The sequence below is a fragment of the Micromonospora sp. NPDC049529 genome (assembly GCF_055586685.1).
In genome coordinates this window covers 225,901-281,931 of the sequence record NZ_JBVJHT010000011.1, presented here as the reverse complement: position 1 = coordinate 281,931, position 56,031 = coordinate 225,901, and the positions used below count along the sequence as shown (strand labels likewise).

The following is a 56,031-nucleotide window of genomic DNA, read 5'->3' as shown; positions in this document are numbered from 1 at the left end:
ACCCGATCCAGACCCCGGTCGCGCAGACCGACGGCATCCGGCTGGCCAACCCGCCGCTGCTGGTACCCGTACTCCGGGCCGGCCTCGGGATGGCCGACGCCGCCCTCGCGCTGCTCCCCGAATCGTCCATGGGCTTCGTCGGCCTCGCCCGCGACGAGCACACGTTCGAACCGCGCGCCTACATGGAATCACTCCCCCGTGATCTCACCGGGCGCCCGGTGCTGGTGCTCGACCCGATGCTCGCCACCGGCGGCTCGCTCGAACACTGCTGCCGACTGCTGGCCGACCGGGGGTGCACCGACATCACCGTCATCTGCGTCCTCGCCGCCCCCGACGGCATCGACCGCCTCGATCGCTCTGGCCTGCCCCTGCGCCTGGTCACCGCCGCCATCGACGAGCAGCTCGACGAACGCAAGTTCATCGTCCCCGGCCTCGGCGACGCCGGCGACCGCCAGTTCGGCGGCATGCCCAGGTTTTAGACGCCAGCGAAGCTGTCGTCTAAAACCTGCTGGCTGGCGACGGCTCCGCCGTCGCGGCTCGCTCCGCTTCGCGCCGCCCAGTGCGGTGACTTCGCCCTCCGGGCGGCGAAGGCTTCGCCTCGCCGTCCTCGGACGAAGTCACCGCGGCGGCGCTCGGTCGACTCGCGACGTGGGTTGTGCTCAAAGCCGGCCGGGGGTCCGCGCTCTTGTAGAGAAAGAGTGGTTATTCCTGCGGGGATAGGCACTCTTTCTCTGTATTAGGGGGCGGGGTGCGGGGGTGGGGGTGGGGCGGAGACGGTGGTGGGGTGGTGAGGGAGTGGGTCCAGGGGCCGGGGGTGCCCTGGGTGAAGGGTTGGGAGGCGTGGAAGGGGTGGGGGTGGGGGGCGAAGAGCAGGGGGAGGAAGTTCTGGTCGGTGGGCCGCACGGGGACCCGGGCGGCGAGGATGTCGGCGAGGTCGGTCCAGATCAGGGTGCCCTCGGGGCAGCTTTCGTACGGGGTGCCGGACCAGCGGGTGATCCGGAACAGGAAACCGAACCAGTTCTCGCCGCTGCGGCCGAAACCGGGCCAGGAGATGGTGCCGGCGAGTTCCAGCGCCTCGCATTCGAGACCGGCCTCCTCGCGGATCTCCCGCCGCATGCCGGTGACCACGTCCTCGCCGGGTTCGAGCTTGCCGCCCAGCCCGTTGTAGTAGCCGAAGTGCAGGTCGTCGGGGCGGGTGTCGCGCCGGATCATCAGTACCCGGCGGCCGTCCGGGGAGAGGACGTAGCCCAGCGTGGCGAGAATGGCCTGCACCGGGTCACCCTACGGCGCGCCGGGGCGGGGCGGGCCGGGCGACCCGCGCGCCGGTGCGCGGACCGACTACCGTCTCGGGCCATGACTGGTGTGACGCTGGCCGAAGAACTGCTGTTGCTCGCGTACGACGACGAGTCGGGCAAAGCGACCGGATCGCGGATCGGGCTCGACCTCGCGATGGCCGCCGGGGTCCTGGTGGACCTGGCACTGGCCGGCCGGGTCGCGTACGCCCATGGCTCGATCGTGGCGAGCGAAGCGCTGCCGACGGGGAACCCGATCAACGACGAGGTGCTGGGGCGGATCGCGGCGGACACCCCGCACACGCCGGCCTCGTGGGTGCAGCGGCTGCGACACGGACTGCGGGACCGGATCCTGGCCGACCTGGTCGCCCGGGGAGTGGTCCGGGACGTCGACGAGACCGCGCTCGGGCACATCCACGTGCACCGCTATCCGGTGGCGGACCCGTCGCTGGAGGCGGAGATCCGGGGCCGGTTGGCGGTCGCGCTGGTTGGTGAGCAGACGCCGGACGAGCGTACGGCGGCACTGGCCGCCCTGGTCGCGGCGAGCCGGATGGAGCCGAGCCTCGGACTGTCCGGCCCGGCGCTGACCGACGCGCGCCGACGGTTGGCGGAGATCGCCGGTGGGGCCGGCTTCACCGGGGAGGTGGGCCTGGAGGAGTCGACGGTCCGTCCGTCGGTGGCCCTGGTGATCGACGCCCTGGCGAAGGCGATCACGGCCGCGTTGGGCGCGCCCCGCTGAGGCTGGGTGGGAGGCGCCTCTTGACGAGGGGGACCGGGCCGGCGGGGTTCGTGGCCGGCTGGAGCAGGTGGGCCAGTTCGGTGGCGGTCTGGTGGGCGCGTTCCGCTTCCACCTCGGCGGTCACCTCCCAGGGGGACCGGACCGGGAGGTAGCCGGAGAGGAAGGTCCGCACGGTCGCGTCCGCCCGGACCCGGTCGGCCCCGGCGGGAGACGTGTCGTCCAGGCAGATGGCGTCGTGGTCCCGCTGGTTCAGCAGGTGGTTGAGCCAGAGTGGAGCCTGCGGGTCGGCCGGGTCGACGCGGAGGTGGCGCAGTCGGCCGGGCACCGCCGTCCCCCGCAGGTACGACCAGTGGTGGTGCAGCGCCGTGGCGAGGCTGACGTCGCCGGGGTGCCGGAACTGGTGGCGCCGGGTGTTGGCGAGTTCCTCGCTGACGGCGGCGCAGATCTCGGCGAGCATCGACCGGCGCAGCGGGTGCGGGGCCTGCTTCATGTGCTGGGTGATCACCCGGCCGAACCGGCGGTTGATGATCCGGCGGTTGTTCTTGGCGGCGGCGGTGACCGGCGGATCGGTGTACGCCGGATCGCCGAGGTCGATCTGTGCCGTACGGGACGGGAAGAACCTGGTCAGGCCGTTCGGGTGGAAAAACGTGGCGGGTAGCAGCGGCCGGCCGAGCAGGACGTTGCCGTCGAGGTGGAGGAAGTGTTCGGCGAGACCGGGGATGAGGTGCAGGACCGACTCGACCGCGTACGGGTTGAAGGTGGGCAGGACGGCGTCACCGCCGAACAGGTCCCGGTGACCCACCACGGTCAGGCCCGGTTGGCGTACGTCCAACCAGCGCGGCACCTGACCGTCGGTGACCAGGTAGATGTGCCGCAGCCAGGGCGCGTACATGTGCAGTGAACGCAGCGAGTACCGCAACTCGTCCCGGTCGGGGCGGTGGGGTTCGTCGACGGTCTGCGTACCGTCCGGGCCGAGGTGGTGCTGTGCGGCCTGGTGACGCGACCGCCAGTGCGGGTCGGTGCCGTCGTACCAGGTGTAGACGGCGTCGATCGGGAAGGTGATCGCGTCGGCGCCCACCCCGGCGAAGTCGGCCCGGACCGGGTAGCGGGCGTGGTAGCCGGCCGGCACGAACGGGTTCAGCGAGGCGCCCGGCACCCGGACGTTCGGCCGGTAGCTGGGCAGGCTCCGGGAGAGCGCGTTCGGTCGGGGTGCGGTGAGCCGGCCGTCGCCACCGCTCCAGAATTCCAGCTCACAGGCGTAGGCGGCACCGTAGGCGAGGTGGTCGCCGGTCCAGAGCGGACGGTAGACCAGCAGCACGTCGGCCCGCCGCAGGCGCCGTGGGCCGCGCCGGCCGGGGCGCGGGCGTACCGCCGTACGGCCGGGGCGTCCGACCAGGACGCCGGGGAGCGCGGCGATCGCCAGCAGTGCCTCGGTGCGCTGGCTGGCCGGCACACCGACCCGGCTGCGCAGCCCCCGGTGGTGCGGGATGGCGAAGTGTTCGACGCCGGCTTCGGCGAGCGCCGCCAGCACCCGGTCCAGGTTGCCCTGGTGGGCGCGGAGCGGGGTGGCGTCGGGGTCGACGACGGCGGCCACCCGGCGCCCGTCGAGGTGGACCCAGCGCCGGTCGGTGTCGCGTTCGGACCGGTCGTCGTACCACTGGCGCACGGTGACCGCGAGGGTCCCGCCCGGCCGGCTCAGCCAGCGGGCGAGGCGTACCTGGCGGTCGAAGGGGAGGCGCCGGTGGAGGCGTCGCCGGAGGATGGTCGGGACGAGTGCGTAACAGCGGCGTGCGAGCACACCTGCTGTAACGACTGGTCGTGAGCTTAGGTGGTGGGCCCGGCCCGGCGGTCAGTGCAGACCGAGCGCCGCGCCGATCTCGGTGCGCAGCGCGGCGAGCGCGGCGGTGGCGGACTGCCGGGCGCCGGCCACGTCCGGGCCGTCGACCGGTGCCACCACCTCCAGGTACGCCTTCAGCTTCGGCTCGGTGCCCGACGGGCGGATCACCACCCGCGCGGTGTCGGTGCGCAGGATGACCACGTCGGCCTCGGGGAGCAGGTCCTGCACCGAGGTCACCGGCGCGTCGAGCAGGGTGGTCGGGGTGCTGGCCCGGATCCGGTCCATCAGGTCCCGGATCTCCCGCAGGTCGTCGACGCGCACCGAGAGCTGGTCGGTCAGGTGCACACCGAACTCGGCGGCGAGTTCGTCGAGCCGGTCGAGCAGCGTACGACCCTCGGCCTTCAGATCGGCGGCGAGTTCGGCGACGGTCAGCGCGGCGGTGATGCCGTCCTTGTCGCGTACCAGGTCGGGGGCGACGCAGTAGCCGAGCGCCTCCTCGTAGCCGTAGACCAGTGGGGTGTCGCCGGATTCGGCCCGGACGATCCACTTGAACCCGGTCAGCGTCTCGTCGTACGGCAGTCGCCGGGCGGCGCAGATGGCGCGCAGCAGCGAGGAGGAGACGATCGTGGTGGCGTAGAGGCCGGTGACGCCGCGCCGGATCAGCCGGTCGGCGAGCAGCACCCCCAGTTCGTCGCCGCGCAGCATGCGCCACTGCCCGTCGCCGCCCCGGACCGCGACCGCGCACCGGTCGGCGTCCGGGTCGTTGGCGATGGCCAGGTCGGCGTCGATCTTCCCGGCGAGGGCGAGCAGCAGGTCGGTGGCGCCCGGCTCCTCCGGGTTCGGGAACGCGACGGTGGGGAAGTCGGGGTCCGGTTCGGCCTGCTCGGCGACGATGCCGGGGATGCCGAAGCCGGCGCGGGCGAAGGCGGCGGTGAACACGGCCGCACCGACCCCGTGCAGCGGCGTGTACGCCACCTTCAGCTGCCGGGGGCCGTCCGGGTCGAGCACCGCCGCCGAGGCGGCCACGTACGCGGTGACGAGGTCGTCGCCGAGCACCTCGCCGGCCGGGCCGAGCGGCACCTCGTGCAGTGCCCCGACCGCGCGGATGGCGGCCTCGATCTCGACGTCGGCCGGCGGCACGATCTGCGCCCCGGCGCCCCGCACACCGCCGAGTTCGGCGCCGAGGTAGACCTTGTAGCCGTTGTCCTGCGGCGGGTTGTGGCTGGCGGTGACCATCACCCCGGCCGCCGCGCCGAGCGCCCGGACCGCGTACGCGAGGACCGGGGTGGGCAGCGGTCCGGGGAGCAGCAGCGCGGGCCGTCCGGCACCGGTGGCGATCTGGGCGGTCCGTTCGGCGAACGTACGGGAGCCGTGGCGGGCGTCGTACCCGATCACCAGCGGTCCGGTGGCGGCGCGGGCGGCGAGCCAGCCGACCAGCCCGGCGGCGGCCCGGCTGACGACGGCGAGGTTCATCCCGTTCGGGCCGGCGCGCAGCGGGCCGCGCAGCCCGGCGGTGCCGAAGGTGAGTGGGCCGGCGAACCGGTCGGCCAGCTCGGCGGCGGTTCCCGGCAGCCGGTCGACCAGGTCCCGCAGTTCGTCGCGGGTGGCCGGGTCGGGATCGTCGGCCAGCCAGGCCTCGGCCAGGGTGCGCAGGTCGTCGGGGTCGTTCGGGTTCGCCGTCACCCGGACTTGATAGCACGGCGGGGGACCCGGCCGATGAGGGTCCCCCGTTCGGTAGGTCAGCCGGCGCCGGTGATGGCGAAGGTACGCACCATCTCGTCGAAGATCGGCTTGCTCTCCGCGAACCGGGCTTCCGGGGTGGTGAGGTAGAACTCGTACGCCTTGCCGTCCTGGATGATCGCCCGCCAGACGCCGTGCCGTTTGGCGTCACCCTCGCCGCAGGTGTACTCCAGTTCGCCGGCCGGCTTGCCGCCGATCTCGACGTCGTTGAGCCCGACCTGGGCGTAGGGCTTGGCGCAGGACTTCGATCCCGGCTTCGCCAGTTGGCCCCCGGCGGCTTCCAGGAACTTGGTCGGTGTCGGGTTGCTGGTGGCCTTCTCGATCAGCACCCGGACCCGGCGGCCGGCGTCGGCGGGGTCGGTGAAGTCGATGTAGACGGCGCCGTTGGGTGCGTTCTTCTTCCAGCCTTCGGGCACGTTGACCGAGATGCCGCGTTCGGCGTGCGTCTGGACCGGGAAGGTGGGACCGGCCGGCGCGGTGGGGCTCGGTCCGGCCTGCGGTGTGGTGGGGGCCGGATCCGGTTCGCCGCCGGAGAGGGCGATGATGCTGATCACCAGGATCAGCACCACGCCACCGGCGGCGGCGAGCTGCATCTTGCGTGGCCAGCCCTTGACCGTGGTGAGGACGCCCTCGCCGAGCCGGCGGGCTCCGGTGACCGCGTTGCCGACGGCGCCGCCGGAGCGGGAGCCGCCGTAGGTGCCGGAGCTGCCGCCCGGCGTGCCGTAGATCGCCGGGCCGCTCTCGTCCCAGCGTCCGGCGGCCGGCATCGCACCGGTCGGGGTGCTGAGCGCCCGGCCGGTGCTGGTCTCGTCCGGGCCGGTGCCGGAGCGCGTCGAGCCGTGGCCGGCCTTGCCGCCGGACTTGCGCAGCTGGGCGAGCCGGTCGGTGAGCGACTCGCCGGGTGCGAGCATCGCCGAGCCGCCGATCTGGCCGGTGGGCTGCGGGGCCGCAGGCGGCGTCGGCGGCTGCCAGGGCGCCCGCTGAGCCGGCACGACCGAGTACGGGTCGGTCACCAGGTGCCCGGCGGCGTTGCTGGCCAGCGGGCCGGCGAGCAGTTCGCGCAGCATGTTGCGCGAGGTGTCGACGTCGAACCGGCGGGCCGGGTCCTTCTCCAGCAGACCCATCAGCACGTCGGTCAGCGGCCCGGAGCGGATCGGCGGCGCCGGCGGGTCCTCGACCACGGCGTGCATGGTCTCGATCGGATCGCCCCGGTCGAACGGGGGTCGTCCCTCCACCGCGGTGTAGAGCGTGACGCCGAGCGAGAACAGGTCGCTGGGCGGGCCGAAGTCGCTGCCCATGGCGCGTTCCGGGGAGATGAAGTGCGGGGAGCCGAGCACCATGCCGGGGGTGGTGAGCTGGACGTCGGTGGGCATCCGGGCCACCCCGAAGTCGGTCAGTACGCACCGGCCGTCGGAGGCGATCAGCACGTTCGCCGGCTTGACGTCCCGGTGCAGTACGCCGATCGCGTGCGCCACCTCAAGGGCGCCGAGCAGCGCGATGCCGATCTTGGCTACCGCGCGGGGGGCGAGCGGCCCGTCCTCGATCACCATGTCGGCGAGGCTGCGCGCGTCGAGCAGCTCCATCACGATCCAGGGCCGGCCGCCCTCGGTGACGACGTCGTAGACCTGCACCACGGCCGGGTGTTGCAGGGCGGCGGCCGCACGGGCCTCCCGCAGGGTGCGTTCGTACATCGCGTCGCGGTCGCTGGGGGCGAGCCCCGGCGGCAGCACGACCTCTTTGACGGCAACGTCGCGGCGGAGCAGGGTGTCGGCCGCGCGCCACACCGTGCCCATGCCGCCATGGCCGACCGCTGCCCGCAGCGAGTATCTACCGCCGATGGTGGCGCCGGGAGCTGCACGTCCGCTGGTGGGGCTGACTGGTCCGCCACTCCACGTCGGAATCTGAGTCACAGGAAAGGCCGCCGGGAAAAATCGAGGGGCATGGGACACATCCCCCCTATCTTGCGGGTTGTGGCACCGGTAGGGAAAGCCAACCCGGCGTGCCTTCTTCGGAACTCGTCCATCCGTATCAACTCACTCACTTAACGTACGCAATTCCGGACGCAGTGTATCTAATGACGTGGCGAAGCGTGCGTTGACGGACACGGTGTGCGTAAGGGGGTGAGCGGGGTATGTCAGGGTCACGGTCGCGTCCCCCCAGCCCGGTCCGCCGGTCGGCCATGGGTGGTTGTCAGCGTCGAAGTTCCGGCAATTCGGGCGTGATCGCGGCCGTCCCGATCGGTGTACGTGACCGGCGTAACCGTCACGCGTTGTAGGAGGTGAGGGGGCACATGCTGGTATTTGAGGGCGACCCTCGGACCGGACCGAAGCATCCCGAACGCTCCTACCAGGACATACGTGACGCTACGCGGTCCGATCACTACCGTATTGATGTTGCGCAGCGTCACCGTCGGAGGTCTAGGCTGTCCGAGTCCCATCCCATCCATAGTGATCGAGAATCCGACGTGACGAGTGCGTTGACGCTGCCGTCGGGCAGCCCGCTGGCGTCGCCCCCGCCGGAGCCGCCGCCGCCCGGGGCCACGCCCCTTCCGTACGAGCTCGACCGGTTGCTGGCGCTCCGGCTGCCGGACCTGGTGGCCACCCGCCGCTTCATCCACGCGCATCCCGAACTGTCCGGGCAGGAGTTCGGCACCGCCGCGCTGATCGTCCGCGAGCTCTCCGCCGCCGGTCTGCAACCCCGACTGCTGCCCAAGGGGAACGGGGTCATCTGCGACATCGCCGGCCGGTCGACCGGCCCGGTGGTCGCCCTGCGGGCCGACATCGACGCGCTGCCGCTCAGCGACATCAAGGACGTGCCGTACCGGTCCACCGTCGACGGTGTCTGCCACGCCTGCGGACACGACGTGCACACCACCGTCCTGCTCGGCACCGGCCTGCTGCTCGCCCGGCTCGTCGCCGAGGGCCGGTTCGACGGCCGGATCCGGCTGATCTTCCAGCCGGCCGAGGAGTCGTTCCCGTCCGGGGCGCCGGAGGTCATCGACGCGGGCGGGCTCGACGAGGTGTCGGCGATCTACGCCCTGCACTGCGCGCCGCAGCTGCCCACCGGAGTGGTCGGCGTACGGACCGGGGCGATGACCGCGGCCTGCGACATGGTCGAGGTGACGCTCAACGGCACGGGTGGACACACCGCCCGCCCGCACCTCACCACCGATCTGGTGTACGCGCTCGGACGGCTCATCGTCGACGTGCCCGGACTGCTCAGCCGCCGGATGGACCCGCGTACGCCGCTGTCGGTCGTCTGGGCGGCGGCCCACGCCGGAACCGCCTACAACACGATCCCGTCCGAGGGCCTGGTCCGGGGAACCATCCGTACCCTCAGCAAGGACGCCTGGCGCCAGGCGCCCGACCTGGTGCCCGAGCTGATCCGGGACGCGCTCGCCGGCACCGGGGCGAAGGCCGACATCAGCTACCACCGGGGCTTCCCGCCCGTGGTCAACGACCAGCGGGCCACCGAGACGATCGCCACCGCCGCCGGCCGCGCGCTCGGCCCGGAACAGGTGCTCGAAGCGGCGGTCAGCATGGGCGGGGAGGACTTCTCGTTCTACCTCGAACACGTACCCGGGGCGATGTTCCGCCTCGGCACCGGCGGCCCCGGCTCGGACCTGCACCACCCCGGCTTCGACGTGGACGAGCGGGCCATCGGCTACGGCATCCGGGTCATGACGCACATCGCCCTGGTGGCCTTCCCCGGTGGGCGGCGGGCGGTCGGGACCGACCGGGAATAGCGCGTGCGGCAAGCGGTCGGATCGCCGGTGGCAGTGGGCGGCACCAAGCCTCCCCGGTCGACCGCTGACGGGTTGTGGGGCCCGTTCCGGTGAACCACATCCAACGTGCGCAACTCGCGCGGCTTCGCGGGGCGCTCTGAGAAGAGGAGGAACGGTCGTGCGCCAAAGCGTGATAACGGCCGAGCTGGACAGTACGGGCGCAGCGTCGCCGTTCCTGCGGCAGCAGCGCGAACACCAGTGCGTCGACTGCGGCCACGCCCATCTCGATGGTCCTTCGTCGACGGCCGGCCCGCACCACCGCAAACAGCGGTTCGGTGCCGGCACGATCGTCAGCAGCACCCGTGGTCCGATCACCGAGCTGCACATCGTCCCGCACGGTGGCACCGAACTCCCGGTCGACCTGATCGAGGAGATCGACCCGGAGAACTTCGCGCCGCTGGCCGACCTGGTGCACCAGAACGTCGACCTCGGCACCGGCGCGATCTACCGGCGGTTGGTCGACGACGTCCGGTCCGGGGCGGCCGAGGGCGTCGCGGTGGCCGGCTTCCACCTGTCCCGCCTGCTGATCGACGCGAACCGGGAAAGCGTCGAGGGGCAGCTGCCCAACGACCCGTACGTGGGCAGCGCCGAGCTGTACCGCGCTTACCTGCGGCGGCGGGGCCGGGACCTGCGGCACGAGGCGCTGCTGCCGTGGCTGGGCGCGGTGGACGAGGTGCTGGAGTCGATGGACAGCCGTGGCACCGTCTACCACCACCACACGTACGACGTGCTCTCGATGAGCCCCCGCCCGTGGGACCGGGGTGTCGCCGTGGAACGGCCCGCGTTCCAGCTCATCTGGAAGCGCCCGTCACTGGACGGGATCATCGACGAGAGCGTGCCCGATCCGGGGCTGGCTCCGCTGGCCGAGGTCGAGGACGTACGGCGCCGGATCCGCGCCTTCCTGGAGCGGAAGGTCGGGCTGAGCAACGGCAACGGGGACATCGACTACCCGCTGCTGCTGCCGGTGATGCCGTTCAGGGGCTCGCGGCGCGGTGACCCGCCGAACCTGCCCCGACACCTGGTGTACGACGTGCGCAAGGACGTACTCGCCACCGACGAGCAGATCCGGGCGTGGGTGCTCGACGGGCCGTGGCGGCTGGCCAGCGGCAACCGCAACGGGTCGAGGTCGGGCGGCGACGGAGCCCTCTCGGCGTACCTGGGCTGACCCTCCGATCGCCGCCGGGGCATCACCCGGCGGCGATCGGCACCCCGGGTCAGTCGGTGGGGTCGGCCGGAACACCGGCCGGTGGTTCGGTGCGGGGCGCGGGCACCACCGGGGCCGGCTGGCTCGCGGCTGCTCCGACCGATGCCGCCGTACGCCGTCGGCGGTGCCGCCGGACCAGCCAGATCACCGCCAGCGCCGGTACGCCGACCACGATCAGCCACGGCAGCAGCGCGCCGACCACGATCAGCACCACCCGCAGCGTGCCGAGCAACGCCTCCCAGCCGCCGCGCAGCCCGTCCAGGAAGCCGCTCGGCTCCTCCTCGTCCTCCACCACGGCCTCCGGGCCGACCAGCCGTACGGTGATGGTGGAGAGCGCGGTCAGGTCGCTCAGCCGGCGCTGCCGGGCCTGGAGCGCCACCAGGTCGGCCTCCCGCTTTGCCAGCTCGCCCTCCAGCAGTACCAGGTCGGTGAGGGACTTGGCCTGTGCCAGCAACCGCCGTCCGCTCTCCACCCGAGCCTGCTGGGTGCTGATCCGCGCCTCCAGGTCCAGCGTCTCCTCGGTGACGTCCTGGGTCTTGATCTCCCGCCGTTCCTGGCGGCCGAGCTTGGCCAACGCGTCGACCACCGAGGTGAACCGGTCCGCCGGCACCCGCAACGTCAGCGACGCCTGGGCGTCACCGGTGTCGCTGGTCCGCTGGTCGCCGCCGACGAAGCCACCGGCACCGGTCGTGATCGTGACCGCCTCGGCGGCGGCCCGTTCGACCTCCTTGACCCGGACCGTCATCGAACCGGTGTAGATGATCGACCGCTGGTCCACCCGCAGGTCCGACGGCACCTCCGCGCCCGGCTTCGCCGCCGGCTCGCCGGCCTGCGGGGCTGCCCCGGCCTCCTCCTGGAAGTCCCGGTTCTGGTCGGCGTCGGCGGCCGAACCGGCGGCGGTACTGGTGGCGGTCGTGTCCTCACCCGAGCTGCACCCGGTCAGCGCCAGTACGGCGACCAGCCCCGCCGCGCCCAGCATCCCGCCCCATCGTCCTCGCGTCGTCTCGCGCATGAGTCCTCCGATTGGTGTCTCCCCGTAGCGGGTCTTGCTCAGACGCGGGGCGGTCGCGCGCCGGTTCCGGCAGACTGCGCTGGGGGACGTCACGATTCGGTTGTCGAGGAGTCACGATGCGGTGCACCGGCCACAGCCACCCGGTCGAATCGTCCGAACTGGACACGCGGTCGTGGTCGAAGTCGGCCGACGACGACAGCACCCGGCCGGTCGGAGGTCGGGTGATCCCGCCCGGAGCGGTTCGCCGACCGGTGTCGACGCGACCGGTACGGGGCTCCGCCCATGGCTGATGATCTCGTCGAACGGCTCTACACCGCCCCGCCGGACGGTTTCGTCGCCGCCCGGACCGAGGCGGTCGCCGTGGCGCGGGCGGCCGGCGACGAGGCCACCGCCCGACAGATCGGCCGGCTGCGCAAGCCGACAGTCGCCGCCTGGATGGTGAACCTGCTCGCCATCCGCCGGCCCGAACTCGTCGCCGACCTGGTCGACCTCGCCGACGCGCTGCGTACCGCCCAGCGCGAACTGCGCGGCCCGCAACTGCGGGAACTCTCCGCCCGACGGCGGGCCACGGTCTCCGCCCTGGTCGCGCGGGCGCGGGCGCTGGCGACCGAGGCCGACGCCCGGCTCGCGGCGGGCAAGCTGCCGCTGGCCGAGGTGGAGACGACCCTCCAGGCCGCCCTCGCCGACCTGGACGTCGCCGAACAGGTACGGTCCGGCCGGCTGGTCCGGGCCGCCAGCTACGCCGGATTCGGCGAGGTGCCCCGGCCGCAGCTGCGCCTGGTCGCCGGCGGACCGGAACTGTCCCTGCCGGCGCCACCGTCCCGAGGGCAGCGGACGACGTCCGGACGACCCGGCGGCCCGTCGGCCCCCGGCCGGTCAGCCGCAGCGCCCCCGGCCGCCGAGCAGACCGCCGCCGAGCGGGCGGCCGAGAAGCGGGCGGCGGCCGAGCGGGCCGGCCTGCGTCGCACCCTGGTACGGGAACTCGCGAGCGCCCGTACCGAGCAGCGGCGGGCGGAGGCGGACCTGAGCCGGGCCGAGACGGCCGAGCGGGCCGGCGCCGCCGCGCTGGCCGAAGCCGAACGGGCCCTGGCCGAGGCGGAACGGCGACGGGCCGACGCCGAGCAGGAGGTCAGCCGACGCAAGCTGGCCCGGAAGACGGCCGAGCGGTCGGTTTCCGCCGCCCGTCGGCGAACCGGGGACGTCGAGGCGGCGGTCGAGGCGCTCGACGCCGAGTAGGGCGCGGCGCACTGGGCGGCGTCGCCGCCGGGACGGTGCCGGCGATGCCGGGGAAAATCGGCGGCGGGCGGGGCGGCCGGCCGGTTGAATGTCCGGCGTGAGCCTCCCGCACGGCTGGACGACCCGCCGACCCACCCTGGACGACGTACCGGCGATCCTGGCGGTGGTGCACGCCAGCGACATCGCGGCGACCGGTGCGCCCGACTTCAGCCCGGAGGACGTACGGGAGGCCCTGTTGGCGCCGAACGTCGACCCGAGCCGGGACTCGTGGCTCGCGGTGGACCCCGGCGGTGAGGTGAGCGCGTGGGCGTACCTGGAGAACCCGAGCCGGGGCGAGCGCGAGATGGTCGAGGTGTACGTGTACCCCGGCCGGGGCGAGCCGGCCCAGGCCCCGCTGCTGGAGCGGCAACTGGCCCGGGTGGCCGAACGCGCGGCCGAGTTCGGGTACGAGCGGCTGACCGTACGCGCCGGGGCGGTGCCCACCGAGCGGCGCTGGATCGCGGTGCTCGAAGCGGCCGGTTTCGAGTTCGTCAAGCGGTACGCCCGGATGCGCCGCCCGCTCGCCGGGGTGTCCGCCGTCGCACCGCCCCCGCCGCCCGGTGTGCTGGTCCGGCCGGTGGACCCGGCGGACGAGGCGGAACTGCGGCTCTTCTTCCGGATTCTCGACACCGCGTTCCGGGACACCCCGGACTACCTGCCGCGCAGCTACGAGCAGTGGCGGGAGCAGGTCGCGGTGCTGCCGAACGTTGCCTGGGACGAGTGGTTCCTGGCGGTGGTGGACGGGGTGCCCGGTGGCATCCTGCAATCCGCCGACCAGGCGCTGGACCAGAACGAGGGCTGGGTGAAGAACCTCGCCGTACTGCGGGAGTACCGGCGCCGTGGGGTGGGCGCGGCGCTGCTCGCGGAGGCGTTCGCCAGCTACGCCGCCAAGGGCCGCGAGTACGCCGGCCTCGGGGTGGACCTGGCGAACCCGACCGAGGCGGTCCGGCTCTACCGTTCGGTCGGGATGAGCCCGGTGTACGAGGCGAACATCTACCACCGGTCGGTGGACGCCGCTCCCGGCGGCTGAGCCGGGGCGCCTTTCGAGCCCGGTGCGGACGGCGGTTCGCCCCGCTCCGCACCGGTGGCGGGGGCTCAGGCGGTGGCGGTGCCGGTCGGTCGGGCGCGCAGTTCGGCGACGTAGTCGTCCGGGGCACCGGCCTTCTCCGCCGCGTTGGCGATCTCCGACAGGTACCAGGCGGTCGGCAGGCCGCCCTCGTACCCGGCGAAGACGTAGACCCAGGCGGTCACCTCGCCGTCCAGCGTGACGACCCGCACATGCAGCTTGCGGTAGGTCTCCGCGATCACCCCCTCGACCTCGTCGAGCTGGGCCGCATCCCACGGATGCACGTCGTAGATCGCGACGAAGACGCGGTCGCCGGGAGATTCGACGATCGTCGTGACCGCACCCTCCCAGCCGATCACCCCCTCGCCCGCGAAGGTGAGGCGCCAGCCTTCCAGCCAGCCGGTGCCGATCATGGGCGAATGCGGACAGTAGGCACGCATCCGGGCGGGATCGAGGTTTGAGCCGTACGCGGCGTAGTGACGCACGGCGATGACGATAGCCCGCCGGACGGGTGGTGGAGAATACGACTGTGCGTGTCGGACGGGTTGGGGAGAAGAAAGTCACTGTGAGCGTCAACGAAGGGCAAGTTCTGTGAGCCGTATCGTGATCATCGGCGGGGGGCCGGCCGGTTACGAGGCCGCGCTGGTAGCGGCCCAGTTGGACGCGGACGTCACCGTCATCGAGGCCGAGGGGGCCGGCGGGGCCTGCGTGCTCTCCGACTGCGTCCCGTCGAAGACCTTCATCGCCAGCTCCGACGTGGTCACCGGGTACCGGGACACGGAGGAGTTCGGGGTGCACTCGGACGGGCTGGAGGCGGTCACGGTCGACGCCGAGGCGGTGTACGCGCGGGTCAAGCGACTCGCGCTGGCCCAGTCGGCGGACATCCATGCCAAACTCATCAAAGCGGGCGTCACCTTCATCTCCGGTCGGGCCCGGCTCGGCGAGGACACGCTCGGTCACACCCACCGGGTGCTCGTCACCCCGACCGGTGGTGACTCCGAGTACCCGGTCGACGCCTCGACCGTACTGATCGCCACCGGTGCGACGCCCCGGGTGCTGCCCACCGCGGTCCCGGACGGGGAGCGGATCCTGACCTGGCGGCAGGTGTACGACCTGCCCGAACTGCCCGAGGACCTGATCGTCATCGGCTCCGGGGTGACCGGTGCCGAGTTCGCCAGCGCCTACCTGGCGATGGGCGTACGGGTGACGCTCGTCTCCAGCCGGGACCGGGTGATGCCGCACGAGGACGCCGACGCCGCCGCCGCGATCGAGCAGGTGTTCCGCTCCCGGGGCATGACCATCCTGAACAACTCCCGCGCCAACGCGGTACGGCGTACCGCCGACGGGGTCGAGGTGGAACTCTCCGACGGTCGTACGATCACCGGCTCGCACGCCCTGATGGCGGTCGGCTCGATCCCGGACACCGCCACCCTCGGCCTGCCCGAGTACGGCGTCGCGGTCTCACCGGGCGGGTACGTCACCACCGACCGGGTGTCCCGGACCAACGTGCCGGGTATCTACGCCGCCGGGGACTGCACCGGCGTACTGCCGCTGGCGAGTGTCGCCGCGATGCAGGGCCGGATCGCGATGTGGCACGCGCTCGGCGAGGCGGTCCAGCCGCTGCGGCTGCGTACGGTCGCGGCGAACGTCTTCACCGATCCGGAACTCGCCACCGTCGGGGTGTCGCAGGACGAGGTGGACTCCGGTCGTACCCCGGCCCGTCAGGTGATGTTGCCGTTGGCCGGGAACGCGCGGGCAAAGATGGCCGACCTCTCCGACGGCTTCGTGAAGCTGTTCTGCCGACCGGCCAGCGGTCAGGTGATCGGCGGCGTGGTGGTGTCGCCGAAGGCGAGCGAGCTGATCCTGCCGATCACGCTCGCGGTGGAGAACAACCTGACCGTGGACCAGTTGGCGCACACGATCACGATCTACCCGTCGCTGTCCGGCTCGGTCACCGAGGCGGCGCGTCAGTTGATGCTGCACGGCTCGGAGTGATCCCGGAGGCTGCCAGCGCCGGCTCCGGCGCTGGCAGCTCCGCCACCGTCCGTCCACCGGTCAGGGTCAGCGCCCAGCCGGCGGCGGCGAAACCGGCCGCGGCCACCAGGGCCACCGTGGCCAGCCGCCAGACCGAGTCGGTGAGCGCGGCTCCGCCGAGGTGGCCGACCAGGGCGCCGTACCCGGCCCAGGCGAGCGCGGCCAGCGCGTCGTAGGCGAGGAACCGGCGGTACGGGTAGTGGACCCGGCCGGCGTTGAAGCAGGCGATCATGCGACCGCCGGGTACGAAGCGGCAGAGCAGGATGACCATCGGTCCGGGTTGCCGCAGCGCGCGGGTGAACCGTCCGGCGGCCTGCCGGGACCGGGAGGTGACCGCCCGGTCGGCCCGCCCGTCGGCGTCCCCGGTCCGGTCGCGCGCGGCGCGCCAGCCGCTGAGCAGGCGTCCCGCCCCGGTACGGCCGAGCAGGTAGCAGGCGGTGTCGCCGCAGAAGACGCCGAGGGCGCCGACGCCGATGGTCAGCCCCAGGTTCAGGTTGCCGTAGATGGTCAGCGCACCGCAGGTGATCATCACGACCTGGGTCGGTACCACGGGCGCGAAGGCGTCCACGACGAGGAGGCCGAACAGCGCCAGGTACGCCGACGTGGGGGACGCGACGTTGGTGAGAAGTTCGAGCACTCGGGTCACCTCGACGCGATCGTCCGCCATGGTCTCGGTCGAGCCTGAACCGGTGTCGTCCGCCGGCTGACACAGCCCCGACCAGTGGTGATACCGGCCACGCTACGGCCATCGACGCCGGAACGGGGTGTGATATTGCCGGTGTCGCGCCCTGGTCGGACGGGAAGTGTGCCGGGCGTACGTCACGGGACCCGGCGGACCGGGCGCTCGGCGTACCGTTGGAGGGGCGCGACCCGCCGCCTCAGGTCCCCCCGTTCCTGACGGCAACGGCTAGCCATCGGGCCGCCGGCGGGTCCCGCGCCGGCGGCCCACCCTCGGGGGTGCGCGCCGGTGGGATCGGCGGGGCCGATCAGTTCACCGGTTGGGCGTTGTTCGGCGGCGCCGAGGCCAGCCAGGGCAGGAACCGGCGCAGCCACAGGTCCACACCGGGGATCGCCAGGATCCGGGTGATCACCCCGGCGACGACGATGAGCTGGGCGACCGCGGGTACGGTGTCCAGCCCGGCGGTCGCCGCGACGGTGGGTACCAGCGACAGGGCGCCGACGAGCGCGGCCAGGACGGTCCGGGCGGTGGCCCGCCACGGGTGCCGGGTCTGGGTGGTGGTGGGGGTCATGGGGTGCCTCCCGGTGGGAGTGTCGGGGGAGTCGACCGATCGGGGTGGACACCCTGGTCAACCTGCACCTAACCGGGATGGATGCGTCTATGTCGGAAAGGTGACAATCAATGGACGAAGATCATCTCCGTCGGTCGGGGTAAGGGAGAACTGACGTCTTCCGTCGTTACGTGGGCGCAACGAGATCGGCGTAGCGTCAGGACATGGCGGACTTGTTCGAGGACTATCGCCTCGGCCCCGGGTGGGACGAGATGTTCGGCGAGCCGGGCATGCCGCGGGAAACGTACGAGGCGTTGCACGCCACCCTGCAACCACTGTCCAGTGTCGAGCTGGGCATCCGGGCCGAGGTCCTGGCCAGGGCGTTCCTCGACCAGGGCATCACGTTCGCGCTCAAGGGCATCGAGCGGCCGTTCCCGCTCGACATCGTGCCCAGGATCATCGCCGCCGACCAGTGGCGGGTGGTCGAGGCCGGGGTGTCCCAGCGGGTCCGCACCCTGGAGGCGTTCCTCGCCGACATCTACGGCGCGGGTCAGGTGCTCGCCGACGGGGTGGTGCCGCGCCGGATCGTGGTCACCAGCGCCCACTTCCACCGCGAGGTGGCCGGCGTCAACCCGCACAACGGTGTACGCATCCACGTCGCCGGGGTTGACCTGGTCCGCGACGAACAGGGCACGTTCCGGGTGCTGGAGGACAACGTACGGGTGCCCTCCGGGGTCAGTTACGTGATGGAGAACCGGCGGGCGATGGCACACGTACTGCCCGAGGTCTTCGCCGCCACCCGGATCCAGCCGGTGGAGTCGTACCCCGGGCAGTTGTTGCGGGCCCTGCGCGCCGCGGCGCCGGTCGGGGTCAGCGAGCCCACGGTGGTGGTCCTCACCCCCGGCGTGCACAACTCCGCCTACTTCGAGCACGCCCTGCTGGCCCGCGAGATGGGCGTCGAGCTGGTCGAGGGTCGAGACCTGGTCTGCGTGGGTAACGAGGTGGCCATGCGGACCACCGCGGGTGAACAACGGGTCGACGTCATCTACCGGCGGATCGACGACGACTTCCTCGACCCGGTGCACTTCCGGGCCGACTCGGTGATCGGCGTCGCCGGGCTGCTCAACGCCGCCCGCGCCGGCCGCGTCACCATCGCCAACGCGGTCGGCAACGGCGTCGCCGACGACAAGCTGCTCTACACGTACGTGCCCGAGCTGATCCGCTACTACCTGGACGAGGAGCCGATCCTGCCGAACGTGGAGACCTACCGGCTGGAGGACCCCGACGTGCTCGACCACGTCCTCGACCGGCTCGACCAGCTGGTGCTCAAGCCGGTCGACGGCTCCGGCGGCGCCGGCATCGTGATCGGCTCCCAGGCCGGCGACGAGGAGCTCTCCCTGCTCGCCGAGAAGGTACGGCACGACCCGCGCGGCTGGATCGCCCAGCGCGAGGTGGCCCTGTCGATGGTGCCGACCCTGGTCGGCAACCGGCTGCGGGCCCGGCACGTGGACCTGCGACCGTTCGCGGTCAACGACGGCGAACGGGTCACCGTGCTGCCCGGCGGACTGACCCGGGTGGCGCTGCCCGAAGGCGCCCTGGTGGTCAACTCCAGCCAGGGCGGCGGCTCGAAGGACACCTGGGTCCTGGCCGAGGCGCCGGTCGCCGCGATCACCGTCGGCGGCCCGGTCGAAACACCGCCGGCCGTCTACCTCGCCCCCGACGAACCGGCCGAAGCGGGTACGCCCACCGGCACCAGCCTGCCGGCGCCGCGCAGCCCCGACCCCGGTCCCGACTCGGGCCCGGTCGCCGTCCAACAGCAACAGCAGCAGCAGTCCGCCCGGATCCACGGGACACCGGCATGCTGAGCCGGATCGCGGAATCGCTCTACTGGATCGGCCGGTACGTCGAGCGGGCCGAGGACACCGCCCGCATCCTCGACGTACACCTGCACCGGATGCTCGCCGACCCGTGGGCCGACGAGGAGACCGCCTGCCGTTCGCTGCTCGCCGTGATGGGCGTACCCCCACCGGAGCAGCCGGTCTCCGCCGCCCGGGTGGTCGGCCTGCTCGGCCTGGACGAGAGCAGCCACAGCTCGGTGGTGGGCGCGCTCGCCGCCGCCCGGGAGAACGCGCGGGGTGCCCGCGAGACCATCTCCGCCGACATGTGGGAAGGGCTCAACGCCACCTGGCACGGCCTGCCCGACGCCCGACGCCGGGTCGAGCAGCAGGGCGTACACGCCTTCTTCCGCTGGGTACGTGAGCGCTGCGCCCTGCTGGCCGGGCTCGCCGACGCCACCATGAGCCGGGACGAGGGCTGGCTGTTCCTGGTCCTCGGCCGCAGCGTGGAACGGGTCGACATGACCGCCCGACTGCTCTCCACCCACGTACGCGCCGGTGGCAGCATCCCCTCCTGGCTGACCCTGCTGCGCTCGTGCGGTGCCTGGGAGACGTTCCTGCGCACCTACCGGGGCTCCCTCGACGACCGGTACGCGGCCGAGTTCCTGCTGCTCGACCGGCTCTTCCCGCGCTCGGTCTTCGCCGCGCTCTCGGCCGCCGAGGCGTGCCTGACCGACCTCGAACCCACCGGTGGGCCGGGCGGCCAACCGGGCCGGGTCGGGGTCGCCACCGAGGCGCAGCGGATCGTCGGCCGGGCCAGGACCAACCTCGAATTCCGGGGTGCCGAGGAACTGCTGGCCGACTTCCCGACCGTGCTGGCCAGCCTCGAACGTACGTGTTCGCAGGTGAACGAGGCGGTGTCGCGCCGCTACTTCCGCCAGACCTCGGCGGTCCTCTGGGTCCCGGAGGCAGTGGCATGAACGGTGTACCGGAGGCAGGCGCGTGACCGTCAACAGCTGGCGATTGAAGATCATCCACCGGACCGGGTTCAGCTACGCCGGCAAGGTCGCGTCGTCGTACAACGAGGCCCGGATGTCGCCCCGCAACGAAACCCGCCAGGCGGTGCTCGACGCGCGGGTGGAGGTGTGGCCGTCGGCCCGCACCTACCGGTACGAGGACTACTGGGGCACCTCGGTCACCGCGTTCGACGTACACAGCGCGCACGAGGCGCTGCGGGTCACCGCCGCGTCGACCGTGGAGACCCTGCCCGCCGGTGACCTGCTGCCAGCCACCGGCGGCGCGAGCTGGGCCGACCTGGCCCGGCCCGAACACGTCGACCGGTGGCACGAACTGCTGCTGCCGACCCCGCGTACCGCCCTGGACGAGGAGTTGACCGCGCTGGCCGAGATCGCCCGCGCCGGCCACCCCACCCCGCACGCGACCGCGTTGGCGCTCTGCGAACAGATCCGCGACGAGGTGGCGTACACGGCCGGCTCGACCGGCGTACAGACCGACGCGGTGCAGGCCTGGCGCCAGCGCAAGGGCGTCTGCCAGGACATCAGCCACCTGCTGGTGGGGCTGCTGCGGTCCGCCGGCATCCCGTCCCGCTACGTCTCCGGCTACCTGCACCCGTCACCGTCGGCGAGCATCGGCGAGAGCGTCGTCGGGCAGAGCCACGCCTGGGTGGAGTGGTGGGTGGGCCGGTGGACCGGCTTCGACCCCACCAACGGCATCCCGATCGGCGAGCGGCACGTCGTGGTCGGCCGTGGCCGGGAGTACGGCGACGTACCGCCGCTCAAGGGCGTCTACTCCGGCCCCAAGAACACCGGCCAGGGCGTGGAGGTCACCATCACCCGGCTGCGGTGAGGGCAAATGCGGGTGCGGTGGGTGCCGAGGGCGGAGTAACCTGCCCGTCATGCAGCATTTCGTGGCAGTGACGACGACGCCGGGACACCCCGGCGTGCCGCGCTGACGCGAACTTCTCACCGTCAACCAACGGCCCCGGGGCGAACCGCTCCGGGGCTGCTTCGTACCCCGGACCGGTCCGCCCCGACCGGTCCGCCACCCGAAGCGAGGCGGGCCGGGCTCAGGGTCGTACCCGAGCAAGGAGCACGACATGGTCGACCACCGCAGGTTGGGCCGCGAACTGGAGTTGTTCCACGCCGACCCCCTCTCCGGCGCGGGCCTGCCGATCTGGCTGCCGGCCGGCGCCGCCGCCCGGCACGCCGTCGAGGAGTACGTCCGGGAGCTGGAGCGGCGCGCCGGCTACCAGCACGTCTACTCGCCCCCGATGGCCAAAAGGGAACTGTTCGAACGATCCGGGCACCTCGGCTACTTCGCCGACGACATGTTCCCGCCGATGCGTCTCTCCGACGACGACGAGTTCCTGCTCCGGCCGGCGCTCTGCCCGCACCACTGCCTCGTCTTCGGTGCGCGCGGCCGGTCCTACCGCGAGCTGCCGCTGCGCATCGGTGAGCTGGGCGGAATGTACCGGCCGGAACGCTCCGGGGTGCTCGGCGGCCTCAGCCGGGTACGCGCGATCTGGCTCAACGACGCACACAACTTCTGCGCCATGGAACAGGTCGGGCAGGAGGTCGCCGAGATCCTCGAACTGATCCGGACCGCGCACGCCGCGCTCGGCGTACGACCGGCCGGGTTCCGGCTGTCGCTGCGCGGACCGGGCGAGAAGTACGTCGGTGACGACGACGTGTGGCAGCGGGCGGAGAACCTGCTCCGGGAGGCGCTCGACGCGGCCGGGCAGCCGTACGTCGAGGCGCCCGGCGAGGCGGCGTTCTACGGGCCGAAGATCGACATCCAGGTACGGGACCCGGCCGGCCGGGAGTGGACCCTGTCCACCATCCAGCTCGACTTCGACAAGGCGGAAAAGTTCGACCTGTCCTACATGGACTCGGACGGTAGGCCGCGTCGTCCGGTGATCGTGCACCGGAGCCTGGTCGGCAGCATGGAGCGGCTCTTCGCGTACCTGATCGAGGTGCACGAGGGCGCCTTCCCGGTCTGGTACGCCCCGGTACAACTGGAGGTGCTCCCGATCGGCCCCGAGCAGTACGGGTTCGCGTCGGCCTTCGCCCGGCAGGCCGTCGAGTCCGGTCTGCGGGCGGAACTGACCGTCGACGGCTCGCTCGGTGCCCGCGTACGCGCCAGCGCCCGCCGCCGCGTCCCGTACGCCGCCGTGATCGGCTCCCGCGAGGCAGCCGACGGCCTGGTCTCGTTACGTCCACGCGACGGCCGATCCCTGGACCCCATGCCCACCGCCCACGCCCTGCACCTGATCACCACCCTCGCCTCCCCCCACCCCACCCCCTCACCCCTTCACCCCCCAAGATCCGCACTCTTGTAGAGAACGAGGGGGAGTTCGAGGCGGAATTCCCCCTCGTTCTCTACAAGAGTGGCGATCGAGAGGGGGCGGAGGAGGGGGGAGCAGGGGATCTTGTCTGTGGAAAGATAGGGTTGGGGGGTGACTGGGGAGAATGCGGTGGGAAAGCCGTACCACCATGGGGACCTGCAGCGGGTGTTGCTGGAGGCGGCGGTCGCGGCGATCGAGGAGTCCGGGCCGACCGCGCTGAGCCTGCGTGACCTCGCCCGCCGAGCCGGGGTCTCGCACGCCGCGCCGACCCATCACTTCGGCGACAAGGCCGGCCTGCTCACCGTGCTCGCCACCCAGGGCTTCCACCTGTTCGCGGACAACCTCGGACACATCCGCCAGCAGACCGGCAGCCTGCTCGAAATCGGCGTCGGTTACGTCCGGTTCGCCGTCGAGCACCGGGCGCACTTCGAGGTCATGTTCCGTCCGGAGCTCTACCACCGGGGCGATCCGTCGCTGGTCGCCGCGAAGCAGCGGGCGACCGACGAGTTGCAGGCCGGGGTGGCCACACTGGATCAGTCACCGGGCGACGAACGGGATCCCCGGCTCGCCGGGCTGGCCGCCTGGTCGATCGTGCACGGCTTCGCCACGCTCTGGCTCAGCGGGGCGCTGCCGCCCGACGTCGGCGACGACCCGGCGACGGTCAGTCGAGCGGTGCTCGCCGGACTCTTCCCCGTCGGCTGAGTCCCGCGAGCCGGACGAGGGCCCCGACCGGTGCCCCGAGCCGGGGCTCACCAGCCTGCCGGAAGGGCCATTCCCTCGGTGTAACCGGCGGCGCTCTGGACCCCGATCAGGGCGTTCGCCGCGAACTCGGTCAGGTTCGCCGCCCCGGTGTACGTGCAGGCGCTGCGTACCCCCGCGATGATCTCGTCGATCAGGTCCTCGACCCCCGGTCGGGCCGGATCGAGGAACATCCGGGCGGTGGAGATGCCCTCCTCGAAGACGGCTTTGCGGGCCCGGTCGAACGGGCTGTCCTCGGCCGTACGGGCGCTGACCGCCCGCGCCGACGCCATGCCGAAGCTCTCCTTGTAGCGCCGGCCGTCGGCATCGGAGTACAGGTCACCGGGGGATTCGAAGGTGCCGGCGAACCAGGAACCGATCATGACGTTCGAGGCGCCGGCGGCGAGGGCCAGGGCGACGTCACGCGGGTGCCGTACGCCGCCGTCGGCCCAGACGTGCCGGCCGAGTTCGGTGGCGGCGCGGGCGCAGTCGAGGACGGCGGAGAACTGCGGTCGGCCGACCCCGGTCATCATCCGGGTGGTGCACATCGCGCCCGGACCGACGCCGACCTTGACGATGTCCGCGCCGGCGTCGACCAGATCGCGTACGCCGTCGGCGGTGACCACGTTGCCGGCGACCAGTGGCACCGTCGGGTCGAGCGCCCGGACCGCGCGCAGGGCGGAGAACATCCGTTCCTGGTGGCCGTGTGCGGTGTCCACGACCAGGGTGTCGACCCCCGCGTCGAGCAGTGCCGCCGCCTTGCCGGCCACGTCACCGTTGATCCCGATCGCCGCCGCGACCCGCAGCCGTCCCTTGCCGTCCAGTGCCGGGCGGTACAGGGTCGCCCGCAGGGCCGCCTGCCGGGTCAGCACCCCGACCAGCCGCCCCTCGACGTCGACCACCGGGGCGAGTCGCCGCCGTCCCTGGGACAGCCGGTCGAACCCGGTACGCGGATCCGCCTCCGCCGGTACGGTGTGCAGCTCGGTCGACATCACGTGGCGTACCTGGGCGAACCGGTCGACGCCCTCGGTGTCCGCCTCGGTGACCACCCCGAGCGGACGGTTCTCCTCGTCGACCACGACCAGCCCGCCGTGCGACCGTTTCGGCAGCAGGTGGATCGCGTCGCCGACCGTGTCGGTCGGGCCGAGCGTGATCGCGGTGTCGTGCACCAGGTGACGTTGCTTCACCCAGCCGACGACCTCCGTCACCACCTCGATCGGGATGTCCTGCGGCAGTACGGCGATTGCCCCGCGCCGGGCCACCGTCTCGGCCATCCGCCGCCCCGCCACCGCCGTCATGTTGGCGACCACGATCGGAATCGTGGTGCCGGTGCCGTCGGTGGTGCTCAGGTCGACGTCGAGCCGGGACGCCAGGTCCGACCGGACCGGGGCCATGAAGACGTCGTTGTACGTCAGGTCGTGCGCGGGGGCCGCGCCGGAGAGAAACCGCACCCGATCATCATGCCCCCGACCCGGACCCGTTACTCCTGCTCAGCGGGACCGGAACGACAACCGGCCGGGAACAGCGGCCGGGGCGACCAGCGCCGTCAGCGGATGGTGCAGATGACGGCACCGGCGGTGATGACGGCGCCCGGTTCGGCGCCGAGGTCGCCGATCATCCCGGCCTTGTGGGCGTACAGGGGCTGTTCCATCTTCATCGCCTCCAGGACCACCACCAGGTCGCCCTCGGCCACGGCGTCACCGTCGGCGACCGCGATCTTGACGATGGTGCCCTGCATCGGCGAGGTCAGCGCGTCGCCACCGGCACCCGCGCCCGCCCCGGCACGGGTGGCGGAGCCACGGCCGGCGCCCCGGCGGGCCGCCGAGCCGGGGGCCGGGCTGGCGCCCGTACCGGTGCCGAAGCCGGCGGGGAGGCTGACCTCGAGCCGCTTGCCGCCGACCTCGACCACGACGGTCTCGCGGGGGCCGGCCGCCTCGGCGGCCGGGGCGGCGGCGGTGAACGCCGGTACGGTGTTGTCGAACTCGGTCTCGATCCACCGGGTGTGTACGGCGAACGGCTCGGCGGTGAAGGCCGGGTCGCGGACCACCAGCCGGTGGAACGGCAGCGCGGTCGCCATGCCGTCGAGGGTCATCTCGTCCAGTGCCCGGCGGGCCCGCTCCAGCGCCTCGGTCCGGGTCTCCCCGGTGATGATCACCTTGGCCAGCAGTGAATCGAAGTTGCCGCCGATGACGTCGCCGGCCGAGATGCCGGTGTCGACCCGGACGCCGGGACCGGAGGGCAGCCGCAGCGCGGTGACCGTGCCGGGTGCGGGCAGGAAGCCCCGGCCCGGGTCCTCGCCGTTGATCCGGAACTCGATCGAGTGCCCGCGCGGCGTCGGATCCTGCGTCAGGCGCAGCTTCTCGCCGGCGGCGATCCGGAACTGCTCGCGGACCAGGTCGATGCCGGCGGTCTCCTCGGTGACCGGGTGCTCCACCTGGAGCCGGGTGTTGACCTCCAGGAACGAGATGGTGCCGTCGACGCCGACGAGGTATTCGACCGTGCCGGCGCCGTGGTAGCCGGCCTCCCGGCAGATCGCCTTGGCGCTGGCGTGGATCTCGGCGCGCTGGGCGTCGGTCAGGAACGGCGCGGGCGCCTCCTCGACCAGCTTCTGGTGCCGGCGCTGCAACGAGCAGTCACGGGTGCCGACCACGACCACGTTGCCGTGCCGGTCGGCCAGGATCTGCGCCTCCACGTGCCGGGGCCGGTCCAGGTAGCGCTCGACGAAACACTCGCCCCGACCGAAGGCGGCGACCGCCTCCCGGGTGGCCGACTCGAACAGCGCCGGGATCTCCTCCATCGTCCGGGCCACCTTGAGCCCGCGACCGCCGCCACCGAACGCCGCCTTGATCGCCACCGGCAGGCCGTGGTCGATGGCGAACGCGATCACCTCGTCCGGCCCTTCGACCGGGTCCGGGGTGCCGGGCACCAGCGGGGCACCGGCCCGCTGCGCGATGTGCCGGGCGGTGACCTTGTCGCCGAGGTCGCGGATGGCCTGCGGGGTCGGCCCGATCCAGGTCAGCCCGGCGTCGATGACGGCGGCGGCGAAGTCGGCGTTCTCGGAGAGGAACCCGTAACCCGGATGTACGGCATCCGCGCCGGAACGGGCCGCCACGTCCAGCAACTTGTCGATCCGCAGGTACGTCTCGGCGGCGGTGTCGCCGTCCAGCGCGTACGCCTCGTCGGCGAGGGTGGCGTGCAAGGCGTCCCGGTCGGAGTCGGCGTAGACCGCGACGCTGCCCAGGCCGGCGTCCCGACAGGCGCGGGCGACCCGGACGGCGATCTCGCCCCGGTTGGCGATGAGTACCTTGCGCACGCTCGTCCTCTCCTGAGATGTCCTCGCCTCCCACCCCTGGCGGTGGGCACTGCGGGGGAGTTTATCGGCGCTTTTGATCAACTTCACCGGGCCGGCGTGTGTCCTGTGGCACTGAGCGTGCCCTGCCAAGCGCAACTTTAGTCAAATTTGTTTATTACGCTTGTGCTGTGTCGAGTACCCGCATGATGATTCTCGGTCTGGTCCGCTGGATGCAGCCGGTGCACGGTTACGACGTGCGCCGGGAGCTGCTGAGCTGGAGCGCCGACGAATGGGCCAACGTACAGCCAGGTTCGATCTACCACGCGCTGCGCAAGCTGACCGAGGAGGGACTGTTGCGCGAGGTGGCGACCGAGCAGGTCGGTGCCCGTCCCGCCCGGACCACGTACGAGGTGACGGAGAAGGGGGAGGACGAGTTCGAGACGCTGCTGCGGGACATGTGGTGGCGGTTGCAGACCCCGCCCGACCCGTTCGCGGCGGCCTTCTCGTTCCTGCCGGCCCTGCCCCGTGAGGAGGCGGCGGCGGCGCTGCGCAACCGGGCACAGCTCCTGCGCGCCGCGCACGAGTCCATGCGCGCCTCCCTCGATTCGGACTGGGTACGCAAGTCGAAGCCGGTCCACGTGGGCTGGATGTTCGAGCTGTGGATGGCCCGCGCGGAGGCCGAGAGCGGCTGGTGCGAGCGGATCGCGGAGCGGATCGAGTCCGGAGTGTCGTACCTGCCTGATCAACTGGCGGATGCGGCTGGTTGGGAAGCGATGCGGGCGCAGACCCAGGCGTTGGCCGAGCCCCGGACCGTAGCCCCCCGGGTGCCCGGTGACGAGTAGTACGCCCCCTCGATTCGAGTAATAATCAACCTTGACTAGAAAAGTTATATCGCGTTAGCCTCGGGCCGGGTATTGGGGTGGGCGCCTGCGGCGTTGGTCCCCGGGGGACGGTGGTCGGCGGTCTGCCGGCCCGACCAACCAGGAGCTGAAAATGATCGAGACCAAGGGGCTGCGGAAGTCGTTCCGCTCCCGCCAGGGTCGACAAACCAAGACGGTGGAGGCGGTGCGCGGCGTCGACCTGCTGGTGCGCGAGGGGGAGATCTACGGCTTCCTCGGCCCGAACGGCGCGGGCAAGACGACCACCCTGCGCATGCTGGCCACCCTGATCGAGCCGGACGGCGGAGAGGCCGTCATCGCCGGTGCCGACCTGCGCGCCGACCCCGGCGAGGTGCGCCGCCGGATCGGCTACGTCGCCCAGGGCGGCAGCACCTGGGACGAGTCCACCGCCCGCGAGGAACTCGTCCTCCAGGCCCGGATGTACGGCATCGGCAAGGCCGAGGCCCAGCGGCGCGCGGTGAACGCCCTGGCCGCCTTCGAGCTCACCGAGTACGCCGACCGCAAGTGCAAGACCTACTCCGGCGGTCAACGCCGTCGGGTCGACATCGCCCTCGGCATCATCCACGAGCCGAAGATCGTCTTCTTGGACGAGCCGACCACCGGGCTCGACCCGCAGAGCCGGGCCCACATGTGGGACGAGATCCGCCGGCTGCGCGCCGACGGGATGACCGTCTTCATCACCACCCACTACCTCGACGAGGCCGACGCGCTCTGCGACCGGATCGCGATCATGGATCACGGCGAGATCGTGGCCGAGGGCACGCCGGCCGAACTCAAGCGTGAGATCTCCGGCGAGATGGTGCAGGTCGGCCTCGACGCCGACGCCACCCCGAAGGCCGCGCAGGCCCTCGACACCCAGCCCTTCGTGCTCAAGCTGGAAACCCTCGACGAGGGCGGGCTCCGCCTCTACGTCGACGACGGCGCCACCGCCATCCCGCAGATCCTGCGCGCCCTGGACACCAGCGGCATCCCGCTGCGCGCGATCGAACTGCACCGGCCCAGCCTCGACGACGTGTTCCTCACCAAGACCGGCCGCTCGCTGCGCGAGTCCTGAGCCCACCCGCTACCGGAGACTCTCATGAAATTCGCCCGGGACACCTGGCTGATCTTCGAGCGGCAGATGCTGCTCCTCCTCCGTCAACCCATCTGGGTCTTCGTCGGCGTCTTCCAGCCGGTGATGTACCTGCTGCTCTTCGCACCCCTGCTCAAGCCGGCGCTGAACGCGCCGACCCAGGCCGACGCGTACCGCATCTTCGTGCCCGGACTGCTGGTGCTGCTGGCCATCTTCGGCGGCCTGTTCCAGGGCTTCGGCCTGATCGCCGAACTGCGCGCCGGAGTCATCGAACGATCCCGGGTCACCCCGATCAGCCGGCTCGCCCTGCTGCTCGGCCGATCCCTGCGCGACGTCGTGTCGCTGGTCGCCCAGGCGATCATCATCACCCTGCTGGCGCTCCTGTTCGGACTCACCGTCTTCATCGGCGACCTGCTGCTGGCGTACCTGATGCTGGCCCTGATCGCGCTGATGACCTCGGCCGTCTCGTACGGGATCGCCCTCATCGTCAAGAGCGAGGACGCGCTCGCCCCACTGATGAACACCCTCGCCCAGCCGTTGTTGCTGCTCTCCGGCATCCTGCTGCCGCTCACCTTCGCCCCCGGCTGGCTCCAGGCTGTCGCGGACTGGAACCCGTTCTCCTGGGCGGTCGAGGGAACCCGGGCGCTCTTCGCCGGAGACCTCGGCAACGACCGGGTCTGGCAGGGGCTCGGCATCGTGGCCGTACTCACCGCCGCAGCGGTCACCTGGGCGGCCCGCGAGTTCGCCCGCAGCGTACGTTAATCCGTTTCCCAAGGCTGTTTCACCTGTTCAACGGGGCACGCTCCCGGCGCTTGTAGCGTAAGGAGCGTGCCCCGCCTCCTTCATGACCGGATCACCTGGCTGACCTACGCCCAACTCGGCGTCTGGGGCTTCTTCCTCTACGGCTTCGGGCCGGTTGTCCCGCTGCTCCGCGACGAACAGGGCACCAGCGCGGCCGTCGCCGGCCTGCACAGCACCGCGCTCGCCGTCGGAGCCCTGCTCGGCGGCTTCCTCTTCCCGTCGCTGTCGGCGAAGATCGGTCGTGGGCGGACAAACTGGCTCGGGCTCACCGGCGTCGTCGCCGCGGTCGTCGTGCTCTGCCTGTTCCACACCCTGCCGGCCACCCTCACCGCCGCGACGATCGCCGCCACCTTCGGGTTCATGCTGGTCAACGGCGTCAACACCACCCTCGCCGACCACCACGGGCCCCACTCCCCGGCCGCGATCAGCGAAGCCAACGCCGTCTGCGCCGGCATGGGCATCATCGCCCCGATCGTCATCGGAGTCACCGTCGGCGCCGGCCTCGGCTGGCGACCCGCGATCGCCGTCGAGGTCGGGCTGATCGCGCTGGTCGCCGCGTCCGCGTTCGTCTTCCGGGTACGCCTACCGCACGGCACCCCCGCTACCGCGGCTGCCGGCACCCGGCCGGGGCGGTTGCCGCGGACATACTGGATCGCCTGGTTGTTGCTCGGCGTCACCGGCTCGATCGAGGTCTGCCTCTCCCTCTGGGCCGCCGACGTACTGCGCGGCAACGCCGGCATGTCGGCCGGAGCCGCCTCGGCGGCGCTCGCCGCGATCGTCGCCGGCATGTGCCTGGGCAGGCTGGCCGGCGGCCGGATCGCGCTCCGGGTCGCCCCGGTGCCGTTCCTGCTCGCCGCCCTCGCCGTCTCCCTCGTCGGGTTCGGCATCTTCTGGGCCGCGCCGATCGGCTGGCTGGCCGTCACCGGTCTCGTCGTCGTCGGGCTGGGCAACGCCATGCACTACCCGCTGGGCATCTCGATGGCGCTGGCCGCAGCACCCGGACAGCCCGACCGGGCGGCGGCCTACTCGTCGTACTCGGTGGCGATCGGGTTCGGCATCGCCCCGGTCGTACTCGGCCGGGTGGCCGACTCCGCCGGCCCGCACCTGGCCTTCCTGCTGCTGCCCCTGTTCATCGTGATCGCCGCGCTGCTCGCCCTGCGCCTGGCCCGCGCTCTGCGGCTGCCCCCGGCCCCCACCCCGCCCCTGGAAGCCCGGATCGACGGCCCCGCCGGACCGGCCGTCGAAGCCGCCACCTGAGACAGAAGCCGCCACCTGAGACACCGGTGGCGGCTTCCCGACCCGGAAAGGTCAGCGGCGGCGGGCCAGGGTGAGGCCATCGGCGATCGGCAGCATCACCACGTCGACCCGCACATCGGCCCGTACCTCGGCGTTGAACGCCACGATCGCCCGGTCGGCCTCGTCCCTCGGGGCGAGCACCCGACCCCCGCGCAGTACGTTGTCGACCGCGATCACGCCACCCGGCCGCATCCGGGGCACCAACTCGTCCCAGTAGATCGGGTAGCTCGTCTTGTCCGCGTCGATGAAGGCCAGATCCAGGTGCGGCTCGGTCGGCAGCGACCGCAGCCCCTCGGCCGCCGGCCCGATCCGCAACTCGATCCGGTCGTCCACCCCGGCCCGCGACCAGTACCGACGCGCCACCGAGGTGAACTCGGCGGAGATGTCGAAGCAGGTCAGCCGCCCGTCGGCGGGCAGGCCACGGGCGATGGCCAACGCCGACATCCCGGTGAAGGTGCCCACCTCCACGGCCTGCCGCGCGTTCACCAACCGGGTGAGGAAGGTGAGCAGCGCGGCCTGCTCCGGGGAAACCTGCATCTGGGCATCGTTCGGCAACGCGTCGACCGTCTCGTCGATCAACTCGCGGGCGATGTCGTCCGGTGGGGAACCGTGCGCGATCAGGTACGAGTGCAGTTCCTCGGTCAACGGCAGCGATCTCGTGGTCATGCTCAGACGCTAGACCAGTCACGACCGGGGACGGTAGAACCGCGCTCGGCCCGGTGCCGTCACCGCTTCCACAGGTCGGTGATCCGCAGGTCGAGTTCGCCGAGAAGGTTGCGCAGCAACGGCAGGGAGAGCCCGACCACGGTGCCCGGATCGCCCTCCACCCGCTCGACGAACGGGCCACCCAGCCCGTCGATGGTGAACGCGCCCGCCACCAGCAGCGGCTCACCGGTCGCCACGTAGGCGGCGATCTCGTCGTCGCTGATGGCCGCGAAGTGGACCGTCGTCGAGGCGACCGCCTCGGCCCGACGGCCACCGGTCACGTCGATCAGGCAGTGACCGCTGTGCAGTACACCCGATCGCCCGCGCATCTGCTTCCAGCGCCGGGTGGCGTCGTCGGCGTCGACCGGCTTGCCCAGGATCTCCCCATCGAAGGCGAGTACGGAGTCGCAGCCGAGCACGAGCGTTGTCGGCTCACTGGTCGGCCGGACCCGCTCGGTGATCGCCTCCGCCTTCAGCCGGGCCAGGTCGAGACAGAGCGTCTCTGCCAGCTCGGCGTTCGCCTTCGACTCGTCAACACCGCTGACCAGTACCTCCGGCTCGATACCGGCGGCGTGCAGGCTCTTGAGTCGGGCCGGACTGGCCGAGGCGAGCACGAAGCGGAGTTGGTTCGTCGGACCCATGAATCCGTACGCTACCGTGCCCGCCTCCGCTGCCCGCTCAGGCCGGGTCAACGGGCGGCGCACCCCGGCCGGCAGCACGGCGATGCGACCGTACGACGAGCACGGCGATGACGATGGCCAGCGCCAGGAACACGGCGAAGACGGTCAGCAGCGTGCCGGTACTCATGCCCCGAGGAGCCGCAACGGGCGGGCTCGCGGTCGGGGTCGGGCCCGCGGTCGGGCTCGCCGAGGCGGACGCACGCGCCGACGCGCTCGCCGCCAACGGGGGTACGTCGGCCGTCAGCGCCGCCATCAGATCGAGTACGCCGTCGCCGTACTCGTCATCATGTCCGGGCGGCCCCTTGTCGACGGCCGTCGCCGTCAACCGATGTACGACCTCCTCGGCCGAGAGGTCGGGATACCGACTCCGAATCAAAGCCGCCGCCCCCGCCACGATGGCAGTCGAGGGCGATGTTCCGGTTCCCCTGCTGTAATTGCCGTCGAGGCTCGTGCTGTAGATGTCGACCCCTGGTGCAAGTACCCCCATCTTGTTGCCTTCTACGGAGATTTCGGCTCGGTTCCCATTGCGGTCGCTTGCGCCAACGGCGAGCACGCCCTGGTAGGAAGCAGGGAAACCGATCCCATAGCTCTGAGGCAAGTTCCCGGCGGAGGCCACGATCACGATGTTGGCCGCGATTGCTTCCCGAACGGCTTCAGCTTCACGAGGTGAGGTTCCGCCACCAATCGATATACTTATTACCTGCGCCTGCCTGGCTATCGCCCATTCAATTCCCTTCGCGACGTTGTCGCTGTCTGGCTCTCCGGGGCGGCGAACGTAGCGGATCGGGAGAATCTTGGCCCTTGGAGCGATCCCTAAAGCCCCATTGTTGCCGGACTTGCCGTGCCCGCCGATGAGTCCCGCCATTCCAGTACCGTGGCTATCGATGTCCTGGCGGCCATCACCGGTGCCGCCCGGAAAGGTCTCGGTGCCTGGTAACAGATTGTTGTGCAGATCTGGGTGTGGATCAACGCCGGTGTCGATGACGGCGACGGTGATCCCCTCACCCTGGGTCAGCTTGTGGGCCTCGGCCACCTTTAGATACCGAAGGTGCCACTGGTCATCGCGGATGCGGTCGGCGTGTGCCGGCCCTGCCGATAGGACCACGATGGTCGTTGCGCAGAATGCAGCAATGGCCCCGCGAACCGTACGCAAGATCACCGATCGAACCCGATAGCGGGTCCGGGATCGATTCGGCCGATTTCCCGAGGTGCGCGCATGACGGGTGCGACACCTTCTTCGGTCTCCCACGGGTTGTCCGGATCCCAGCGCTGGCCGGTCTCGTCGTCGCTGTCACGCGCGCCGGGGCGACCGTGCGGGACAATCGAGCGTTGGCCGCCGGCGGCACCGACCGGTGTTACCCCGCCGGGCCGCTGGCCCGCGCCGCCCATCGGAGCCGCGCCACCTACGCCACCACCACCGATCATCCCGCCCACGGGATTGATCTGTCGGGCCGGTGACATGCCTGCCCCTGGCTGTCCCACCCCCGGCATCGCCCCGATCATGCCGCCGGGCGGCATGGCACGAGGAAGGTTTGTCACCCCACCAACGCCTGGCTTGGTCAGTCCACCGGTGGCGGGACTGGTGCCGAGCGGGCTGGGGTAGGTGGGGCCGAAGCCGCCCGGAGAGGGGGGCAGCGGCGCCGGGAAGCCCGGCCCGATACCGGGAGGTGTGGGCGGGGTAGGTGTGATGACAGGCGGGGACACCGGGGGAGCCGGAGGACCGGGAACAGCCGGAGTAACGCCGCCAAGCGTCGGACCATTGCCACCGAGAACCGGCCCGACAGACGGCGCCGACGGCGCCGGCACTGTGTACTGCACCGATGGGTTACCAGTCGGCATTGCTGGACCCGGACCGTTGGTCGGTACAGGCACGACGGGTGGGACTACCGGCGGCGACCCTCCGCCGTAAACGTCTGGGTTGTCTTCGCCGTAATCGGTAGGTCGTCCCCGGTACGGAGGGGGCTGTCTTAGTTGGGCTTGGGCTTGGACGAGTTCGCCGCTGAGGCCGTACATGACGACGCGGGCTCGATTGTTCAGGCGATCGAGGTCGGCCTGGGTCACCGGCGGTGTGGGCGCCGGTCCGGGCGAGGGAGACGGGGTGGGGGTCGGACTCGGCGAGGGGGTGGGGGGCGAAGCGGCCAGGGTGCGCTCGTACTGCAGCTTCGCGGCGAGTTTGCGCTCGTACTCGTCGTGGATCGTCTTGAGTTCGCGGCGCGCGTCGCTGATCGCGCTGGTGGCGCCGGACAGGGCTGAGCGGTTGGCGATGGCCGCCTCGTACGACTGCTCGACGCTCTCGATCAGGAAGTCCAGCCGTTCGACGTACGCTCTCGACGCGGCGCTCTTCTCCGGCGGCCAGGCCTGGATCAGGCCCTCGCGGTACGCCCGGAGGCGTGACATGTGGGTCCCGGCCAACTCGTGCGTGCGCTTCCAGCCGGTCACGTGCTGCCAGTGACCGTCGGTCTGCTGGTTCTCCAGCGTCGCCCACATCTGCTTGACGTCGTACTCGTACCAGTTGGTGGTGCCGGAGTAGCCGCCACCGGCGTCGGCGATGAGCATCAGGACACTCCCGAGTTGTCCGTGGCCGGGGGCGGGGTGGTGGTGCCCGGTTCGGGCAGGCGCGCGGCCGAGGTCTTGTCCAGTGCGGACTCGACCTCCTTCACCCGGGCCAGGGCGAACGCGTCGGCCTTGCCGTAGTTCTCGCTGACCTCCTTGGCCGCCTGGGCGAAGCCACCGGTCGCGTCCCGGTAGTGGAAGACGACGTTGGTGCTGTCCTGCTGGATCGCCTGGTGCGTCTGGAGGAACGAGACCAGCTCGGGGAACTCGGCCGCCGGCTTCGGTATCTCCGCGGTCACGTCCTCGCGGAGGTAGTCCAGGTGCGGGGCGTAGTTCTGTCGGACCTCGGCGTCGAGGTTGGCGGCGAACTCCTCCATTTTGCTGATGTCGGCTTCGATGTCGCCGTAGTCCCGCAACCAGGCCGGCGGAAGATCCTCCTCGGGAATCGCCATGTGTCCCCTCCCCAGGTGTCACGGCGGTGCTGCCCACCCGAGGCTAGTCGGCGAGGGCCCGTGTCAGCAGCCCCGTTCGGATGTTCAACGGGGCAGTCCGGACAACCGCCAGGCATCGATACTCGGACGTGCGGGTAGGCCGGATGCGGACACCGTACCGGGTCGCGACGCGCGCACCCAGGGTGACCCGGTGGTGCGGCGGGCCGGCGCGGCCGGTCTCGGGCGCAGCAGGAGGGCACCCACCAGGGCGGCGAGTTCCTCTGCGGTGGGCGTGCCCCGGATCACGCGGAACGCCGGCTCCCGGTCGGGTACGGCACGAGGGTCAGACATGGTACGAGGGTACGACGCCGGTTGACGTGCCCGTACGCAAGGGAACGACCCCGACCGTAGGTTGCACCGGGCAACCGAGGTACGTCTCACATGTGCGGGTAGGTCTCACATGCGCGTGCCGCTGGTGTAAGGAAGCTCCGGTCCGGGTACCGTCCACGGGATGTCCGAGGCGCCCCCCCAATTGATCGCTGACCGGTACCGGCTCGTGGAGCCGCTCGGTCAGGGCGGCATGGGCCGTGTCTGGCGTGCCCGCGACGAGGTGCTGCACCGCGATGTGGCCATCAAGGAGTTGGTCCCGCCACCCGGACTCACCACCGACGAGCGGCGCGAGATGCGCGAGCGCTCACTGCGCGAGGCACGGGCGATCGCCCGGCTCAACAACATCAACGTGGTCCGTGTCTTCGACGTGCTGCGTACGGACGCCGACCCGTGGATCGTGATGGAGTACGTCCGGTCCCGGTCCCTGCAGGACACGCTCGCCGCCGACGGGCCGGTGTCGCCGGGGCGGGCGGCCGAGATCGGGCTCGGCGTGTTGGGTGCGCTGAAGGCGGCACACAAGGCCGGTGTCATGCACCGCGACGTCAAGCCGGGCAACGTCCTGCTCGGCGAGGACGGTCGGGTGGTGCTGACCGACTTCGGGCTGGCCACCGTGCCGGGGGACCCGAACGTGACCCGTACCGGCCTGGTGCTGGGGTCGCCCGCGTACATCGCTCCGGAGCGGGCGCGGGACGGCACCGCCGGTCCGGAGGCGGATCTCTGGTCGCTGGGCGCGACGCTGTACGCGGCGGTCGAGGGGCAGTCGCCGTACGCCCGGTCGTCGGCGATCGCGACGCTGGCGGCGTTGGCGACCGAGCCACCACCGCCGGCGAAGCGGGCCGGACCGCTGAAGGCGGTGCTCAACGGGCTGCTGCGCAAGGACCCGACGCAGCGGATCACGGCCGACGTGGCCGAGCGACTGTTGCGGCGCGCGTCGGACAAGCGGCCGCGCGGGGCGATCTCACTGCTGGACGGGGTACGCCGGCCGAGCCCGTACGGGCCGCGCGAGGCGCGTACCCGGGTGGTGCCGCTGCCGGCGCAACGCCAACCGACCCGGCCGGCCGAGGCGGCGGAGCCCTCGTCGTCGTCCATCGCCGACTTCATCGGTACGGGTGCGTCCGGACCCGTCGTGCCGGTCGTGCCGCCTGCCGCTGCGGCTGCCGCCGAGGCCGCCGCTCCGGATCGGGCCGATGTCGACCCCGCCGAGCGGCCCGCCACCACGACCACCGCCGAATCCGCTGACACCTCGTCGAGCGGGGCTGACCGGGACGATCAGGTCGATCCACCCGCGCCGGCCGTTGACGGGAGCGTGAAGCTGGGCGCCCCGGTGGCCGACCCCTCGTCGGCTGACTCGGACGACGAGCCGCCGCCGGTCACCGCCACGGGTTCCGCCGCAGCACCGGTTTCCGTCGTCGCGGCGGATCAGGCGGAACCTGCCCTGGTGGCCGCCGCGCCGACCGAGGTCGTCGGTGGGGCGGCGCGCGGGCGCACGTTCGGTCCGTTCAAACCGCGCTCCGACACGGACAACGAGGGCTCGTTCCTCGGCAGGCAGCGGTTGTGGCTGATCGGTGGGCTCGTCGCGCTGCTGCTGGTCGCGCTGGTGGTGATCATCCCGCTGGCGAACCGTGACGACCCGGACGACCGGAACACGGCCGGGTCCCCCGGCGGGGAGCCGACCGCGTCGGCGTCCGCCGCACCCCCGGCGGCCACCACGGCGCCGGCCACTGCGCCGCCCACCGACGCCCCGACGGTCGCGCCGACCAGCCCGGCCGGCCCGCCGCCGATCACCCGGGGCTCGGGTCCGCTGCCGGCGGGCTGGACCTGGCACAAGGATTCGACCGGGTTCACCGTGCCGGTGCCGGTCGGCTGGCGGGTGCAGCGCAACCGGACCTCGGTCGAGTTCAACGAGCCCAATGGTGCCCGGATGCTCATGATCGATCAGACGAGCACCCCGGAGTCGGACGCGGTCGCGGACTGGACCCGTCAGGAGCGGGCCCGGGTCGGCGCCGGTCGGTACCGCGACTACAAGCGGGTCACCATCGAGAAGATCGACTACTTCCTCGAAGCCGCCGACTGGGAGTGGACCTACACCTCCAGCAACGGCAACCCGTTGCACGTGGTCAACCGCGGGTTCGTCACCGGCCCGAAGCACGGGTACGCGATCTACTGGTCGACGCCGGCCGGCGCGTGGCAGGACAACCTGGACGAGCTGAAGCTCATCTCGGACGGATTCCTTCCCGCACCGGGCTGATCCGCATGACCTTCCCTCCGTCGGGGTACTGCTGACGCAACGACGGAAGGAGGTACGACATGAGTTTCCGACAACGTACGACGAAGCCGAGTGTGGCGCTCTGGATGCTGGTCGCCGTCGGCGATCTCGCGTTGATCCTGGCGAGCTTCGGGATGGTCGCGCTGATCGCACTCGCGAGCGTCGTGACCATGGCCGTCGGGGTGGTTGGCGCCTGGCGGCTGCTCCGGCCGAGCGCGCCGGCCGGTGAGGTGGCGCGGGCCCCGATGACTGCCCGGCGGAGGGCTTGAGCGACTCCGACGGGTCTGCTGTCCCGGACGGAACGTCGAAGTGTGGTGTCCGGGGCGCCAACGACAGCCGGACCGGTGATCCCGAGGGAAACGGGATGACCGGCCCGGCTGTCGTACGTCTGCGGCGGGGGCGACTCCGGTCAGCCCACCCGCTCGATCACGGCTCGCCGGATCAGGAACTTGCCCGGCTCCCGGACCTGCTCGAAGGCCGCGTTGTTGAGCAGTACGCAGCTGCCCGACGGGCTGGTCACCCGTACCGTGGTGCTCTTGTTGTTGTCCAGGTTCGTGACCTTGAGCGTGGTGCCGACCGGGAACGTACCGCTGGAGGCGGCGGGTGCGGCGTTCTCGTTGAAGAGCGTGACGGTCGAGCCCTTGCACACGACCTCGCCGGCGCCCGGCGCGCCACCACCGGCATTGGCATCGTCACCGGTGGGTGCGGCCGGCGGGTTCGCGGCCGGCGGGTTCGCGGGCTGCGCCGGGGCGGGCGGCGCCGGTCGATCCGCGTTGACCTGCTGTGTGCATCCGGCGGTGGCACGGCGCTGCGCAATGAGGTCGACAACGGCCTGCCGGTTGGCGATGCGCGCCTCCGACAGGGCGTCCGGGTTCGCCCGCTGGTCGGCGATGAAGTTCAGGTTGTTGCGCAGCGCGGTGTCGAGGCCGTTGCAGTTCTCGCCCGCGTTGCCCATTCCCGTACCGACCGCGAGTGCGGTGCCGAGCAGGGCCGTCGCGGCCACACCGATGAGCAGCTTCCGTGCCCGGCCGGTCGTCCTGCTTCTCCTGTACATGCACCGCTCCCTTGATCCCACGCTGCCCGGTTGCAGCATCGATGGGTACGGGCCGGGGCGCCGAACGGATCAGATCGTTTCTCTTAAATGTTCCTCAAGTCCCGCTTGTCGGGTGTGGGCTCGTCACCCGCGCCATGGCTGGCTGTTACCGCCCGATCGACCCGGAGCTGACGCCGTTGTCACCCGGTCGCCGGCCTCGCGCAGGTGGGCTAGGCTCCCCGGCTGTGTCGATCGACAGCTTCACCGACGTCTGGAACCGGCTGTTCGACGCCCAACCGGATCCACCGCCGCTGCTCGTCCTGCTCACCGGAGTGGCCGCGCTCGCCGCGGTGCTGACCCGGCTGCCGTGGCGGATCGGCCGCAACGCCATCACCATCGCGCACGAGGGCGGGCACGCCCTGGCCGCACTGCTCACCGGGCGGCGGCTGCACGGCATCCGCCTGCACTCGGACACCTCCGGCCTGACCCTGTCGGCCGGGCGGCCGACCGGACCCGGCATGGCCTTCACCCTGCTCGCCGGCTACGTGGCCCCGTCGCTGATCGGGCTCGGCGGGGCCTGGCTGCTCGGCGGCAACCGGATCACCCTGCTGCTCTGGATAGCGGTGGTGCTGCTGCTCGCCATGCTCGTCATGATCCGCAATGCCTTCGGTGTCGTATCGATCGTGGTCACCACCGCGGTCGTCTTCGGCGTCTCCTGGTTCGCCGGACCGCAGGTGCAGGCGGTGTTCGCGTACACCGGGGTGTGGTTTCTGCTGATCGGCGGGATCCGGCCGGTCGGCGAACTGCAGACGCTGCGGCGGCGCGGGCGGATGCCGGCCTCCGACGCGGACCAACTGGCCGGGGTCACCATCCTCCCCGCCATCTTCTGGGTCGGACTGTTCGGCCTGGTCAACCTGCTGGCGCTCGGCATCGGTACGAGCCTGCTGGCCGGCGCCCACCTGGCCAACCTCGACCTGCCCTTCTGACCCGACCCCGTTCACGCCCACCCGGACCCGGCCCGGTCGATCCCGCGTACCCGGCGACGGGTCGCCCGAGTCCGGCCGAGCGGGCAGGAGCAGAATGATCCGGTGCGTTACGTGATCATCGGCGCGGGTGCGGTCGGCGGGACGATCGGCGTACGGCTGGCCCTGGCCGGCCACGATGTGACGCTGGTGGCCCGCGGCGCGCAACTGGACGCGCTCCGCTCCCGGGGGCTGACCCTGGCCACCCCGGACGGCGAACAGAGCGTCACCCTGCCCGCCGTCGGTGGCCCGGCCGAACTGGAGCTGACGCCGGAGACCGTCCTGGTGCTCACGGTGAAGTCCCAGGACACCCAGACCGCGCTCGGCGACTGGGCGGGGGCTCCGGTGACCGGCGGCGGTACGGCCGCCGACCGGCTGCCGCTGCTGACCGCCCAGAACGGCGTCGCGAACGAGCGGGCCGCGTTGCGCCGCTTCGACCGGGTCTACCCGGTCTGCCTCTGGCTGCCCGCCACCTTCCTCGAACCGGGTCTGATCGCCGCCGAAGGGCACCCGCATTCGGGCATGTTGCAGCTCGGCGGCTACCCGAGCGGCGCGGACGACACCGTACGGCGGATCGCCGACGAGCTGTCCGAAAGCGGGTTCGTCACCCGGGTACGGGACGACGTGATGCGCTGGAAGTACGGCAAACTGCTGGCCAACCTCGGCAACGGGCTGGACGCGCTCTTCGGCCGCGACGCCGACCAGGAGCTGGCCGACCTGCTACGCGCCGAGGGGATGGCGGCCCTGGCGGCGGCCGGAATCGCGCACACCTCCCGAGCGGAGGAGATCGCCGACCGGGCCGACAACGTGGCGGCCCGGCCGGTGGCGGGGCGGGCACGGGCCGGCAGTTCTACCTGGCAGAGCCTGGCCCGGGGCACCGGCTCGACCGAGACCGACTACCTCAACGGCGAGATCGTGCTGCTGGGGCGCCTGCACGGGGTGCCTACCCCGGTGAACGCCGCCGTGCAGCGCGCGGTCCGGCGGGCCGTACGCGAACGGATCCCGGCCGGCGGCTTCCCACCGGCGCAACTGCTGCCGTGACCCGGCACGCCGGAAAAGTCGGCGCCGGGCGGCAACCGAACACCCGCCCGTACGCGTATGACCTCCGACGCCCAGGGGAGGTAGCCGGTGCCCGACGACGTCGGCGGATTCGACGAGTTCTACCGGGGGAGCCGGCAACGGTTGCTCGGCTACGTTTACCTGCTCACCGGTGACCTGTCGGAGGCACAGGACGCGGTCCAGGAGGCGTACATCCGGGCCTGGCAGCGCTGGTCGACGGTGAGCGGGTACGAGGACCCCGAATCCTGGGTACGGGTGGTCGCCGCCCGGGTCGCGGTCAGCCGCTGGCGGACCATCCGCAGCCGGGCACGGGCGTACCTGCGGCACGGGGCGGTGGAGACCGTGACGCCGGGACCGGGTACCGACACCGTCGACGTGGTGGCCGCGCTGCGCCGGCTGCCCGAGGAGCAGCGGACCGCGCTGGCTCTGTACTACCTGCTCGGTCTTCCGGTCGCCGAGGTCGCGCGGGAGACCGGTGCGCCGGTCGGCACCGTCAAGGCCCGGCTGTCCCGGGGGCGGGTGGCGCTGGCCGGCCTGCTGGCCGTCGTCGAACTGGAGGAGGCCGCCGATGCCTGAGCCGTGGGTGGAGCGGACGCCGGACCCGGACCCGGAGCCGAAGACGAACGCGCGGGAGACGCCGGAGGTGGGCCGGCGACCGGAGGCGGAACCGGTGGTGGACCTGTCGGCGGAGCCGCCGCGCGACGTACTGCCGGAGTCACTGGCGGCGCTGATGGGCGAGCCACCGCCGGACCCGTACCCGGATCCGGTCCTGCCCGACCTGCTCGGCGACCGGGCCCGACTGCTCGCCGAACGACTCGCCGCCGACCTGGCCGGGGTGACCTGGCCGGCGCCGGAACAGATCCGGGCCGTGGGCCGGCGACGGGCCCGGCGTACGGCGGTGGCGGTGCCGCTCGCCGTCGTGATGGTCATCGCCGCGATCTGGGGGCTGGCCGGGGCGCTGCCCCGAACCGGCGCCGGACCGGAGTCCGTGGCCGGGCGGCCCGATGTGGACACCGTCGGCCCGGCGACCGTGCCGTTACCACCGGGCGGGCGGTCACCGGCGCGGTCAGGCGGCGCGGTGACGAGCCTCGACACAGCCTGGATTCCCGCGATCGCCCTGCTCCAGCCGGCCGACCTCGGGCTCAACTTCCGGATCAGCGACGACCGCAGCGGTCCGCCCGGTTCGGCACCGGACTGGCCGTTCCGGCTCGGCCAGAGCTGCCCGGCCTATCCGGGGCTGCGCCTGGCCGGCTACCAGAACTACCTGTACAGCCGGGGGCACAGCATCGACGGGGACACCGAGGACGGACGCCGGCAGTCGCTGACCCAGCAGGTGGTCCGGTACGCCGACGGCGGTGCCGCCCGGTCGGTGGTGGAGGACGTACGCCGGGTGGTTGAGGCGTGCCGGACGTACGACGCCCCGCCGACCGTCTCGACCGGGTACGCCACCCCGACCCCGGTGGTCCCCCCCGGCGGGTCGGGCGCCCCGAGCCCGTCGGTCGGGCCGAGCGGTCCCGCCGGTTCGTCCCCGCCCGCCGCCGGGGCCGACCGGGAAGCGCCGAGCACCCAGCCCGGTGCCCCCGGCACCAGCCCCGGTGTCACGACCGGCGGTTCCGGTACCCCCAACGGCACCCGGCACGCCTGGCGCGTGCTCGGTGACGGGTTCGCCGGAAACCAGTCCCTGCTGGTGCGGCAGGAGGTGAGCGCGCCGACGAGCCCGGCCGGTGCGGGACCCGACGGCGGCCGGGTCACCCTCTACGCCGTGGTCCGGGTCGGTGACCTGGTCGCCGTGCTGGAGTCGTACGACTACGACGACGCGCGGATGCGCCAGCTCGCCGACCGGGCCACCGCCTGGCTCTGCCCGTACGCCCACCCGGGCTGCTGAGCAGCGGGGATTGGCGACTACAGCGGGATGTTGCCGTGCTTCTTCGGCGGCAGCGTCTCCCGCTTGGTCCGCAGCACCCGCAGCGCCCGGACGATCTGGGTACGGGTCTGCGCCGGCGCGATGACCGAGTCGACGTACCCGCGTTCGGCGGCGACGTACGGGTTCGCCAGGGTCTCCTCGTACTCGGCGATTTTGGCGGCCCGGACGGCTGCCGGGTCCTCGGCGGCACCCAGTTCGGCGCGGTAGAGGATGTTCACCGCTCCCTGGGCCCCCATCACCGCGATCTGCGCGGTCGGCCAGGCGAAGTTGAGGTCGGCGCCGAGGTGCTTGGAGCCCATCACGTCGTACGCCCCGCCGTAGGCCTTGCGGGTGATGACGGTGACCTTCGGGACGGTCGCCTCGGCGTACGCGTAGATGAGCTTGGCGCCCCGGCGGATGATGCCGTCCCACTCCTGACCGGTGCCGGGCAGGAATCCGGGTACGTCCACAAAGGTCAGTACGGGGATGTTGAACGCGTCGCAGGTGCGGACGAAGCGGGCCGCCTTCTCCGACGCGGCGATGTCCAGGGTCCCGGCGAAGTGCATCGGCTGGTTCGCCACCACCCCGACCGGGCGCCCCTCGACCCGGCCGAAGCCGACCACGATGTTCTGCGCGTAGAGCGGGTGGACCTCCAGGAACTCCCCGTCGTCGAGCACGTGCTCGATCACGGTGTGGATGTCGTACGGCTGGTTCGCCGAGTCCGGGATCAGGGTGTCCAGTTCCCGGTCGGTGTCGGTGATCTCCAGTTCCGCCTCTGCGGCGAACGTCGGCGGCTCGTCGAGGTTGTTCGCCGGCAGGTACGACAGCAGCGCCTTGACGTAGTCGATCGCGTCCTCCTCGTCGCTGGCGAGGTAGTGCGCGTTGCCGCTGCGGGTGTTGTGCGTACGCGCCCCGCCCAGCTCCTCCATGCCCACGTCCTCGCCGGTCACCGTCTTGATCACGTCCGGTCCGGTGATGAACATGTGCGAGGTCTGGTCGACCATCACGGTGAAGTCGGTGACTGCGGGGGAGTAGACGGCGCCACCCGCGCAGGGTCCCATCACCAGCGAGATCTGCGGGATGACACCGGAGGCGCGGACGTTGCGGAAGAAGATCTCCCCGTAGAGGCCGAGGCTGACCACGCCCTCCTGAATCCGGGCGCCGCCGGAGTCGTTGATCCCCACCACCGGGCAGCCGATCTTCATGGCCAGGTCCATCACCTTGACGATCTTCTGGCCGAAGACCTCGCCGAGGGAGCCGCCGAAGATGGTGAAGTCCTGGGCGAAGACGCAGATCTGCCGGCCGTCGACGGTGCCGTACCCGGTGACCACGCCGTCGCCGTACGGGCGGGTGCGGTCCAGTCCGAAGTTGGTCGACCGGTGCCGGGCCAGCTCGTCCAGTTCGACGAAGGAGCCGGGGTCGAGCAGCAGCTCGATCCGCTCGCGGGCGGTCTTCTTGCCCCGCGCGTGCTGCTTCTCCACCGCTCGGGCCGAGCCGGCGTGCACCGCCTCGTCCACCCGTCGTTGCAGGTCCGCCAGCTTGCCGGCGGTGCTGTGGGTGTTGGTCTCGACTTTGCTGCTCGCGCTCACGTTCGGTGTCTGCCTTTCCTCGCGACTCTGCGGGGCCAGCCTCGTTCGCTCCTCGCGCTCACGGTGCCCGGGCACGCCCGGCGCTGCTTCTCACACAGGCCCAGTCCTGGATCGTAACGATGCGTTCGGCAGCCGTCGCCGATCGCCGGGGTGGGCTTGGCCTCACTCGTCCGTCGGCGGCCGGGGTGGCGGCCGTAGGCTGGGCTGATGCCGGGCTCGCCGTACACCGATCTTGACCGTCCTCCGCTCGACGCCCGTGGGCTGCGGCGGGCGTTGGTCACCCCGGACGGCTTCTGGACCCGGCTCGACCTGCGCGCCGAGACCGGTTCCACCAACGCCGACGCGGTCGCCGCGGCGACCGCGGGCGAGCCGGAGGGGCTGGTGGTGGTCGCCGAGACGCAGACCGCCGGGCGCGGTCGGCGGGGCCGCAGCTGGCAGTCGCCACCCCGGGCCGGGATCGCGACCAGCGTCCTGCTCCGGCCGGGGGAGCCGGTGCAGGCGCGGGGCTGGCCGGGCGTGACCCCCTCGGCGTACGGCTGGCTGCCGCTGCTCGCCGGGGTGGCGCTGGTCGAGGCGGTGACCCGGATCGGGGAGCTGCCCGACGGGCTGGCGGTGGGCCTGAAGTGGCCGAACGACCTGCTGCTCGGGGCGGCGAAGGGCGCCGGCATCCTGGCCGAGGCGGTGCCGGCCGCCACGGTCCGCCAGCCACCGGCGATCGTGGTCGGGATCGGGCTGAACGTGACCCTGCGGGCGGACGAGCTGCCGACCAACCCGACCGGCCTGGTGGCCACCTCGCTGCGGTTGGCCGGTGCGTCGGTGGTCGACCGCGATCCACTGCTGCGGGCGCTGCTGCGCGGTCTGGCCGACTGGTACGGGCGCTGGCGGCTGGCCGGTGGTGACGCCGAGGCGTCCGGCCTGCGCGCCGCCTACCTGCGGCACAGCGCCACGGTCGGCGAGCCGGTACGGGTGCTGCTGCCGGCCGGCGACGAGCTGGTCGGCTCGGCGACCACGGTCGATCCGGAGGGGCGGCTGGTGGTCCGGGCAGCCGACGGTGAGCATCGGGTGGCCGCCGGTGACGTGCTGCACCTGCGCTGACGCGCGGGGTCGAGTCGGACACCGGGGGCGGAACAACCGTGCCCGGCACACCGGGGGTGTGTCGGCGATCAGGTGACGCGTCCGGTAACCCCGAGCCGTTACGGTCAGCGCGAACACTGACGTATCCCAGGAGGTTTGCGTGGCTTTCCCCGAAGATGTGCTCACCGCGGACGAGCACGTCGTGCTGCATCTGCACCCGCACTGGAAGGCCCTGATCCGGCCGGTTCTGGTGCTGGTGCTGGCCATCGCCGCGGTGGTCGTCGGGGGCGTGCTGCTGCCCGACGGCGACGCCGGCAGGATCGGCCTGTACGTGCTCGCGGCCATCGGTCTGGTGCTCGTACTCTGGCTCAGCCTCTGGCCGTTCCTGGTCTGGCGGGCCACCCACTACCTGTTCACCAACGAGCGGGTGGTGCTGCAACAGGGTGTCTTCCACCTCGACCGTCGGGACATCCCGCTCGGCCGGGTCAACGACCACACGATGAACCAGCACTTCGTCGAGCGGCTGCTCGGCTGCGGCACGTTGACCATCGAGTCGGCGGGCGAGCGCGGGCAGACCGTGCTCACCGACATCCCGCACGTCAGCCAGGTGCAGACCCGGCTCTACGAACTGGTCGAGGCGGACCACGACAAGCACTCGCTCGGTGAGGGCGAGCTGCGCGAGGTGCTCGCCGACGTCAGCGAGGGCAAGCCGCTGCGCGACAAGCCCTGACGATTCGCCGCCGGCCGGATCGCCGGCACCGGGTGTCAGAGCCCGGTGCCGTCACCGTCACCGTCACCGTCGCCGGACGTGGTCGCGGTTGGTTCGCGAAGGACGAACCAGCCACGGAACCTGGTCCGTAACACCTCTTGTTCCGGCTGGTCGTCAGCGTCCAGCCGGACCATGGTGGCGCTCATGGTGACGGTGCCGAGTCCCGGCCGGGCGGTGGAGTGCTTGCGACCGACCACGTCGAGTCGGGTGGCGAGCCGGTCACCGGCCCGGACCGGGGCGAGCCAGCGCAGTTCCTCCAGCCCGGGGGAGGCGTCGGCGGCGGTCCGGGAGAGCAGGTGGTCGACGTACGCGCGCATGAACAGGCTCACCGTGAAGAAGCCGCTGGCGATCATCCCGCCGTAGTGGCTCTGCCGGGCGAGTTCCGCGTCGAGGTGGTACCACTGGGGGTCGAAGCGCTCCGCGAACGCCACCATCTCGGCCTCGTCGACGGTGGTCACGCCGAGGTCGAAGGTCCGCCCGGGGCTGAGGTCCTCGAAGAAGATGTCGGCCGCCGCGCCCGTCCCGGAGCGGATCGCCGCCCCGGTCGACGGGGTGTTGATCGCCGGGTTGCCGGTCATCGGGCTGCTGGTCAACGGGCTGGTCAATGCGTTGCGGGGCGGTGGGCGGCAGCAGCCCGCAGTTCGTCGGCGAACTCGGCCGTCAGATCATCCTTGACGGTCAGCGGGTTGTCGTCGACCGAAGGATGTCCGCCGTTGACGGGGCCGTCCGGCGCGGACGGGATCCGGTGGGAGGCCTCCTCCAGCTCGGTGACCGCCTCGGCCAGTTCGGCCACCGGGTCGAGCTCGACCAACCCGTCCGCACCGTGGTCGTGCCCGTCGACGTGGCTCGCCACCGGTTGGAACACGAACGTGCGGTACGACCAGAAGCGGAACACCGTGGCCAGGCCCACCCCGACGGTCTTCGCGACGTTCAGGGCGAGCAGCCCGTGGATGCCCAGGCCGTACTTTGCCGCCGCCAGCACGCCGAGCTCGATGGCGAGCCCGGTGGTGTTGAACAGGAAGAACAGCAGGTACTCGCGACGCATTGCCGATTTCGGGCGATCCCGGTATGTCCAGTACCGGTTCATCAGGTATGAGCTGATCGCCGCGATAACGGTGGCGATGACCGTTGCCTTGAGCTGGCCGTTCTCGAACACTGTCAGTGCGAGCGCGTTGAACACCGCGTAATTGATGACGGTGTTGACGCCGCCCACGATGCCGAACTTCGCGGCCTCGCGGGCGAACTTCTGCCAACGGTCGGGGAGCAGCCGGACAAGACGCATTTGGTCACCTTAGGGCAGGACAACACCGACCGGGAGCGGCCGGCGCGCAGGTGGGCGCCAGGTCACGCTACTGATCACTCTTGGTGATGACGTCCGGGGCATCCTGTGCGGCCGGACCGACGAAGACAAACCGCCGATAGGACCAGAACCGGAACAGTGTGCCCAGTGCGGCACCGACCAGGTTGGCGGCGATGTTGTCGGCGAGCAGCGACTTGAACACTCCCGGCCAGATGCTGCCCAGCCCGTAGTGGCTGATCCCCAGGCAGGCCAGGGCGATGCCGAGGCCGACCGTGTTGAAGAAGAAGTAGAGCCCGTACTCGCGGGCCATGCCGGTGCGTTCGCGGTGGCGCCAGGTCCAGAACCGGTTGCCGACGAAGGCGATCGTCGCGGCGACGACGGTGGAGACCGTCTTCGCACTGAGCGTCTCCATCTCCCAGACCTCGCGGGCGACGTTGAACACCGCCAGGTCCACGGCGAACGCCACCCCACCGACCAGACCGAACTTGCCCAACTCTCGGACGAGGTGGCCGAACCGGTTGAAGAGGGTGCGGAAGAGACCCTGCCGGGTGCCCGGGGGAGAGGGCTGATCGCCGGTAACGGTGGCTGACACAGGTCGAGCCTACCGGCTCCGGGGGCGCCCTGACTCCCGGCTGCCGCGAGTCGTCGCCGGGCGCGCCGACCAGCCTGAAACCGCTGTGCGGCAAGGCGTCCACTGTCGCCAACGGTGACAGCGGGGTTACCGCCACGGCTGGTACGGCTGGGATCAACCCCGTCGGCCGGACCCGCTTCTCGCACCCTGGGTGAATCGTCGCGACGGCCCAGCGGGCGCCACAACAGAGCGCCCCGCGTCGGGACGGCGCGCAAAGATTTGCGTGAAACTGCGCGCGGGAGCGGCGGATTGCTCGCCTTACCGCAAAACCACCGTATCTTGTGCAGTTCTTCACAACCCGTCTCGCTGCCCCGATCGGTAATTCGGTTTAGGCTGGTGGAAATCCCAGGCTTTTGCACCGGCGAGCATCTCCAGCCCGTCGGGTGTCGCTTCACCCCTCATATCGGTCAGCGTCGACCACAAGGAGAATCGTCATGTCTGCTCCGGCAACCATCCGGGGGCTCGATCAAGCTCCGACGTCCCACTCCAAGTTGCTCGCCTGGGTCAAGGAAGTCGCCGAGCTGACCCAACCCGAACGGGTGGTCTGGGCGGACGGCTCCGAGGCGGAATGGCAACGGCTCACCGACGAGCTGGTGCAGGCCGGAACACTGGTCCGACTCAATCCGGAGCTCAAACCCAACTCCTTCTGGGCGCGTACGGATCCCTCCGATGTGGCGCGGGTCGAGGACCGTACCTACATCTGTTCGGTGGACGAGGCCGACGCCGGTCCCACCAACAACTGGATGGCACCGGCCGAGATGAAACGGACGATGACGGACCTCTACCGCGGTTCGATGCGCGGACGCACCATGTACGTCATCCCGTTCTGCATGGGCCCGCTGGAGGCGGAAGACCCCATGTACGGCGTGGAAATCACCGACAGCGCGTACGTGGTCGCCTCCATGCGCATCATGACGCGAATGGGCGCGACGGTGCTGGAGGCGATGGGCAACAACGCCAACTACGTGCCGGCGCTGCACTCACTCGGTGCGCCGTTGGCGCCGGGCGAGCAGGACTCGTTCTGGCCGTGCAACGAGACCAAGTACATTTCGCACTTCCCGGAGACCCGCGAGATCTGGTCGTACGGGTCCGGTTACGGCGGCAACTCGTTGCTGGGCAAGAAGTGCTACTCGCTGCGGATCGCCAGCGTGATGGCGCGGGACGAGGGCTGGCTCGCCGAGCACATGCTGATCATGAAGGTCACCTCGCCGGAGGGGAAGGTGCACTACATCGCCGGTGCCTTCCCGTCCGCCTGCGGCAAGACGAACCTGGCCATGCTGGAGCCGACGATTCCGGGGTGGAAGGTCGAGACGATCGGCGACGACATCGCCTGGATGCGATTCGGCGAGGACGGCCGGCTCTACGCGGTCAATCCCGAGTTCGGGCTCTTCGGAGTGGCGCCGGGAACCGACTGGAAGACCAACCCCAACGCCATGCGTACGCTCGACCGGGGCAACTCGATTTTCACCAATGTGGGCCTCACCGACGACGGTGACGTCTGGTGGGAGGGGATGGGCGAGGCACCGTCGCACCTCGTCGACTGGAAGGGCAACGACTGGACGCCGGACAACGGCGAACTGAGCTCGCACCCGAACTCGCGATTCTGCACCCCGTTGGCCCAGTGCCCGATTCTGGCCGACGAGTTCAACGACCCGAACGGGGTGCCGATCGACGCGATCCTTTTCGGCGGCCGGCGCAAGGACACGATTCCCCTGATCACCGAGGCTCGGGACTGGGTCCACGGCGTCTACATGGGAGCGACGCTCTCCTCGGAGACCACCGCTGCGGCGGCCGGTCAGGTGGGGGTGGTGCGGCGGGACCCGATGGCGATGCTGCCGTTCATCGGCTACAACGCCGGTGACTACTTCGGACACTGGATCGAGATGGGCAAGGGCACCGACGGGGACGCGAGCAAGCTGCCGAAGGTGTACTACGTCAACTGGTTCCGCAAGGACCAGGACGGCAACTTCCTCTGGCCGGGCTTCGGCGAGAACTCGCGGGTGATCAAGTGGATCATCGAGCGGCTGGAGGGTCGGGGGGCCGCCGTCGAGACCCCGATCGGCATGGTGCCGGCGCAGGACGCGTTGGATGTCGAGGGGCTCGGTCTCACTCCGGAGGATGTCCGGATAGCCCTGAAGGTCGACGTTGACGAATGGCGCGACGAGCTGCCCATGATCAACGAATGGTTCGAGAAGTTCGGCGACAAGCTGCCGGGCGTGCTCTGGGCCGAGTTGGACGCGCTACGCGCCCGGCTCGACGCCGAACAGCCCGCCTGAGCCGGCGCAGGACACGCCGACGGCGGTAGGACAACCTATCCGTCTCGCCCGTAACCGGGCATTATCAGCAGCATGACAACGGCCGCCGGGACCCACGCCCGGCGGCCGTCCTGCCGCCCACCCGCCAGCACGTCGGCAACCGAGCCGGTCCGGCGCGTCCCGACCGGCGGACCGGCCCGGTGAGCATGGACTGTTACGACGTCGCCGTGATCGGCGCCGGCCCGGCCGGCGCGAGCGCCGCACTGGCCGCCCGCCGGGCCGGGGCGAGCGTGCTCCTGTTGGACCGGGCCGACTTCCCCCGGGACAAGGCGTGCGGGGACGGAATCGCCGCCCACACCCTGGACGTCCTCGCCGACCTCGGGGTCCGGGACGCGGTGACCGGCTACGCGCCGGTGCCCGCGCTGCGACTGGTGGCACCCGGCGGGGCCCAGGTCGCCCGGGACCTGCCCCGGGCCGCGTACACGGTCCCCCGGAAGGTCTTCGACGCCCGTCTGGTCGCCGCGGCGGTGGCCGCCGGTGCGGACCTGCGCCGGCACACCGTACGCCGGATCGAAAGCCGGCCCGACCGGGTCGTGCTCGACCGGATGCTGTCGGCCCGGGCCGTGGTCGGCGCCGACGGCGCCGGCTCCGTCGTCCGCCGAGCGCTCGGCCACGGCCACAACCCCGACGGACACCTCGCCATCGCCATCCGGGGCTACGCGCCCGCCGGCAGCGGCCCGGTCGAGCAGCGCATCATCACCTCCGGCAGCGGGTGGCCGGCCTACGCCTGGTCGTTCCCGATCGGCGACGGCCGGGCCAACATCGGGTACGGCGAAGTCCTGCGCGGCACCCCGGTCAGCCGACAGCGCCTGCTCGACGGCCTGCACACCCTGCTGCCCGAACTGGCCCCCGACACCGTCACCGACCTGCGCGCCCACCACCTGCCGCTGTCCACCCGCCGACCGGCCCCCGGCCGGGACCGGATCGTGCTCGCCGGCGACGCGCTCTCCCTGATCAACCCGTTCACCGGGGAGGGCATCTTCTACGCCGTCCTCTCCGGCGCCCTCGCCGGTACGGCCGCAGCCACCTCCCCCGACCACGCCGCCGACCGGTACGCCCACGCGCTGCGCCGCCGCCTCGGCCGTCACCTGCGACACAGTTCCGCCACCGCCCGGCTGGCCCGACACCGGACAGTGGTCGACGCGGCCATCCGGGCGGCCCAATCCGACCGGCGAGTCTTCGAGGTCATGGTGGAACTGGGACTCGGTGACGGACTGCTCGACCTCCGTACGCTGCGGAAGATCGGGCGCGGACTCGTCACCCGCTGATGGGCGCCCCCGGCTCGCCCCACGATTTGGGTCGCTAGTCTGCAGGGGATGACTCTGCGGGACCTGGTCTACTCAGCGTACGAACGGCGGTTGGCGGCGAAGCTGGCCGGTAAGCCCGTGCCCCAGCACGTCGGCGTGATGTGCGACGGCAACCGAAGATGGGCCCGGGAGATGGGCTACGTCGACCCCAACGACGGCCACCGGGTCGGCGCCGCCAAGATCAAACACGTCCTCGAATGGTGCGACCAGGCCGACATCGGGCACGTCACGCTCTATCTCCTCGCCACCGACAACCTGCGCCGCCCCGCCAGCGAACTCGACCCGCTGCTCCAGATCATCGAGGACCTCGTCGTCGAACTCGCCGAAGAAGGCAACCCCTGGCGACTGCGGATGGTCGGCGCACTCGACCTGTTACCCGCACAGACCGCCACCGCCCTCAAGGCCGCCGAGGAACGTACCCAGGACCGGGTCGGCGGCGCCCAGGTCAACATCGCCGTCGGCTACGGCGGCCGCCGCGAGATCGCCGACGCCGTACGCTCCCTGCTCTACGAACACGCCGCCGCCGGCGGAACCATCGAAGAACTCGCCGAGGTCCTCGACGCCGAACACATCGCCGAACACCTCTACACCCGCGGCCAGCCCGACCCCGACCTGGTCATCCGCACCAGCGGCGAGCAACGCCTCTCCGGCTTCCTGCTCTGGCAGTCCGCCCACTCCGAGTTCTACTTCTGCGACGCCAACTGGCCCGACTTCCGCCACGTCGACTTCCTCCGCGCCCTCCGGTCCTACGCCAGCCGACAACGCCGGTACGGAGCTTGATGATCTCGCTCCGCTCGGTTGGCTCGCTCCGCTTCGCGCCGCCCAGTGCGGCAACTTCGCCCTGCGGGCGATGACGGCTTCGCCGCATCGTCCTCGGACGAAGTCACCGCGGCGGCGCTCGGTCGACTCGCGACGTCTGTAGCGGTCACCACGCACTCACGCTTTCTTCACCGCCCCCCCGCCCCCCATCGCTCTCCTCGCCGATCTAGGGCAAATACGTGCTTGTGGATCTCCAGGAACACGTATTTGCCCTAGATCGGCGAGGTGGGGAGGTGGGGAGGTGGGGAGGTGGGGTGGGGAGGTGGGGTGGGGTGGGGAGGGCTCGGGGTGGTGGGGTGGGCGGATGCGGCGCCGGTGTGGGTAGCGGCGGCTGGGGGCCACTGTGGAGGCGAGCGTCGGATCCCCGGGTATGCGCGGCTGGGTCGGCGCCACGGGCGTACCCGGGGCACTTTTAGCTGGACCGCCGACCAGAAGAACCGGACGGCGAAGAAAGCGAAAGTCCGTCGTAACCGCAACGAAGGTCGCGAGTCGACCGAGCGCATCGGGGGCGGGTGACTTCGTCCGAGGACGGCGAGGCGAAGCCTTCGCCGCCCGCAGGACGAAGTCACCGCATCAGGCGGCGCGAAGCGGAGCGAGCCACGCCGGCGGAGCCGGCGTCAGTTAAACCTGTGCACGGCCTCGGTGAGGAAGTCGCCCAGGGCTTCGGGGGAGTCGATGGTGAGGTCGGCGGCGGTGGCTACCTCTTCGCCGGTCTCGGGGTTGGCGACGGCGACGCAGACGCCGAAGAAGTCGGGGTGGGTCTCTTCGCGGGCGCGTAGTGCGGCGAAGGCCTTGATGTCGGAGACGTCGTCACCGAAGTACCAGGCGCAGCCGGCGCCCTGTACGGCTTCGCCGATGACCATGCCCTTGTCGCGGTCGACCGGGGGCTTGATCTCGATGACCATCCGGCCGATCTGCACTCGCAGGCCACGGCGTTGGGCCTGGTCGCGACCCCAGGATTCGATGGTCTTCGCCAGTTGGGGCGCGGTGCGGTAGTGCAGGGCGACGGAGAGTCGTTTGTATTCGACGAGGGTGCCCTCGGGCAGCTCGTCGCGGGCCTGTTGGGCCAGTTCGGCCATGGTCGGCACCCATGGCAGCGCGGTCGGCTCGGTCACCGTCTCGCCGGATCCGTGGCTGTGTTCCAGTCCGTAGAGTCCGTAGAGGTCGACGTCGGTCAGCCCGGTGAAGTGGTCGCGGAGGAACTCGACCGGGCGGGCCGAGACGATCGCGACCCGTTGGACGACGCTGGCGAGGGCGTCGAGGGCCGCGAGGACCTTCGGTGCCGGTTGCACCGCGGTCGGGTCGTCATGGACCGGGGCGAGCGTGCCGTCGAAGTCGAAGAAGAGCGCGCACTGCCCGGCCCGGCCAGTGGTGGCCTGCCAGGCCTGTTCCGCTGTCAGGGGTCGGGTCGGGCGCTGATTGCCCGTGTTGATCGGCCGCACGGGCGTCAGCGTACCCCGGTCGTTACGGTCTTAGATGGCGTCCAGCTGAACCTTCAGTCCTCGCCCCCGAGCATGGCGCGGCGGCTGTGCATCCGTGGCCCGATCGGTACCACCGACGGGTCAGGGTGGCTGAGCAGGTAACCCTCGACAAATCCGGTGTTGCGGTCGCCGGTGTGGCTGTCGAGTTCGTTCAGGCGGGCGATGAGGAATTCGGTGAGCGCGGTGACCCGCTCGTTGAGTCGTTCGTGCAGATCGGCGACGACGGCAAGAACGGTCGCGACGCCGGTGGCGGTGAGGGCGATCATGTTCACCACGACCGGGAGTTCCGCGCCGTTGACGGTGCCGAGCACGACGTTGGCGGTCACGCACAGTGTCACTGACACGGCCGCGACCATGGCTGCCATCCATTTCAGGGTCATGGCTAGACCCCTCCTTCTGTCCCGCAGGGCTGGGTTCGGCTTTGTCCCGTCCCCCCGCCGACGACGAGCCCAAGCAGTACGAAAAGGCACGTTAGCGCGCGTATTCAGGTGCTGGTGCGGTACGCATGAGAAGCATGGCGATTCTTGCGCCATTTGAGGAACTAGCCCGCCCGCTTACCCCCTTTTCGGACATCTCCTGGCAAGGTGGGCCGGTATGCCAGATATCTGATTGTCTCCCTGATGTGAAATTTCTCCGCCTCGGAGACGTGGGGATCCACCAGTCGGCGGAGCAGCGCTTCGACGTCCGGGTCCATCGGTGGGGTGCCCGGGGCGGGGCGCGCGGAGGTGGTCCGGTCCCAGCCGAGCGCTCCGAAGGCGGTGGTCGGGCTGATGCCGAGCCCTTCACAGAACGCGACGACGCGTTCGGCTTCGGGGTCGCTGGCCCACTCGCCGCGTACCCAGCGGTTGATGGTCTGGCGGGAGACGCCGGTGCGCCGGGAGACCTCCGTGCCGGACCACGCGCGGGTGGCGCGGGCGTCGTCGAGGGCCTTGCGTACGAAGGCGGCGAAGGCGATCTTGCGTCCGTGGGCACTGTCCGGCACCCGGTGACGGTACGTCCAGTCGTCGGATTCCGCCGGAGGCGGTGTGTTTTCGTGCCGTGCACGTGACGATTGGGTGGGGATCCCGGTAAACGACTTGGTGCTCGTGTTGAGGGGTATCACGTGGTCAGAGTAGTGGTACGCGGGTCTGGGGGTAATCAGACGAAAAGATGATACTGTCACGTACGTGGGACGATCTAACGTGTGTCACGTGCTTGAGACCATCGGTGCTCACGTGGGTCACCTCCTCGTGACAGGAGGGATTCGGTGACGGAACTCGCAACCCGTGCCCAGGCATTCGGGTTGATCGCCGACGGGGTGGCTGCGGGGCTGAGCGCCCCGTGGCGCCTCTATCTGGCCCGGGGTTGTCGTTACCTGTCGCTGAACGTCGGCGACCGGGCCGAGTGGAACTCGTGGCGGACCCACCTGGGCTGCCCCGAGCTGAGCGTGCGGGTCTACGACGCGGGCGGGGAGATCCGCCGGGCCTCCGTGGCCGAGGTCGTACTCGACGGGTGCCGGATCAGTGTCGAGCTGGTCGAAGAGGTGAGTACGGACGATCTCGATCGGCTGCTCATCGCCGATCCCACCCCGACCGAGTCGGAGGAGCAATGAACGGGCGACGCGTACCGGCCGGGGTGGCCAGATGAGCCCCTTCTTCGCGGTCTTCCTCGTACTTCTGTTGGGCTCGTCCAGCTATGCCGCCGGTCGCCTGCACGGCCAGCTCAGCTACCGGGTCGGTTACCGGTTCGGATACCGCCAGGGCTACTTCGACGGCGACCGGGGAGCCTGGAACCGCCGTCGGCGGGAAGCCCAGGCGGCCATCGCCTCGGTTCTGGCCGGGCCACCGGGAAATGCCGCCGACACCGCCCCGGACCCCGCCGCCGGGGACCAGGGCACGACGTACACGGGTTCTTCTTTCGCGGGGACCGCGACCAACGGCGGACGGCACTCCACCGACGCGTACGCCGGCCGGAACGCTTAGCCGGTGGCGAGGTGGGGTGAGCGGTCACCCGCGATCACGGTGCGTCGTCCGCGGCGGACACGCACCGGCGGGATCACGTCAGACCGGTGACGGTGATCCCACCGGCCGGGGTGCGCGCAGGGGGCATGCATCCCGGCCGGTCTCCGTACCGGGGGGGGGGGGGGGGGGGGGGGGGGGGGGGGGAGGGAGGGACGTAGCGGCTCGCGGGAGTAATCGTGCGGGCGGAGGGGGTGG

General features: G+C 71.3%; 53 protein-coding genes (1 of these 53 only partly in view). 29 read left to right on the top strand and 24 right to left on the bottom strand.

Annotated elements, in window-relative coordinates:
- A protein-coding gene (gene upp, locus ACZ6QQ_RS21385; protein WP_465878341.1) for a uracil phosphoribosyltransferase crosses the window boundary here: on the top strand, nucleotides 1-479 show its 3' portion. Its footprint begins 154 nt before the window's first position; the window shows 479 of its 633 coding nt (coding positions 155-633); its start codon lies off the left edge, out of view; its stop codon occupies nucleotides 477-479.
- Between the two features lie 223 nt (nucleotides 480-702).
- On the opposite strand, the gene ACZ6QQ_RS21380 is transcribed toward upp, so the two are convergent.
- A complete protein-coding gene (locus ACZ6QQ_RS21380) occupies nucleotides 703-1,272 on the bottom strand; it encodes an NUDIX hydrolase (RefSeq protein WP_465878340.1) in 570 nt (189 codons plus the stop codon).
- Nucleotides 1,273-1,353: 81 nt separating this feature from the next.
- On the opposite strand from ACZ6QQ_RS21380, the gene ACZ6QQ_RS21375 reads away from it, so the two are divergent.
- The gene (locus tag ACZ6QQ_RS21375; protein ID WP_465878338.1) at nucleotides 1,354-2,031 is read left to right on the top strand and encodes a GOLPH3/VPS74 family protein; all 678 of its coding nucleotides are present in this window, start codon (nucleotides 1,354-1,356) and stop codon (nucleotides 2,029-2,031) included.
- Here ACZ6QQ_RS21375 and ACZ6QQ_RS21370 read toward each other — a convergent pair.
- Genes ACZ6QQ_RS21370 through ACZ6QQ_RS21360 form a run of 3 tightly spaced genes read right to left on the bottom strand, consistent with a single transcriptional unit; the run spans nucleotide 2,003 to nucleotide 7,518 of the window.
- A complete protein-coding gene (locus tag ACZ6QQ_RS21370; protein WP_465878337.1) occupies nucleotides 2,003-3,829 on the bottom strand; it encodes a stealth conserved region 3 domain-containing protein in 1,827 nt (608 codons plus the stop codon). The genes ACZ6QQ_RS21375 and ACZ6QQ_RS21370 overlap by 29 nt on opposite strands.
- Before the next feature lie 51 nt (nucleotides 3,830-3,880).
- Nucleotides 3,881-5,551 carry a phospho-sugar mutase gene (locus tag ACZ6QQ_RS21365; protein WP_465878336.1) on the bottom strand — a complete coding sequence of 557 codons (1,671 nt, stop codon included), beginning with the start codon at nucleotides 5,549-5,551 and terminating at the stop codon, nucleotides 3,881-3,883.
- Between the two features lie 56 nt (nucleotides 5,552-5,607).
- Nucleotides 5,608-7,518 carry a protein kinase domain-containing protein gene (locus tag ACZ6QQ_RS21360; RefSeq protein WP_465878335.1) on the bottom strand — a complete coding sequence of 637 codons (1,911 nt, stop codon included), beginning with the start codon at nucleotides 7,516-7,518 and terminating at the stop codon, nucleotides 5,608-5,610.
- 554 nt (nucleotides 7,519-8,072) lie between these two features.
- Here ACZ6QQ_RS21360 and ACZ6QQ_RS21355 point away from each other — a divergent pair.
- Nucleotides 8,073-9,353: an amidohydrolase gene (locus tag ACZ6QQ_RS21355; RefSeq protein WP_465878333.1), complete on the top strand. Its 1,281-nt coding sequence runs from the start codon at nucleotides 8,073-8,075 to the stop codon at nucleotides 9,351-9,353.
- 157 nt (nucleotides 9,354-9,510) lie between these two features.
- Nucleotides 9,511-10,557: a hypothetical protein gene (locus ACZ6QQ_RS21350; protein ID WP_465878332.1), complete on the top strand. Its 1,047-nt coding sequence runs from the start codon at nucleotides 9,511-9,513 to the stop codon at nucleotides 10,555-10,557.
- 49 nt (nucleotides 10,558-10,606) lie between these two features.
- Here ACZ6QQ_RS21350 and ACZ6QQ_RS21345 read toward each other — a convergent pair whose 3' ends face one another.
- Complete coding sequence (locus ACZ6QQ_RS21345; RefSeq protein WP_465878331.1) at nucleotides 10,607-11,608, bottom strand: DUF4349 domain-containing protein; 1,002 nt, start codon at nucleotides 11,606-11,608, stop codon at nucleotides 10,607-10,609.
- Between the two features lie 282 nt (nucleotides 11,609-11,890).
- Here ACZ6QQ_RS21345 and ACZ6QQ_RS21340 point away from each other — a divergent pair, with 282 nt between their 5' ends.
- Both ACZ6QQ_RS21340 and ACZ6QQ_RS21335 read left to right on the top strand, forming a co-directional pair.
- A complete protein-coding gene (locus tag ACZ6QQ_RS21340; RefSeq protein WP_465878330.1) occupies nucleotides 11,891-12,844 on the top strand; it encodes a hypothetical protein in 954 nt (317 codons plus the stop codon).
- A gap of 97 nt (nucleotides 12,845-12,941) precedes the next feature.
- Entirely contained in the window at nucleotides 12,942-13,913 is a 972-nt protein-coding gene (locus ACZ6QQ_RS21335; RefSeq protein ID WP_465878329.1) for a GNAT family N-acetyltransferase, read from the top strand.
- A gap of 65 nt (nucleotides 13,914-13,978) precedes the next feature.
- Here the strand turns inward: ACZ6QQ_RS21335 and ACZ6QQ_RS21330 are convergent, their stop codons facing one another.
- Nucleotides 13,979-14,434, bottom strand: coding sequence for a gamma-glutamylcyclotransferase family protein (locus tag ACZ6QQ_RS21330; protein ID WP_465878327.1), 456 nt, complete (start codon nucleotides 14,432-14,434; stop codon nucleotides 13,979-13,981).
- Between the two features lie 106 nt (nucleotides 14,435-14,540).
- Between ACZ6QQ_RS21330 and ACZ6QQ_RS21325 the strand changes: the two genes are divergently transcribed.
- A complete protein-coding gene (locus ACZ6QQ_RS21325) occupies nucleotides 14,541-15,944 on the top strand; it encodes an NAD(P)H-quinone dehydrogenase (protein ID WP_465878326.1) in 1,404 nt (467 codons plus the stop codon).
- On the opposite strand, the gene ACZ6QQ_RS21320 is transcribed toward ACZ6QQ_RS21325, so the two are convergent.
- Both ACZ6QQ_RS21320 and ACZ6QQ_RS21315 read right to left on the bottom strand, forming a co-directional pair.
- The gene (locus tag ACZ6QQ_RS21320; protein WP_465878324.1) at nucleotides 15,901-16,650 is read right to left on the bottom strand and encodes a DedA family protein; all 750 of its coding nucleotides are present in this window, start codon (nucleotides 16,648-16,650) and stop codon (nucleotides 15,901-15,903) included. The genes ACZ6QQ_RS21325 and ACZ6QQ_RS21320 overlap by 44 nt on opposite strands.
- Before the next feature lie 319 nt (nucleotides 16,651-16,969).
- A complete protein-coding gene (locus tag ACZ6QQ_RS21315) occupies nucleotides 16,970-17,233 on the bottom strand; it encodes a hypothetical protein (RefSeq protein WP_465878322.1) in 264 nt (87 codons plus the stop codon).
- Between the two features lie 203 nt (nucleotides 17,234-17,436).
- Here ACZ6QQ_RS21315 and ACZ6QQ_RS21310 point away from each other — a divergent pair, with 203 nt between their 5' ends.
- The 5 genes from ACZ6QQ_RS21310 to ACZ6QQ_RS21290 all read left to right on the top strand — a co-directional run bounded on the left by ACZ6QQ_RS21310 (nucleotide 17,437) and on the right by ACZ6QQ_RS21290 (nucleotide 23,113).
- A complete protein-coding gene (locus ACZ6QQ_RS21310) occupies nucleotides 17,437-19,077 on the top strand; it encodes a circularly permuted type 2 ATP-grasp protein (RefSeq protein WP_465878321.1) in 1,641 nt (546 codons plus the stop codon).
- On the top strand, nucleotides 19,071-20,027 hold the full coding sequence (locus ACZ6QQ_RS21305; protein ID WP_329104450.1) for an alpha-E domain-containing protein: 957 nt from the start codon (nucleotides 19,071-19,073) through the stop codon (nucleotides 20,025-20,027). The genes ACZ6QQ_RS21310 and ACZ6QQ_RS21305 overlap by 7 nt, the downstream gene beginning before the upstream one ends.
- A 22-nt stretch (nucleotides 20,028-20,049) precedes the next feature.
- Nucleotides 20,050-20,913, top strand: coding sequence for a transglutaminase family protein (locus tag ACZ6QQ_RS21300; RefSeq protein ID WP_465878320.1), 864 nt, complete (start codon nucleotides 20,050-20,052; stop codon nucleotides 20,911-20,913).
- A gap of 250 nt (nucleotides 20,914-21,163) precedes the next feature.
- Nucleotides 21,164-22,405, top strand: a complete 1,242-nt coding sequence (thrS, locus tag ACZ6QQ_RS21295; RefSeq protein WP_465878319.1) for a threonine--tRNA ligase — start codon at nucleotides 21,164-21,166, stop codon at nucleotides 22,403-22,405.
- A gap of 117 nt (nucleotides 22,406-22,522) precedes the next feature.
- Nucleotides 22,523-23,113 (top strand): TetR/AcrR family transcriptional regulator, encoded by a 591-nt coding sequence (locus tag ACZ6QQ_RS21290; RefSeq protein WP_465878317.1) that lies wholly within the window; start codon nucleotides 22,523-22,525, stop codon nucleotides 23,111-23,113.
- Nucleotides 23,114-23,160: 47 nt separating this feature from the next.
- Here ACZ6QQ_RS21290 and ACZ6QQ_RS21285 read toward each other — a convergent pair whose 3' ends face one another.
- A complete protein-coding gene (locus ACZ6QQ_RS21285) occupies nucleotides 23,161-24,600 on the bottom strand; it encodes a GuaB1 family IMP dehydrogenase-related protein (RefSeq protein WP_465878315.1) in 1,440 nt (479 codons plus the stop codon).
- A gap of 95 nt (nucleotides 24,601-24,695) precedes the next feature.
- Nucleotides 24,696-26,462, bottom strand: coding sequence for an acetyl/propionyl/methylcrotonyl-CoA carboxylase subunit alpha (locus ACZ6QQ_RS21280; RefSeq protein ID WP_465878313.1), 1,767 nt, complete (start codon nucleotides 26,460-26,462; stop codon nucleotides 24,696-24,698).
- Nucleotides 26,463-26,644: 182 nt separating this feature from the next.
- On the opposite strand from ACZ6QQ_RS21280, the gene ACZ6QQ_RS21275 reads away from it, so the two are divergent.
- From ACZ6QQ_RS21275 to ACZ6QQ_RS21260, 4 genes are all read left to right on the top strand, one after another.
- Nucleotides 26,645-27,283, top strand: coding sequence for a PadR family transcriptional regulator (locus tag ACZ6QQ_RS21275; protein ID WP_465878411.1), 639 nt, complete (start codon nucleotides 26,645-26,647; stop codon nucleotides 27,281-27,283).
- A gap of 151 nt (nucleotides 27,284-27,434) precedes the next feature.
- Nucleotides 27,435-28,394, top strand: coding sequence for an ATP-binding cassette domain-containing protein (locus tag ACZ6QQ_RS21270; RefSeq protein WP_465878311.1), 960 nt, complete (start codon nucleotides 27,435-27,437; stop codon nucleotides 28,392-28,394).
- Nucleotides 28,395-28,418: 24 nt separating this feature from the next.
- Nucleotides 28,419-29,174 (top strand): ABC transporter permease, encoded by a 756-nt coding sequence (locus tag ACZ6QQ_RS21265; protein ID WP_465878309.1) that lies wholly within the window; start codon nucleotides 28,419-28,421, stop codon nucleotides 29,172-29,174.
- Between the two features lie 66 nt (nucleotides 29,175-29,240).
- A complete protein-coding gene (locus ACZ6QQ_RS21260) occupies nucleotides 29,241-30,470 on the top strand; it encodes an MFS transporter (RefSeq protein ID WP_465878307.1) in 1,230 nt (409 codons plus the stop codon).
- Nucleotides 30,471-30,521: 51 nt separating this feature from the next.
- Here ACZ6QQ_RS21260 and ACZ6QQ_RS21255 read toward each other — a convergent pair whose 3' ends face one another.
- From ACZ6QQ_RS21255 to ACZ6QQ_RS21230, 6 genes are all read right to left on the bottom strand, one after another.
- Nucleotides 30,522-31,175, bottom strand: coding sequence for an O-methyltransferase (locus tag ACZ6QQ_RS21255; RefSeq protein WP_465878305.1), 654 nt, complete (start codon nucleotides 31,173-31,175; stop codon nucleotides 30,522-30,524).
- 59 nt (nucleotides 31,176-31,234) lie between these two features.
- A complete protein-coding gene (locus ACZ6QQ_RS21250; RefSeq protein WP_465878301.1) occupies nucleotides 31,235-31,855 on the bottom strand; it encodes a Maf family protein in 621 nt (206 codons plus the stop codon).
- 37 nt (nucleotides 31,856-31,892) lie between these two features.
- The gene (gene mycP / locus ACZ6QQ_RS21245; RefSeq protein ID WP_465878409.1) at nucleotides 31,893-33,050 is read right to left on the bottom strand and encodes a type VII secretion-associated serine protease mycosin; all 1,158 of its coding nucleotides are present in this window, start codon (nucleotides 33,048-33,050) and stop codon (nucleotides 31,893-31,895) included.
- Complete coding sequence (locus tag ACZ6QQ_RS21240; protein WP_465878297.1) at nucleotides 33,050-34,450, bottom strand: hypothetical protein; 1,401 nt, start codon at nucleotides 34,448-34,450, stop codon at nucleotides 33,050-33,052. The genes mycP and ACZ6QQ_RS21240 overlap by 1 nt, the downstream gene beginning before the upstream one ends.
- Entirely contained in the window at nucleotides 34,450-34,899 is a 450-nt protein-coding gene (locus tag ACZ6QQ_RS21235) for a hypothetical protein (RefSeq protein ID WP_465878295.1), read from the bottom strand. Before ACZ6QQ_RS21235 ends, ACZ6QQ_RS21240 begins: the two co-directional genes overlap by 1 nt.
- Before the next feature lie 84 nt (nucleotides 34,900-34,983).
- The gene (locus ACZ6QQ_RS21230; protein WP_465878291.1) at nucleotides 34,984-35,229 is read right to left on the bottom strand and encodes an acyl-CoA carboxylase epsilon subunit; all 246 of its coding nucleotides are present in this window, start codon (nucleotides 35,227-35,229) and stop codon (nucleotides 34,984-34,986) included.
- A 160-nt stretch (nucleotides 35,230-35,389) separates the two neighbouring features.
- Between ACZ6QQ_RS21230 and ACZ6QQ_RS21225 the strand changes: the two genes are divergently transcribed.
- Together ACZ6QQ_RS21225 and ACZ6QQ_RS21220 are read left to right on the top strand one after the other, a co-directional pair.
- Nucleotides 35,390-37,516, top strand: a complete 2,127-nt coding sequence (locus ACZ6QQ_RS21225) for a serine/threonine-protein kinase (RefSeq protein ID WP_465878288.1) — start codon at nucleotides 35,390-35,392, stop codon at nucleotides 37,514-37,516.
- A 59-nt stretch (nucleotides 37,517-37,575) separates the two neighbouring features.
- Nucleotides 37,576-37,803: a hypothetical protein gene (locus tag ACZ6QQ_RS21220; RefSeq protein ID WP_465878285.1), complete on the top strand. Its 228-nt coding sequence runs from the start codon at nucleotides 37,576-37,578 to the stop codon at nucleotides 37,801-37,803.
- A gap of 140 nt (nucleotides 37,804-37,943) precedes the next feature.
- Here the strand turns inward: ACZ6QQ_RS21220 and ACZ6QQ_RS21215 are convergent, their stop codons facing one another.
- Nucleotides 37,944-38,588 (bottom strand): RlpA-like double-psi beta-barrel domain-containing protein, encoded by a 645-nt coding sequence (locus ACZ6QQ_RS21215; RefSeq protein WP_465878281.1) that lies wholly within the window; start codon nucleotides 38,586-38,588, stop codon nucleotides 37,944-37,946.
- A 224-nt stretch (nucleotides 38,589-38,812) separates the two neighbouring features.
- Here ACZ6QQ_RS21215 and ACZ6QQ_RS21210 point away from each other — a divergent pair, with 224 nt between their 5' ends.
- From ACZ6QQ_RS21210 to ACZ6QQ_RS21195, 4 genes are all read left to right on the top strand, one after another.
- Nucleotides 38,813-39,553 carry a M50 family metallopeptidase gene (locus ACZ6QQ_RS21210; RefSeq protein WP_465878278.1) on the top strand — a complete coding sequence of 247 codons (741 nt, stop codon included), beginning with the start codon at nucleotides 38,813-38,815 and terminating at the stop codon, nucleotides 39,551-39,553.
- 102 nt (nucleotides 39,554-39,655) lie between these two features.
- The gene (locus tag ACZ6QQ_RS21205; protein ID WP_465878274.1) at nucleotides 39,656-40,630 is read left to right on the top strand and encodes a ketopantoate reductase family protein; all 975 of its coding nucleotides are present in this window, start codon (nucleotides 39,656-39,658) and stop codon (nucleotides 40,628-40,630) included.
- 87 nt (nucleotides 40,631-40,717) lie between these two features.
- Complete coding sequence (locus ACZ6QQ_RS21200) at nucleotides 40,718-41,224, top strand: sigma factor-like helix-turn-helix DNA-binding protein (RefSeq protein WP_465878272.1); 507 nt, start codon at nucleotides 40,718-40,720, stop codon at nucleotides 41,222-41,224.
- Nucleotides 41,217-42,533 (top strand): hypothetical protein, encoded by a 1,317-nt coding sequence (locus tag ACZ6QQ_RS21195; RefSeq protein WP_465878269.1) that lies wholly within the window; start codon nucleotides 41,217-41,219, stop codon nucleotides 42,531-42,533. The genes ACZ6QQ_RS21200 and ACZ6QQ_RS21195 overlap by 8 nt, the downstream gene beginning before the upstream one ends.
- A gap of 17 nt (nucleotides 42,534-42,550) precedes the next feature.
- Here the strand turns inward: ACZ6QQ_RS21195 and ACZ6QQ_RS21190 are convergent, their stop codons facing one another.
- Nucleotides 42,551-44,140 (bottom strand): acyl-CoA carboxylase subunit beta, encoded by a 1,590-nt coding sequence (locus ACZ6QQ_RS21190; RefSeq protein WP_465878266.1) that lies wholly within the window; start codon nucleotides 44,138-44,140, stop codon nucleotides 42,551-42,553.
- Between the two features lie 207 nt (nucleotides 44,141-44,347).
- Here ACZ6QQ_RS21190 and ACZ6QQ_RS21185 point away from each other — a divergent pair, with 207 nt between their 5' ends.
- Together ACZ6QQ_RS21185 and ACZ6QQ_RS21180 are read left to right on the top strand one after the other, a co-directional pair.
- Nucleotides 44,348-45,235 (top strand): biotin--[acetyl-CoA-carboxylase] ligase, encoded by an 888-nt coding sequence (locus tag ACZ6QQ_RS21185; protein ID WP_465878263.1) that lies wholly within the window; start codon nucleotides 44,348-44,350, stop codon nucleotides 45,233-45,235.
- Between the two features lie 139 nt (nucleotides 45,236-45,374).
- Nucleotides 45,375-45,944 carry a PH domain-containing protein gene (locus tag ACZ6QQ_RS21180; protein WP_465878261.1) on the top strand — a complete coding sequence of 190 codons (570 nt, stop codon included), beginning with the start codon at nucleotides 45,375-45,377 and terminating at the stop codon, nucleotides 45,942-45,944.
- A gap of 35 nt (nucleotides 45,945-45,979) precedes the next feature.
- On the opposite strand, the gene ACZ6QQ_RS21175 is transcribed toward ACZ6QQ_RS21180, so the two are convergent.
- The 3 genes from ACZ6QQ_RS21175 to ACZ6QQ_RS21165 form a co-directional block, all read right to left on the bottom strand.
- Nucleotides 45,980-46,561 (bottom strand): MaoC/PaaZ C-terminal domain-containing protein, encoded by a 582-nt coding sequence (locus tag ACZ6QQ_RS21175; RefSeq protein WP_465878258.1) that lies wholly within the window; start codon nucleotides 46,559-46,561, stop codon nucleotides 45,980-45,982.
- Nucleotides 46,562-46,584: 23 nt separating this feature from the next.
- A complete protein-coding gene (locus tag ACZ6QQ_RS21170) occupies nucleotides 46,585-47,265 on the bottom strand; it encodes a GtrA family protein (RefSeq protein ID WP_465878255.1) in 681 nt (226 codons plus the stop codon).
- A 67-nt stretch (nucleotides 47,266-47,332) separates the two neighbouring features.
- Nucleotides 47,333-47,875 carry a GtrA family protein gene (locus tag ACZ6QQ_RS21165; RefSeq protein ID WP_465878253.1) on the bottom strand — a complete coding sequence of 181 codons (543 nt, stop codon included), beginning with the start codon at nucleotides 47,873-47,875 and terminating at the stop codon, nucleotides 47,333-47,335.
- A 473-nt stretch (nucleotides 47,876-48,348) separates the two neighbouring features.
- Between ACZ6QQ_RS21165 and ACZ6QQ_RS21160 the strand changes: the two genes are divergently transcribed.
- From ACZ6QQ_RS21160 to ACZ6QQ_RS21150, 3 genes are all read left to right on the top strand, one after another.
- Nucleotides 48,349-50,190, top strand: a complete 1,842-nt coding sequence (locus ACZ6QQ_RS21160) for a phosphoenolpyruvate carboxykinase (GTP) (RefSeq protein WP_465878251.1) — start codon at nucleotides 48,349-48,351, stop codon at nucleotides 50,188-50,190.
- A 185-nt stretch (nucleotides 50,191-50,375) separates the two neighbouring features.
- Nucleotides 50,376-51,497 (top strand): NAD(P)/FAD-dependent oxidoreductase, encoded by a 1,122-nt coding sequence (locus tag ACZ6QQ_RS21155; protein WP_465878408.1) that lies wholly within the window; start codon nucleotides 50,376-50,378, stop codon nucleotides 51,495-51,497.
- A 48-nt stretch (nucleotides 51,498-51,545) separates the two neighbouring features.
- Nucleotides 51,546-52,316 carry an isoprenyl transferase gene (locus ACZ6QQ_RS21150; RefSeq protein WP_465878249.1) on the top strand — a complete coding sequence of 257 codons (771 nt, stop codon included), beginning with the start codon at nucleotides 51,546-51,548 and terminating at the stop codon, nucleotides 52,314-52,316.
- Between the two features lie 656 nt (nucleotides 52,317-52,972).
- Here ACZ6QQ_RS21150 and otsB read toward each other — a convergent pair.
- From otsB to ACZ6QQ_RS21135, 3 genes are all read right to left on the bottom strand, one after another.
- Nucleotides 52,973-53,797 (bottom strand): trehalose-phosphatase, encoded by an 825-nt coding sequence (otsB, locus tag ACZ6QQ_RS21145; protein WP_465878247.1) that lies wholly within the window; start codon nucleotides 53,795-53,797, stop codon nucleotides 52,973-52,975.
- Between the two features lie 53 nt (nucleotides 53,798-53,850).
- Nucleotides 53,851-54,216, bottom strand: coding sequence for a hypothetical protein (locus ACZ6QQ_RS21140; RefSeq protein ID WP_465878244.1), 366 nt, complete (start codon nucleotides 54,214-54,216; stop codon nucleotides 53,851-53,853).
- A gap of 161 nt (nucleotides 54,217-54,377) precedes the next feature.
- On the bottom strand, nucleotides 54,378-54,818 hold the full coding sequence (locus ACZ6QQ_RS21135; RefSeq protein ID WP_465878242.1) for an XRE family transcriptional regulator: 441 nt from the start codon (nucleotides 54,816-54,818) through the stop codon (nucleotides 54,378-54,380).
- A 264-nt stretch (nucleotides 54,819-55,082) separates the two neighbouring features.
- On the opposite strand from ACZ6QQ_RS21135, the gene ACZ6QQ_RS21130 reads away from it, so the two are divergent.
- Both ACZ6QQ_RS21130 and ACZ6QQ_RS21125 read left to right on the top strand, forming a co-directional pair.
- Nucleotides 55,083-55,427 carry a hypothetical protein gene (locus tag ACZ6QQ_RS21130; RefSeq protein ID WP_465878239.1) on the top strand — a complete coding sequence of 115 codons (345 nt, stop codon included), beginning with the start codon at nucleotides 55,083-55,085 and terminating at the stop codon, nucleotides 55,425-55,427.
- A 31-nt stretch (nucleotides 55,428-55,458) separates the two neighbouring features.
- Nucleotides 55,459-55,797 carry a hypothetical protein gene (locus ACZ6QQ_RS21125; protein ID WP_465878237.1) on the top strand — a complete coding sequence of 113 codons (339 nt, stop codon included), beginning with the start codon at nucleotides 55,459-55,461 and terminating at the stop codon, nucleotides 55,795-55,797.
- Nucleotides 55,798-56,031 lie beyond the last annotated feature (234 nt).

Bases quoted from the DNA above. Each gene is read 5' to 3' on its own strand.
- ACZ6QQ_RS21160 (WP_465878251.1), top strand. From the start codon at position 48,349: ATGTCTGCTCCGGCAACCATCCGGGGGCTCGATCAAGCTCCGACGTCC.
- ACZ6QQ_RS21175 (WP_465878258.1), bottom strand. From the start codon at position 46,561: ATGACCGGCAACCCGGCGATCAACACCCCGTCGACCGGGGCGGCGATC.
- ACZ6QQ_RS21125 (WP_465878237.1), top strand. From the start codon at position 55,459: ATGAGCCCCTTCTTCGCGGTCTTCCTCGTACTTCTGTTGGGCTCGTCC.
- ACZ6QQ_RS21345 (WP_465878331.1), bottom strand. From the start codon at position 11,608: ATGCGCGAGACGACGCGAGGACGATGGGGCGGGATGCTGGGCGCGGCG.
- ACZ6QQ_RS21215 (WP_465878281.1), bottom strand. From the start codon at position 38,588: ATGTACAGGAGAAGCAGGACGACCGGCCGGGCACGGAAGCTGCTCATC.
- ACZ6QQ_RS21305 (WP_329104450.1), top strand. From the start codon at position 19,071: ATGCTGAGCCGGATCGCGGAATCGCTCTACTGGATCGGCCGGTACGTC.
- ACZ6QQ_RS21275 (WP_465878411.1), top strand. From the start codon at position 26,645: ATGATGATTCTCGGTCTGGTCCGCTGGATGCAGCCGGTGCACGGTTAC.
- ACZ6QQ_RS21375 (WP_465878338.1), top strand. From the start codon at position 1,354: ATGACTGGTGTGACGCTGGCCGAAGAACTGCTGTTGCTCGCGTACGAC.
- ACZ6QQ_RS21265 (WP_465878309.1), top strand. From the start codon at position 28,419: ATGAAATTCGCCCGGGACACCTGGCTGATCTTCGAGCGGCAGATGCTG.
- ACZ6QQ_RS21155 (WP_465878408.1), top strand. From the start codon at position 50,376: ATGGACTGTTACGACGTCGCCGTGATCGGCGCCGGCCCGGCCGGCGCG.
- ACZ6QQ_RS21170 (WP_465878255.1), bottom strand. From the start codon at position 47,265: ATGCGTCTTGTCCGGCTGCTCCCCGACCGTTGGCAGAAGTTCGCCCGC.
- ACZ6QQ_RS21185 (WP_465878263.1), top strand. From the start codon at position 44,348: ATGCCGGGCTCGCCGTACACCGATCTTGACCGTCCTCCGCTCGACGCC.
- ACZ6QQ_RS21310 (WP_465878321.1), top strand. From the start codon at position 17,437: ATGGCGGACTTGTTCGAGGACTATCGCCTCGGCCCCGGGTGGGACGAG.
- ACZ6QQ_RS21150 (WP_465878249.1), top strand. From the start codon at position 51,546: ATGACTCTGCGGGACCTGGTCTACTCAGCGTACGAACGGCGGTTGGCG.
- ACZ6QQ_RS21235 (WP_465878295.1), bottom strand. From the start codon at position 34,899: ATGGCGATTCCCGAGGAGGATCTTCCGCCGGCCTGGTTGCGGGACTAC.
- ACZ6QQ_RS21255 (WP_465878305.1), bottom strand. From the start codon at position 31,175: ATGACCACGAGATCGCTGCCGTTGACCGAGGAACTGCACTCGTACCTG.
- ACZ6QQ_RS21220 (WP_465878285.1), top strand. From the start codon at position 37,576: ATGAGTTTCCGACAACGTACGACGAAGCCGAGTGTGGCGCTCTGGATG.
- ACZ6QQ_RS21250 (WP_465878301.1), bottom strand. From the start codon at position 31,855: ATGGGTCCGACGAACCAACTCCGCTTCGTGCTCGCCTCGGCCAGTCCG.
- ACZ6QQ_RS21340 (WP_465878330.1), top strand. From the start codon at position 11,891: ATGGCTGATGATCTCGTCGAACGGCTCTACACCGCCCCGCCGGACGGT.
- ACZ6QQ_RS21320 (WP_465878324.1), bottom strand. From the start codon at position 16,650: ATGGCGGACGATCGCGTCGAGGTGACCCGAGTGCTCGAACTTCTCACC.
- ACZ6QQ_RS21230 (WP_465878291.1), bottom strand. From the start codon at position 35,229: ATGTCTGACCCTCGTGCCGTACCCGACCGGGAGCCGGCGTTCCGCGTG.
- ACZ6QQ_RS21140 (WP_465878244.1), bottom strand. From the start codon at position 54,216: ATGACCCTGAAATGGATGGCAGCCATGGTCGCGGCCGTGTCAGTGACA.
- thrS (WP_465878319.1), top strand. From the start codon at position 21,164: ATGGTCGACCACCGCAGGTTGGGCCGCGAACTGGAGTTGTTCCACGCC.
- ACZ6QQ_RS21225 (WP_465878288.1), top strand. From the start codon at position 35,390: ATGTCCGAGGCGCCCCCCCAATTGATCGCTGACCGGTACCGGCTCGTG.
- ACZ6QQ_RS21240 (WP_465878297.1), bottom strand. From the start codon at position 34,450: ATGCTCATCGCCGACGCCGGTGGCGGCTACTCCGGCACCACCAACTGG.
- ACZ6QQ_RS21270 (WP_465878311.1), top strand. From the start codon at position 27,435: ATGATCGAGACCAAGGGGCTGCGGAAGTCGTTCCGCTCCCGCCAGGGT.
- ACZ6QQ_RS21315 (WP_465878322.1), bottom strand. From the start codon at position 17,233: ATGACCCCCACCACCACCCAGACCCGGCACCCGTGGCGGGCCACCGCC.
- ACZ6QQ_RS21195 (WP_465878269.1), top strand. From the start codon at position 41,217: ATGCCTGAGCCGTGGGTGGAGCGGACGCCGGACCCGGACCCGGAGCCG.